Raw genomic sequence first — 56,587 nt, 5'->3', positions numbered from 1 at the left:
ATCGAGTACTACAATCACAAGCGTATCAAGGCAAAACTAAAGGGAATGAGCCCGATCCAGTACCGAACTAATTCCCAGAGTTTCGCTTAATAAATTAATAACTGTCTAACTTTTCGGGGTCACTTCAGGTTAGCGCCAACGGTGGGTTCTATTTATTCTAGATTTAAGGAACGGTCCAGTATCTTAATTTCGCCGATAATTTCCCAAGAAGAGTTATATGACTGTACAAAAACAAGGTTAACATCAATCCAGTTTAAATATTGCCAAATTCTACGCCGCCCACTCATCGATTGATCCAACCGTTCAACCTGAATTAACTGGATTTATAGCAGTAAGTTTCAGCGGTAAAGAGGGGAAAGGAGATTTAAATGTATTTCATGTTGTTATAAGAAGAGAAATGGACAATATGAGCGGGGATAGTTGATATTAGTTGCGTAAAATCCATCTAGTCCCCGAAATCATTCGTTTAGGCAGTAATTAGGTACATGAACTCCATTTAGGGTACGACAGCCTAGCCTAGATGCAGCTTAAATAAATGAGCTAAAGAATGGGATGCAGGTAAGCATTTAAATACTTACACTACACCCATTGTAACCATTCAATGTATCCCATCACCTCGACTCTACCCGCTGTATAAATTCGCGGGGGGAGATGCCCTCGACCTTCTTGAACACTTTGCTGAAATAGAAGGCGCTGTCGTAGCCGAGCTTGTGGGAAATTTCATTGATCCGCCCTTCGCCGCGCAGCATCATTTCTTTGGCCGCTGCGATTTTGGTGTCGGTGACGTATTTGACGAAATTGACTTTAGCCGTCCTGGAGAACAGATGGCTTAAATAATTGGGGCTGAAGTTGAAAATATCCGCGACCTGGTTCAAGGACAGCTTGCTGTCAAGGTTGCGTTTGATGTAATCCTGGACATGCCGGATAACCTGCTCCTTGTAGCTCTGCTTCCTGGAGGAGAGAAGCTCGCAGCATCCGTCCCGGAATTGCACGAGCCAGCCAATTACGCCGTCGATGGAGCTCTGCTGATAGATGGTCCGGTATCCTTCCGGCTCGTGTTCGAAGATCTGCTCCACTAGATTTTCCCCATCGGCGAGCAGGGAGGTGGCCATATAGAGTACGCTGCAGGCAGCATCGGTCGCCGCAACGAGGAGATCAGGCCGCCCGTCGAAGGCTTCGATCATACTGGTAATCATGCTGTGGAGCGCATCGGTATCCATCTCCTCGAACGCCCGGCGGATTTCCGAGCGGGAAGCCGAATAATCGAAGAGAGGCTGCTTCAGGTCAGAGCTTTGTTTATGATCTGCATCTGCATAAAAAACAAAGGCCTGCTGCGCCAACGCCGCTGGTAAAGCACGGCGGGCAGCCAGATAGCTCTCATGGATCAAGTACGGATCATCCACCGCGTGGCCGATGCCGCCCATAATCCTCACGTTGAAATAATTATGCAGCGCCTGGGCCATATCCGAGAGCAGCCGCTCTATGTCAGGCATCCAATCCAGCGAATGAGCGTCATCAACCGGCAGAATGATGGCAAAATTACGCAAATCGAGGCTGGTTACATAACAGGGCCTGATCGGAGTCAGCCGGTCTCTCGCCATCTTCACCGTACTGGTGCATAGAGTGACCAGCTTGTCGCCGCTCGGCGGAACGGTATCCGGCGCCATAATGCGGCAGGTGCAAACAACGTAGGCGGGGGCGGACAGCTCCAGTTCCAGATCTTCTTTTTGCAGCAGGTACTGGTTCTTGTTCTCGAACAGGTTGTTGAACAGCCGGACGAAGAACTTCTCGCGCAGCTCGTGCAAGTTGCTGCGGTGGATCAGCTCTGGGTAGCTTTCCACCGTATTATGCTCCTCTAACCGCTTCATTGCCTTCCTGATTGCGGTCTCCAGCGCCTCGGGCGTCAGCTCCAGCTTCACCAGATAATCCACCGCCTGCATCTCGATGGCTGTGCGCGCATACTCAAACTCTTCATAGCTGGTCAGAATAATGAAAAGCGGAACACGCCCGTATTTGCGGCGAACCGACTCGGCGACCTGCAGTCCGGTTTTGACCGGCATTTTAATATCGGTAATTACGATATCCGGCCGGCAGGATTCAATCATTTCCTCGGCCTGTCCCCCATTATAGGCGACCCCAACCACTTCGATCCCGTACTGCTCCCATTTCAGCATGGACTGCAGGCCAATGCATACCAGGGCTTCATCATCGGCAATCAGCAATTTGATCAATGCAATCACTTCCTTACAAGTTTGCTTTCAAAGATGCTTTCAAAGATGTTTCCAGAAGGGGGAGGGACTTTAACACCTTATCGCTCCATTGATAGACCCATTGTTCTGCTCTAACACTCGTGCTATCATTCCGTGGTTCGGTAAGGCAGCAGAATAAACATCTTCGTATATTGATCCTGCACGCTCTCGATCGACAATCCGTATTGCTCCCCGAAGGTGAGCTTCAGCCGGTCATTGACATTGCGCAGCCCCATCCCCTCCAGCAGCCCCTTCGCGGCGGGCTCTTGATGCGGCCCCTGCTTCCCCGGAGCCAGAATCTCCGCAATTTGCTCTTCGCTGATCCCGATTCCGTTATCCTCCAGGGTAATCCGAATATCGTTCCATCCGCTGCGTTCAATGCCCAGCCTAAGGTGCCCATGGCCCCTCGGCTCAATACCGTGAAATATTGCGTTCTCCGCCAGAGGCTGCAGGGTGAACCTTGGAATAAGCCCCTTCAGCAGCTGTTCGTCATGGACAGCCGTTTCCATCGTAATGTTGCTGCCATAGCGGTATTTTTGGATGAGAAAATAATCATCCAGCAGACTTAACTCCTCCTGCAGCGGCACCAGCTTGCGTCCATCCTTGGCAATACTTCGCAGCAGACGCGACAGCGAGGTAGTCATCTCCGCAATGCCTGTTGCATTCTGGATCGTCGCCATCCATTTGATCGAATTCAGCGTGTTGTACAGGAAATGCGGGTTAATCTGGCTCTGCAGCATCCGGTACTCCAGCTCCTGCCGCTGCTTCTCGTCTGCAACCCGTGTCTCCATCAGAGTAAGAATGTCCTGGGACAAGCGGTTGATCCCGCGTCCTACATCGCCGAGCTCGCTATTCCATTCCATGTTCCGGTCGATGAGGAAGTTGCCTTGGGCGATTTTGTCGATACGCTTCTTGAGCTTCTCGACAGGCAGGCTGATCGTCTTGGTCAAATAGATCGTAATGACACCGCTCGAGGCAATCACGAGCACACAGACGCCGAGCATAAGCAGCAGCCAAAGATTGAACTGTGGAGCAAACTGCTTCTCCGACAGCGTCTGGGAGAGCGTCACCCCCTTGCGCACCGGATATGACACGGAAATCAGCTTCTCTCCTTCGCTCATCTCCAGCCAGGACAGGGACGTAACGCTGCCGCTGGACGTCTCCTCCTCATAGGGGGTCGCCTTATATTCCGCCGAAAGGGGCAGAATCTGATCCCCCTGAATTTCATATTGCTGCGCACCCAGCGTTAACAGCAGCTTGGATTCCGCAGGCAGGCCATAGCCCTTCAGCTTGTCGGTAATGACGGAGGTGTTGGCCAGCAGGTATACGGTTCCGATCCGGTTGGCATTGTCCCCGTAAATCGGCATCACGAAGGGGATGGTCTTGGTCAGGGACAGCGGATCCTGAATGACCCGCGCCCACTCCTCAGTCGCATCCGCAGTCAGGCCTGGCAGCTGATTAATGTTATGAATGGTTAAAGGAACCGAAGTGCTGACCGAGTTGTCCACCTGAAAAAATTTATCCTGATTATCCGTCACGATCAGCCGGCGCACATACCCGTTGGAGCGGTTCATCCGGAAATCATCCTGCAGCGAGGTAAAGACATGAATCGCCTCCATGGAGCTCGGCTGGTCCGCATTGAAATAATCATTTAACATGCGATTTGTCGAAGAATTGGTGCTGCAGGTCATTGCCAGAACCGACAGGTTCATCAGATCCTGCTCAATGATATGGGATACGAGCTGCAAATTGAATTCGGTGGCCTGGATTGTCGTTTTCCTCTGAAAATAGGAAATAAGCTCATAGCTGAAAAAAGACAGCAGAGTCGCGATCAGCAGGGCGAATACCGTCATGATCAGGATGATCCGGCTTTTGATGGTTGCCTTTCGTTTCGTAGAAGCCACCTCTTTTCTGCACAAATATAAAGCGCTTTCAAATCGAGTTGGTAACATTACCATAACATGAACACAAGTTTGCAGACAGAGCAGGCCGGACAGGAACAACGATTTTTACAGGTTTTTATGAGAATTTTACAGCTTTCTGCGCTTCATGAAAAGAAGTGAACAGAAAAGTGAATGAACTGTGATAAAAAATGTATGCCCTTTCATTTTAAAATCCACTAGGATAAATATAGAGCTTCGAAATGCCGAATCCGGCATCTTAAACCAGAGGAAAAGGGGACTAAAACATGAGAATGCGAAAATGGTTAGGGATCACTCTGGCTGCTGTACTATTGCTCAGCATGCTTGCCGGCTGCTCCGGGAATAACGGAGGCAAAAACGCCAACGTGACCGAGCCGCCAGCTACAAACAATAATGGAAACGCTGCCAATGAGTCGTCCGCAAATCCCGTCACACTGAAATGGGCCTTGTGGGATTGGGAAGCGACCGCTTATTACCAGCCGTTGATTGATGCTTACAAGGCAAAAAATCCGAACGTGACCATCGAGTACGTCGATCTGGGTTCGACCGACTACATGACCATGCTCAGCACGCAGCTCTCCGGCGGAGCGGATCTCGATATTCTTACGGTGAAGGATATCCCGGGATATGCCAACCTCGTGAAGCAGAACCATTTGGAGCCGCTGAAAAAGTACATGAGCGAGCAAGGCATCGACGTATCCCTGTATGGCGGAACAGTGGAGCAAATTCAAATGAATGATGAAGTATATGCGCTTCCTTTCCGCAGCGACTTCTGGCTGATTTATTACAACAAGGATCTTTTTGATCAGGCGGGTGTTCCATATCCGACTAATGATATGACCCTGGAGCAGTACGACGAGCTGGCGCGAAAAATGACGTCAGGCAGCGGCTCTAATAAAGTATACGGCGCCCATTATCATACATGGCGCAGCGCAGTGCAGCTGTTCGGCATTCTGGATGGCCAGCACACTGTCGTTGACGGCGAATATGACTTCCTGAAGCCAACCTATGAGCGCATTCTCAAGCAGCAGGAGGACGGAATCGTTATGGATTACGCGACTCTGAAGACCTCCAGCACACACTACTCCGGTGTATTCTACAACAACTCTGTTGCCATGATGAATATGGGCAGCTGGTTTATTGCGACGCAAATCGAGAAGGTCAAGAGCGGTGAGTCGCAGGCGACGAACTGGGGCATCGTGAAATATCCGCATCCGGAAGGAGTGGAACCAGGCACTACGCTGGGTACGATTACTTCGCTGGCGGTGAACAAGAAGTCAGCTAATAAGGAAGCTGCGCTGGACTTCATGAAATTCGTCACAGGCGAAGAAGGCGCAGCGGTGATTGCCGCTACAGGCACCATTCCAGCGATCAAAAACGATGAAGTCGTCAATTCCATCGCTTCTGTTGAGGGATTTCCTGCGGATGAGGGCAGCAAAGAAGCGCTGACGACGGCGAAGACATATTTGGAAATGCCGCTGCATGAGAAGAGTGCGGACATTGAGGTTATTCTGAACGAGGCGCATGACAGCATCATGACCAAAAATGCGACGATCGACAAAGGCCTGGCGGATATGAACACGCGCGTACAGCTTATTTTGAACAATTAAGAATATGCAGAATAGACACATGAATACCAGAGGGCGGGCTAATGGCCTGCCCTTTGCCAAATCATTAGACAGCTAGCAGGTTAGGAGGAGGAGCGATGTTATGCAGAACGAAACCGTGATACGAAACCATACGGCGAAAAAAAGCGGTCTGAAAAAAAGAGCGAAGGATCATCTGGTGGCATACAGTTTTATCGCCCCCAATTTTATCGGCTTTGCCATTTTTACGCTGGTGCCGATGGTCTTTGCTCTCATCCTTGCCTTCGTGAAATGGGATGGCGCTAACCCGATGGAATACGTTGGCATGAACAACTTTATTCGTCTCTGGAAGGATCCGACCTTTCATAAATCGTTATGGAATACGGTGATTTATACGGTGGGCGTCGTGCCGCTGACGATGGTGTGCGCGCTGGGTCTCGCCATTTTGCTCAATCAGAAAATATTTGGGCGCAACTTCATGCGGACGGTGTTCTTTTTCCCGTATGTGGCTTCGCTTGTGGCGGTGGCTGCCGTATGGAACTTTATTTTCAGCCCGACGATGGGGCCTGTTAATAACATTCTCCATGCGCTGACCGGCGTTCCGATCGAGGATCTCCCGCGGTGGGCCGCGGATAAAGATTGGGCCATGTTCACGGTCGTGCTGTTCACCGTGTGGAAGAACATGGGGTATTACATGGTGATATATTTGGCCGGGCTTCAGGGTGTGAATCCCGAATTGTACGAAGCCGCCGAGCTCGACGGCGCGAACGCCTGGCAAAGATTCCGCAACGTTACGATTCCGCAGCTTGCGCCTACGACATTCTTTGTGCTGATGATTCTGATCATTAACTCGTTTAAGGTCTACGATATTTTCATCAACCTGTTTGCCGGCGCGGATAATCAGCTGAACGACTCGACCAGGGTGCTCGTCTATCAAATTTACAACACGGCCTTCCGCTCCTTGGATTATGGCTATGCCAGCGCGATGGCGATCGTATTATTCCTGCTCGTCCTCGGCATTACGCTGGTTCAGTTCCAGGGCGAGAAGAAGTATGGACAATAGGGGGACTTACGGATATGGTAGGAGCAAATAAAGGAATTCAAATCGCTGCCAAAGCGTTGGCCTATGCCGTGCTGATCGTCGTCGTGCTGTGCATGCTTGTACCGTACTTGTGGATGCTCTCATCCTCGCTCAAGCTGAACAAGGACGTGTTCACCTTCCCGATGCAGTGGATTCCGGAGCTGCCGCGCTGGAGCAACTATAAGGAAATCTGGACGCGGATTCCGCTAGGCACGTTTATTTACAATACCGCCAAGCTGTCGATTATCGTCACGGCGCTGCAGATCCTGACTTCAAGCTTTGCAGCCTATGCCTTCTCGAAGCTGAATTTTACCGGCAAAAAAACGCTGTTCCTCGGGTACATCGCCACGATCGCGATCCCTTGGCAGGCTTACATGGTGCCGCAGTTCATCATGATGCGCTCGATGGGGCTGAACAATACCCATCTTGCGATCATCCTGCTTCAGGCGTTCTCCGCCTTCGGCGTCTTCCTGATGCGGCAGTTCTACCAGAGCATCCCGGATGAGCTGTGCGAAGCGGCCCGGATCGATGGCCTTAGCGAATATGGCATTTGGGCGCGGATCATGCTGCCGCTATCGAAGCCGGCTTTGTCGACCTTGACGATTTTCACCTTTGTATCGACGTGGAATGACTTCCTGGGGCCGATGATTTATTTGACCAAAACCGAGCTGAAGACAATTCAGATCGGTCTGCGGATGTTCATCTCCCAGTATTCGGCGGAGTACGGCCTGATTATGGCCGCGAGCGTCGTGTCCATCATTCCGGTGCTGGTGGTGTTCCTGGGGCTGCAGAAATATTTCGTGCAGGGGGTCGCCTCTTCGGGCATAAAAGGATGATGTGATTCTAAGCAGATTCAAGCGTCGCCAAGTGAGTACAAGCGGATGCATGCGAAATATAAACAACTACCAGCGGACGAAGGGGAAGATTGTGATGGGAAACATCTTTCATGGATATAAAAAGCTGGCGGATAATCCGCTGAAGACGCACGGTGATCTGGCCGCCGCCCTGCAGCAGCTGCTTGCGCCGCTTCAGCCTTACTATAGCAAGGGAATGTCCAGGCTGGAGATCGGTGCAACCGGGGCGAGCTATCCGGCTGCGGTGGCCGGGATGGAGGGCTTCTCCCGGGTGTTATGGGGGCTGGTCCCGCTGCTCGCCGGCGGGGGTTCGTACGAATTATGGGATACCGTCCTTGAAGGCATTAGGAACGGGACGAACCCGGAACATGAAGAGTACTGGGGCAAGGTTGACGATTATGATCAGCGGCTGGTCGAGATGGCTGCGTTTGGCTACGCGCTGGCCCTAATCCCGGACAGAATTTGGGAGCCACTTGATGTGGAGGCAAGAAATAATCTCTATGCCTGGCTGAATCAAATGAACTCGCATCCTTGTCACGACTGCAACTGGCTGTTCTTTAACGTGCTCGTAAACATCGGCTTCCGCAAAGCGGGACTGCCGTATGACGCCGGGCAGTTGGAGAAGAACTTGGATCGGCTGGACGCCTTCTATTTGGAGGATGGCTGGTATAGCGACGGGGAGGAGGGGCATTGCGATTATTATGTGCCGTTTGCCTTTCATTACTATGGTCTGCTTTACGCCAAGCTGATGGAGCAGGAAGACCCCGAGCGCTCTCATAGGTTCAAGCAGCGTGCGAATGAGTTTGCTGCGAACTTCCTGGCCTGGTTCTCCACGGACGGTTCGGCGATTCCATATGGGCGGAGCCTGACCTATCGTTTCTCGCAATCGGCCTTCTGGGGAGCGATGGCATTTGCCGGGGCGGATGGCCTGCCGATGGGTGTGCTGAAGGGGCTCCTGCTGCGGAATTTGCGCTGGTGGTTTAGCCAGAGGATAGTGGATGCGGGCGGTATCCTGACGATAGGCTACGCTTATCCAAACCTCGTGATGGCGGAGAACTACAATTCACCGGGTTCGCCGTATTGGGCGTTTAAGGCTTTTCTGCCGCTGGCTCTGCCTGCCGACCATCCTTTCTGGGCGGCTGAGGAGCTGCCGCTGCCGGAGGCGGATGGGCTGTCTGTTCAGAAGCCGGCGCACCTCGTGCTGGTTCGGGACGAGGGTGCTGGGCATGTGGCGGCCTTTAACAGCGGCCACCGGGGCACGAACGAACATACCCATACCTCGGCCAAATACGAGAAGTTCGTGTATTCCACCTGGTTTGGGTTCAGCGTTCCGCGTTCGGAGTGGGGACTGTCCCAAGGAGCATTTGATTCCATGCTGGCCTTGAGCGAAGCCGGGGACAACCTGTACCGGGTCAGACGCCGCAACACGGAGACAATGATCCAGGACAACGTGCTCCATGCCGTGTGGAGGCCTTGGGCCGATGTAGAGGTCAGCACCTGGCTCGTAGCTGGACTTCCTTGGCATATCCGGATTCACCGGATCGAGACATCGCGCAGCCTGGATGCGGCCGAGGGCGGGTATGCCCTCGGCATCGAAGCGACGCCGATGCAGCGCGTGGGGGCAAATGAGGCCGTTGCCGCCAGCCCTTGGGGCGTTAGCGGTGTGCGCGGCCTGCTTGGTTATGAGTCGGCGGGGCTGGTGTGGCCAAACGCCAACACGAATGTGCTGCGTCCGCGCACGGTGATCCCGACGCTGACCGCTTCGCTGGCGCCGGGGGTGCATTGGCTCGTGTCAGCGGTGTATGGCGAGCCGGGGCAGACGGGGGCTGCGCGGGAGCCGGGTCCGGCGGGCGACTCTAGCGGTTCGGCGGATGTAAGCTTGGATGACCTTCCGGATATCGGGCTGAACGTTACGATTGAGGAAGAGGCTATAACCATTCAGAGCTGCCGAGGGGAAGAGATCATAATACCTCGTACTTGAGGATACCGCAGCGTCTAGACTGCAATGTTTGGGTGAAAAGGATTCTATGGCGCTATAAAGGATGAAAAAATTTAGATGGATTTTTAACAGTTAGTTTCTGCGTAAAGGAATTGAAAGAAGCTTTAAATGTATTTCATGTCATTAGAAGCAGGGAGATGGGTCATTACGGGCTGGATACTTGGTTTTAGATGCATAAAATCCATCTAATCCCCTGAAACATTCGTTTAGAGCATAATTAGATACATGAAATCCATTTAGTGTTCGTTCTGCACAGCTTAGTATGAATCGATGGCGCCGTCGTTTTTATATAAGGTACTTTGGTAGACGGAACATCCTAGTATAAGCATTTTGGCGGACGGCACAGCTTAGTATAAGCATCGTAGTGTTTGACATAGCCACCTTAGTACGACAGTTTAGTGCACGCAACTTTAAAGTAGCTCTTAAATCCGTATGACGGAAAGGAAAAGCGATGAAGGAAGCGGATGAGAAAGTAACCAAATCATTACCGGGAGAGGGAGAAGGCCCAGGGAACGCAGAGATTACGAGGAGCGCGAAGAACCCGAAGAACTCGAAGAACAAGGAGACCGCGAAGAACTCGATGAGCCAGAAGAATCAGAAGATTCAGAAGAATCAGAAGACTGTGAGGAACCCTAACACTGCCCAAAACACTCAAGCCGCCAAAGCCCCTAAAAACCCTAACCTCATACAGAAGGCAAAGGATCCAAGGGCTGTAGATACCTCAGAGGCTTCTGGAATTACAAAGGTTCCAGAGATGTCAGAAATTATTAGCAGGATGTCCCCAACTGGCCCGCATTTGTACTACCCGGACGGCGATGCCTCGCTATTTTGGCGAAATGTACGAAGCGGCGGGGAGTATGCTGCCGATCTAGCCGAGATCAAGGCGGAAGGGGAAAGGCTGCAGGGGCAGACACCGCCAGGTCTAACCTTTTCACTCTTCTCCCAGTTTGCTCAGACAGGCTCCAGGCTGGAATATGAACGGGTTTATTTTGAACGTAGAAGACGGCTGAATACAATCGCCCTTCTATCTCTGCTTGAACCGGAGTGCGAGGAGTACTATACGGAGCTGCTGGAGGCGATCTGGGCCATATGCAGTGAAGTGACCTGGTGCCTGCCGGCGCATGTCAGCCCGGAGCGGCCGCTTGGGGAGACGATTGATCTGTTCGCCGCCGAAACGGGCTTTACGCTGACAGAACTGCGGCTGCTGCTAGGCGACAGGCTGCCAGAACTGCTGAAGACGCATATCGCCGAGATCGTACACGTGCGACTCTTTGAGCCCTTCCTCAAGAAGGGCCCCTATGAGTGGGAAGAGGCAGAGCATAATTGGTCGGCGGTATGCGCCGGGTCGATCGGCTCAGCCGCTCTTCTGCTTCTGGATAAAGATCAGGATCGTGAACTGCTGGGAGAGATTTTGGAGAAGACGCAGCATAGCATGACCTGTTATCTGAAAGGGTTTGGAGAAGACGGCGCCTGCCTGGAAGGGCTTGGTTATTGGAATTATGGTTTTGGCTACTTTGTATACTACGCTGATCTGCTATACAAGCGGAGCGGTGGCGAGCTGGATTGGTTTGCGCAGGAGAAGGTTAAGGCGATTGCCGGCTTCCAGCAGAAATGCTTCCTGGGCGGCAGTACAGTAGTCAACTTTTCCGACACATTACCTTACGCAAGCGTGCATATTGGGCTCTCGCGCTATATTTCCAGTATATATGATAGTCTTCCATCGCCTGCCTCACGCCTGCGGGCGGATTACCGCGAGGACCATTGCAGCAGATGGGCCCCTGCGCTGCGGAATCTGCTCTGGCGTGCAATGGCGGGGAATGCACCGGACTGGGAGCCCGGCGAATTCCTGTTAGAGGATGCAGGCTGGCTGATCTCGCGTATTGTGTCGCCGGAGGGTGTCTTCGGCTTTGCAGCTAAGGGAGGGCATAATGATGAGCCGCATAACCATAACGATCTTGGCCAGTTCATGCTGGCGGGAGACGGAGAGTTTTTCTTATCCGACCTTGGCTGCGGGGAATACACGAAAGACTATTTTGGCTCGGCCCGCTATACGTATGATTGCAACGGCTCACAGGGTCATTCCGTTCCCATTATCAACGGCTGCCTGCAGGCGGAGGGAAGCGATAGACGGGCATCCGTACTGGAGCAGGCGAGCGGCGCGTCGGAAAGCCGGATGACCGTAGAGCTGTCGAGAGCCTACGACAGTCAGGAGCTGCAGTCTTTTACGCGCTCCTGGCTGTGGCGCAAAGAAGAGCTGCCGAGACTGGAGCTGCGGGATAAATTCTCTTTTTCGAAAATGCCGGATACGTTAGTAGAACGCTTTGTTACGCTGATTCAGCCTGAAGTGCCTTTGGAGCAGGGCCGTCTGCTGCTTGTTCGAGGCAATCTTACTCTGGAGCTGGTGTATGACGACAGGCAGCTTCGGGCAGAGGTAACGGAACGAACTTATCGGGATCATTTCGGGAAGGATCAGGTCTGGTATGCGCTGGATTTTCACGTATTACAGCCGCAGGAGCAGCTTGAGCTTTGCTTCCTATTTCGGTTCATACAATGAACATTTAATCATATTAGGAGAGGGGAGATTCTGATGAGCACTGAGCTAAGCTGGGTGAATGAGGCTTGGAATAAATCGCTCGAAAAAACACTGCATAACACGGCCAGAATCGGGTCGGGGTTCCCGCATGCAAGCCAAAATGGGGTCTACCAATTGGAGGCGCCGAACTGGTGGACAGCCGGCTTCTGGCCGGGAATGCTTTGGCTTCTTTATCAGGAGAGCGGACAGGAACAGCTGAAGGCGCTGGCTGAGGAATGCGAGGTGAAGTTGGATGAAGTGCTGGATGGGTTCGAGAGGCTGGATCATGATTTGGGATTTATGTGGACTCTGACCAGCGTGGCCAACTACAAGCTGCATGGGAATGAGGCTTCGCGGGTCAGGGCTCTGAAGGCTGCGAACTATCTTGCCGCCCGCTTTAATTTGAAGGGGCAATATATTCGGGCATGGAATCCCTGGACAGAAGGAGAGCGCAACGAGGGGGTCGCGATCATCGACTGCTGCATGAATATGCCGCTCCTGTTCTGGGCTTCCCATGTCAGCGGCGATCCTCGCTATGCCCATATTGCCGAGGCGCATACGGACACTGTGCTGAAGCATTTCATTCGGGCGGACGGCTCAGTGTATCATATCGTCAATTTTGATCCGCATACGGGTGAAATGCTGGAAGGGCTGGGCGGCCAGGGATATGCCCCGGAATCCGCCTGGTCGCGGGGGGCCGCTTGGGCTATTTATGGCCTGACTCTGGCGTATCATCATACCGGCAAGGAAGATTATTATCAGGCTGCCAAGCGTGTGGCGAACTTCTTCCTCAGCAGACTGCCGGAAGACAGCGTGCCAGCTTGGGATTTCCGGGCTCCTGACGAGCTGCGCGATTTGCGTGATAGTTCCGCCGGTTCCTGTGCGGCGAGCGGCCTTCTGCTGCTCGCGGATAAGAGCGAGGGCGGGGATGCAGATGTTTACCGTGCAGGCGGCATACGGATTTTGAAGTCCTTGTACGAAAAATATGGAACCTGGGATCTCCCTGACGAGGAAGGGCTGCTGCTGCATGGTACGAGCAACTACCCACAGGGAACCAATATTGATGTTCCATTAATCTACGGTGACTTCTTCTTTGTGGAGGGCTTGGCTCGGCTAAAGGGCCAGGGTCCGTCTTACTGGGAGTGATAATGTTAGTTGACCAAGAATAAGTAAACTATTAAGATAATGTATAATTATGGAACATGCTCCGACAACGATCGCCCCAGCCTTAGATTAGAGCAATCTTAAGGCTGGGGCTTTTTGCTGGGTAGGAGCCAATAAAGCATGCAAGGAGAAGATATCTATGGATACTGCTGCGGGTATTGGTCTATTTAGCATTTTCCCAGTTCTGATTTTTCTTGTTTATTTAGTATTAATCGGGTTAAGTGTTTACTGCATAATTTTATTTATTAAGCTCGCTCGCCGTGGAATTAAGGCGCTGGACATTTACATTCATGAAAAGGGACGTCCTGGCGGGGGGGGGGGGGGAGTGAATCCAGGCTAATATAAATACCGTCTTCCGTGGGAAGACGGTATTTTGTCTTGAACGGTTTTTTACGCGGAGAATGAAGGGCAATTAATTAATCCGCGTTCCAGTTAGCCATCATACCTCGGGCCATTTCCATATCGGCCTCTTTCCCTGTGATCAGCGCGAACTTGGCAACGATAGCCGGGTAAGCCGCCCATTGCTCGGCGATGTGCTCATGCATGCGGGGCCAGGTTTTGCCCCCTGCTGTTTCATAGCGGGCCAGCAGATCCCGCAATCCCTCCCGGCCAAACAGGGCATACAGAATGACAAAATCTTTGCCGGGGTCGGCAATCTCAGCTTCCGTCCAATCAATTAAGCCCGTAACCCGCTGATGATCGTCCACAATGATATGAGGCGGATGCAAATCGCCGTGGTGAAGCACGGAATGATCAGGCCAGTAGGAATCGGTAGAGAGCCATTCCGTCCAACGGTCGTACAGCTTGGCAGGGATGGTGAAGGTTTGTTTTACTTCTTCGATGTTTGCGGCAAAAGATTCCCGCGTTTCCTGCGGAGTTTTGTAACGAACGCCACCCTGGACAGCTTCGCTGTGTTCGATATTATGCAAGGCCGCTATTGCCCTTGCCAGAGAATCAAAGAATTCATCGGTTAATGAATCCTGAGGGAATCTCCAGGCATAACCGCCGCCAGCAGGGTCAACCGTAGCAATGGGATGCCCGTTCAGCAATGGATATGCGATAAGCCCGGGCGTGAAAATGCGCCAGTCCGGCACCTCAACGGGCAGATGCTGACCGACGACCTGCAGCACCTTTCGCTCATTTTCCGCTCGCTCCCATACGTCTTTGCGTCTAGGCTTTCGAAGCACCCACTTCTCTCCTTGCTGATCCTTGGCAAATGCAACGAGGAAGTCCAACCCGGACTCATTGATTTCGACATGATCGGAGTTTAAGCGCAAACCGTTTCGCTCCGCCTGGCTAATGAGCTCATGAATGATATGTTGCTGATCGTTTGAATATTGTTTTGTCATAAAGGCATTCTCCTTTTTTGGCAGAAAATAAAAAACACAGACATCCTGATGTCCGTGCAGCCGTAATCGAATATAGATATGCCTTAACGCTTCAACGCCCGCGCAGAAGCAATGACGTGATTGGGTGCGACAAAAGAAGCACTCCATAGAGAGCAACTATTACGGAAGGCGGACTCACGTAAAAAAGGCAGACTTATCCCGATTACTCTGCATGAGACAGAGCAGAATCAGCAGTTGCAATTATTTGCATTGCTTTCTCAATCGGGAATAAATTAGCACACGTGACCCTCCAATCTGTAATATATTGTCATAGTATCATATTGGGCATAAACTATCCACAAATTCCTTAGGACTATCGCTCATTGGATGTTAAATGTATAATTGTAGAATAAATACAGCGAACCCGCACCCCGACCTGCAAGAGCGTTCTTAGGCCGGGGTGTTCGTGTTTTATAAGGAGGGGAGAGCCGCGTGAAGATAGTCGAACTGAATGCGAAGAAGCTGGTAGGAATACGCGTAGTATGCCCAAGTGATCAGTATGTCAGCGAGATTCCCAGAGCTGCGGTACAGCTCAGAGAAAGACTAGGCGAGATCGAAGAAGTAGTTAATCCCGCTAGACTGATCGGGGCTTTCGTAGCTGGGGATTTTTCCGAGGAGGAGGATGGCTACTGGGTCTGTGTTGAGGTGGATGAAATGAAGGAAGTTCCTGCCGGCATGGTCTCCATCGTAGTCCCCGGACAGAAATATGCGGTGCTGAGGCATACGGGGCCTAATACGGAAATAAGCAACTCATATAAGAAGCTGCATCAATAACAGTAATATGAATTTGTTGGCACGGACAATTCGAGCTGGAAAATTAGTTAGGAGAGATCACGATGAGCGGACAAATTGTTCAGGGGTACGATTACAACATTTGGGCGAACGAGAGAGTGATTCAGCATCTTCGCACGCTGCCGGAGGAATTATTCCTAACAGAAGTGAATCTGGGCTTCAAATCGATGGCAGAAGTCTTGGGGCATCTTGCTTCGGCCGACGAAGTCTGGCTTGCCCGGATCAAGGAAGAAGAACCTCCATCCCTAGCGGCAAAAGCATTCAGCAATATCGAGCAAGCGAGCAAACACATAACCGGTCTGCAGTCGCGGATTCGCCAACATTTGACCACGATCAGCGATTTCGAGAAGAGGGTGACTTATAGAAATACCATGGGCCAAGAGTTCCAAAATTCGATATCAGAGATCATTCAACATGTCGTAAACCACGGAACCTATCACAGGGGGAATATTACTACAATTCTAAGATACTTAGGGCATCGTGGAATAATGACGGATTATATCGCTTTTTTAAGGGGAAAATGACTAGCTGAGCGGCTGCATTAATGGATGCAGACAATCAGCTTTGAAAGACTCCTTGGAGTAGGACACAGTTAAATGAATTCCGGAGGTCGGTTGAAACCATCACAATTACCTATCATAACCATAAGAAATCTGTAATTGATCATAGATTACGTTCGCTCCTATACTGTAACTAAGTAGCAAGGCTACATAATTTCAGAGGAGATGATCGTAATGTCACAAGCGGTTTTTTATCATGCGGGTTGTCCGATTTGCGTGGATGCGGAGCAGGTTGTGCTCAGGTATCTTGACGAATCTAAAATCACTACGGAGATCGTACATCTGGGTACGGTTCGGAATCGCATTGAAGAAGCGGAGAGTGCCGGGGTTCAATCCGTTCCTGCTTTGGTGATTGACGGAAATGTGTATCACATCAACTATGGCGCGAGCCTGGAGGATGTCAAAAAAGGTTAATGTGCAAAAAAAGGAGGTGCCTGCTTAGGCGCCTTTTCCTTTTACATATCAGCTTTTATCTAACCATGTTTGCATGTAAAATGGATACGAGAATGAACATGGAAGGTACGAATAGCTATGATATTTGATCCCCAGCACCGCAAAGACAATCGTTCAGCCCGCGTTAGCATGGCTCTTTTCCGGATGTCGCAGGCCATCAAAAAGGTGACGCAGGCAGAAAGTGATGCGCTGGGATTGTCGCCCGTACAGATTCAAGCGCTGCTGTTTGCGGCATATACCCGAAGCGATGTAGCTACCGTGGGCAACTTTGCAGATGCCATCGGTACGACCCATGTAACTGCGGTGAAGATCATCAATGGATTGCTCAGAAAAGGGCTGGTGACCAAAGCACAAAAGCCCGAGGATCGCCGAGTGACCTTGCTCAATTTGACTGCAGAAGGCAAGGTCATCGTTTCGCAGCTGAACCATTGGGGGCACTCCCTGGAAGAAGCGCTCTGTTCTATATCGGATGAAGCTTTGGCGGATTTCGAGCTAGGACTCGGCGCTATCATTTCAGCCATGCAACAACGCGGCCAGCTTGTGGTTGCTGAACCCTGCTTGGGCTGTGTACATTTTCATCCGAATGCCGGTTATGCCGAAGCACCTCATTATTGCGGGCTTATCCAAAAATATCTTACCCACGAAGGCTCTCTCCAAGAATGCCCCGAACATACTCCTTCCATCGAAGTCTAAAAGAAACAGGCCGAGCTTCGCTTTCCTCCTGCCTTTTACAGGACTTCACTCCTTCTTAATCATAGGAATACCCTATCGAAATGATATAAATTATTGAATTGAACAATCAATTCCTGCGCCCTATACTAGAGCGAAATACGGATACCGTCTCCTGAAAGGAATTGAACAAGAATTATGGTTCATCACCGTACCCCCTTATTTACTGCTTTAACCGAGCATGCCAAGCGCAATCCAATTCCGTTCCATATACCCGGCCACAAAAAAGGCGAGGGCATGGAAAACGGGTTCAAAACCTTCTTGGGCGACAATGCCTTGTCCATTGATCTGATCAATATTGCGCCTCTGGATGATTTGCACCAGCCCACCGGTGTAATTGATGAAGCACAGCGCTTGGCTGCGTATGCTTTTGGTGCGGATTACTCTTTGTTTTCCGTGCAGGGTACAAGTACCGCGATTATGACGATGATCATGTCGGTTTGCGGCCCGGGCGATAAAATTATCGTGCCGCGCAACCTGCATAAGTCGATTTTATCGGCGATTATTTTTGCGGGAGCCAAGCCGATCTTCGTTACCCCGGAGCGGGATGCAGATTGGGGCATCGATCACGGCATTTCCGTTCGCTCAGTCAAGAAAGCGATCGAAAGGCATCCGGATGCCAAGGCCGTACTGGTGATCAATCCGACGTATTTTGGGGTATGCACGAATTTAAAGGCGATCGTTGATCTGGCCCACCATTATGGAATACCCGTACTAGTCGACGAGGCGCATGGATCGCTGCTGCATTTTCACGACAAGCTCCCGCTGTCGGCGATGCAGGCCGGCGCAGATTTGGCGGCGACAAGCATGCACAAGCTTGGCGGATCATTGACCCAGAGTTCGCTTCTCCATATCAAGAAGGGCATTGTTCAACTGGAAAAAGTGCAGGCGATGTTCAGTATGCTGACAACGACCTCCACTTCGTATATTCTGTTGGCTTCCTTGGATGCGGCGCGCAAGCAGCTCGCCCTGCAAGGCCGCGAAATGTCGGACAAAGCGATTCGTTTGGCGGAGTACGCCAGAAGCCAAATCAATGAAATTCCCGGCCTGTCTTCCTTCGGGAGAGAGATTTTGTGGACGGATGCGGCGTTTGATTTCGATCCTACCAAGCTTACGGTGCATGTTCGGGAGCTTGGAATGACCGGATATGATGCGGAGCATTGGCTGCGAGATCATTACAACATTGAAGTGGAGCTGAGCGATTTATACAATATCCTGTGCTTAATCACGCCGGGCGACTCGAAAGAAACCATAGACTGCCTACTGAACGCTTTAGCCGAGCTCGCTAACGAGCACTACAAGCAACAAGCGGATCTTCAAGCTCTGTATGTAAAATTACCCGAGATTCCGCAGCTGGCCTTAACGCCGAGAGACGCTTTTTACGGGGATGTCGAGCTTATACCGCTCGGCCAGTCCGCTGGTCGCATCATTGCAGAGTCCATCTATATTTATCCTCCGGGCATTCCTATTTTGCTGCCGGGGGAAGTGATTGCACAGCAGCATATCCGTTACATTCTGGAGCATTTGAAGGTCGGTCTTCCTGTAAAGGGCCCCGAGGATTTGACGGTGCAAAACGTTAAAGTTGTGGTCGAAGTGAAGGCCATTTTTTAAAGGGAGGAATAGGGAATGGAACACTTGAGCAAACAAGATCCGGCTATAGCCAAAGCGATTCAGCAGGAACTGGAACGACAGCGTGACAAAATTGAACTGATTGCTTCGGAGAATTTTGTCAGTGAAGCGGTGATGGGGGCGATGGGCACTGTTTTAACCAATAAATATGCGGAAGGCTACCCTGGAAAAAGATTTTACGGCGGATGTCAGTACGTGGACAGGGTAGAGGATTTGGCCAGGCAAAGAGTGAAGGAGCTGTTCGGGGCAGAGCATGCCAACGTGCAGCCCCATTCGGGAGCACAGGCCAATATGGCCGTTTATTTTGCCGCTGTAAACGCCGGGGATACGATTCTTGGCATGAATCTGTCGCATGGCGGCCACTTGACGCATGGAAGTCCCGTAAATGCTTCTGGTAAATTATACAATTTCATTCCATATGGAGTTAATGCTCAGACCTCTCGCATTGATTTTGATGAGGTGCGAAAGCTGGCGCATAAACACAAGCCGCGCATGATTGTCGTAGGGGCAAGCGCCTATCCGCGTACAATTGATTTCGAGCCTTTTGCCCAGATTGCTGAAGAAGTAGGCGCGCTGTTCCTTGTAGACATGGCTCACATTGCGGGGATCGTTGCAGCAGGCTTGCATCCGAATCCCGTGCCCCACGCCCATTTTGTGACAACGACCACCCATAAGACGCTGCGCGGGCCGAGAGGCGGGGTGATTTTATGCAAGGAATCGTGGGCGCAGGCCATTGATAAAGCAGTCTTTCCAACGACGCAGGGCGGCCCGCTGATGCATATGATTGCCGCTAAGGCTGTCGCTTTCGAGGAAAATGCCGGAGCTGAGTTCAGAACATACATGGAACGAGTCTTGCAGAACGCTAAAATATTGGCGGAGGCTTTAATGGCAGAAGGCCTGCACGCCGTTTCCGGAGGAACGGACAATCATCTCATTCTTCTGGATCTTCGGAATATTGAGCTGACCGGCAAAGAGGCCCAGCAACTTTTGGATGAAATTGGAATTACCGTCAATAAGAACACTATTCCTTTTGATCCTACAAGCCCGCTTGTCACGAGCGGGATTCGGCTCGGAACTCCTGCGGCTACAACAAGAGGCATGGGTCCGGAGGAAATGAAGGAGATTGCCGGTATCATTGCGACCGCTTTGAAGCATCCGCATCATTCGGCGGTTCGCGAGCAATTGAAGGGCAAGGTACAGGAAATTACCGCGCGGTTCTCTTTATATGAGACAACAATGAGCTGAAGGAGGAGCAGCGATGACATCCAGCATCAGAAGGAAGGATTCATACTCCAGAGCAGCCTTCGCTGAGGCCAGGAGCGTGATCCCTGGAGGGGTAAACAGCCCGGTTCGCGCCTTTTCATCAGTCGGCTTGCCCCCTGTGTTCATCGCAGGCGGACAAGGCTCGCACGTGTTCGATATCGATGGAAATGAGTTCATAGATTATATCGGCTCATGGGGGCCGTTAATCCTGGGGCATGCTCATCCGGAGGTTGTCGAGGCGATAGGAAAAGCGGCGGCTCAAGGAACAAGCTTTGGCTTGCCCACAGAAATTGAAACGAAAATGGCCAAGCTCATCACGGGAAGCGTTTCGTCTATGGAGATGGTGCGCATGGTGAACTCCGGCACGGAAGCTACAATGAGTGCCCTGCGCTTAGCCAGAGGATATACGAAGCGGAACAAAATTGTGAAGTTTCAAGGAGGCTACCACGGGCATGCCGATGCTTTGCTCATTAAATCCGGCTCAGGGGTGGCGACCTTCGGCTTGCCGGATAGCCCGGGAATTCCTGAAGGTGTCGCCGCAAGTACAATTACAATGCCTTATAACAGTATCGCTAGCATTCGTCATGCATTCGAGCAATTTGGCGAACAAATCGCTGCGGTCATCGTTGAGCCAGTGGCCGGGAATATGGGGGTTGTGCCGCCTTTGCCCGGTTTCCTTCAAGGGTTAAGGGAGATTACCGCACAGTACGGCAGCCTGCTGATCTTCGATGAGGTCATGTCGGGATTCCGCGTAAGCTATCAGGGGGCGCAAGGGCTGTACGGAATCGAGCCGGATCTTACCTGCCTTGGAAAAGTGATTGGCGGAGGTCTCCCGGTAGGCGCTTATGGCGGCAAGCATGAAATTATGCAGCAGATGGCTCCTGCCGGGCCCATCTATCAAGCCGGAACGTTATCGGGTAATCCACTCGCCATGGCGGCTGGATATACAACTTTGCAATTGCTTGGGCAGCCTGGATTCTATGAGGAGTTGGAAAGAAAAGCGGCTCGGCTGGCGGAAGGTTTTATACGAAATGCCAAAATGGCAGGGATTCCCCTCAAGATCAACAGGGTAGGCTCGATGCTGTCTGCTTTTTTTACGGAACATGATGTCGTGGATTATGAGACAGCTCAACGTTCGAATATGCGGCTGTTTAAACAGTACTATGCAGCGATGCTGGATCGTGGCATTTTGACAGCGCCTACCCCCTATGAAGTCATGTTCGTATCGGCTGCGCATTCGGATGAGGATATCGAGGCTACGATCAAAGCCCATTTCGAGGCATTACAAGCGATCAAGGAGTGATGCGGTTTGAATATGCCAGAGCCTATTGACAACGGCGTTCTGTTTCCGGCCTACACGAAATACCCCGTTTCGCTGATCAAAGGGAATGGAAGCCGGCTTTGGGATGACCAAGGCAAAGAATATTTGGACTTTATGTCAGGAATTGCGGTATGTAATTTGGGACATGTGCCCTTAAAAATAAAACGAAGAATACAGGAACAGCTTGAACAAGTGTGGCATGTATCCAACCTGTTCCATATTCCGAACCAGCAGAAGCTGGCACAAATGCTTACCGCTCACAGCTGTGCGGATCTCGTCTTCTTTTGCAATAGCGGGGCAGAAGCCAATGAGGCTGCAATCAAATGTGCCAGAAGATATCACCAGCGGGTGCTTGGCAATGGCAGATACGAAATCATCACGTTCGAAAAATCCTTTCACGGGCGCACGATGGCCACATTGACCGCGACGGGGCAGGATAAGGTCAAGGATGGATTTTTTCCGCTGCCGGAGGGATTTGCCTATGCAAGATATAACGATATTCAATCGGTAGAAGATAGGATCACGGAGCGAACCGCGGCGATCATGCTTGAACTGGTACAGGGAGAAGGTGGCGTCTATGCCGCGGATCCCGAGTTTGTGACTCGGCTCTCCGTTCTATGCAAGGAGCGAGGGCTGCTGCTTATGATCGATGAGGTGCAGACGGGGATGGGGCGAACGGGGAAGCTGTTTGCTTACGAGCATTATGACATCGAACCGGATATCATCACGCTTGCCAAAGGGCTGGCCAGCGGATTTCCTATCGGAGCAATGATGGGGAAGAAGAAGCTTCGCGACGCTTTCTCCCCAGGAAGCCATGCGTCGACATTCGGAGGCGCCCCGCTTGCGGCGGCGGCTGGCCTGGCTACGCTGGAGACGATACTCGAGGAACGATTATGTGAACGAGCGGAACAGATGGGCGCATATGCTTTGCAAAGGCTGCAGGAGCAGCTTCAGTCTTATTCTATCGTTCAATCCGTAAGGGGCCTCGGTCTGTTGATCGGCATTGAATGCCGCGAACCGATTGCCCCCGTCATTCAGGAGCTGCTGCTGCAGGGACTATTGGTATTGTCAGCAGGTACTCACGTGATTCGTTTTATGCCTAGCTTATATATTTCAAAGGAAGAAATTGACCAGGCCGTGGACATTGTCACCACCGTTCTGGAGAGGCATTAATCCATATGTTTGCTTTTAATCGTAGTAATCAATTGCTCCATAAACACCCGGCTGGCCGCGCATAAATATTTATTTTTCCGATAGACGACCCCGATTTGTGTCGTAGGAACCGGGTTCTGAATCGGAATTGTTTGAATATGCGGATTTCCTATGTAGTCGAGGTAACCTTTCGGTAGAATTGTGACGCCGAGGCCTTGAACGACCATATTAATGATCGACTCCATCGTTGTCATTTCCATAACGGGCTGCGGCGCGAAGGCAAGGGCGCGGCATTGCTCATTAATGAGCTGGCGCAGAAAATATGAGTTTGGCAATAATACACTTGGCGTCTCTTTAAGAATATCAAGCGTCACGAAAGACCTCTGAGCAATGGGATGATCTACAGGCACGGCAAGGGCAAGATTTTCTTTAAAGAGGGGGATGGTCTCCAGATCATCATGCTCCATCGGTAAATATACAATGCCCAAATCGAGTTCATTTTCCAGTAGTCCGTTGTAAATATCTCCAGTTCGCAGACCGAGCACAGACAGCTCGACGTTAGGATAGCTGCGGTGGAAGCCGATCACGGTTGGGGGGAGCAAGTAATTGACTACTGTCAGCAGCGCGCCGATTTTCAATGTACCTCTTTTCAATCCTTGGATTTCGCTGATCGCGGCACGTGCCTGGGATAGTTCATGAAACACATTGTAGCTATGGTGCAGCAAGGTTTTGCCCGCTTCGGTAATGACGGTTTTCTTACCGATGCGATCGAACAGGGGCGTGCCGATTTCGTGCTCCAGTAAACGAATTTGCTGGCTTAGCGAGGGTTGGGCGATACCCAGCTTCTCCGCGGCGCGGGTAAAATGCAGCTCGTGGCATACGGCCATGAAATACTCCAATTGCCTGAGTTCCATGAATCTTCCTCCTTGAAAAGCCTATTTACAAATAATAATAGGTTATTACTATTATTTTAAGATAAACGATATGAAATATCTATACATTAAAAGGAGAATGGAGATGAAACAAGTCTATAACTTTAACGCTGGGCCCGCAGGATTGCCTGGGGAAGTGATGCATCAAGCACAGGAGGAACTCCTTGACCTGCAGGGCACCGGTCTATCTGTTCTGGAAATTTCGCATAGGAGCAAGGAATATGAACAAATTAACGACGAAACCCAACAACTGCTACAAGAGCTTCTTCACATTCCCTCGGGTTATGAAGTGATGTTTGTGCAGGGAGGGGCAAGCATGCAGTTTGCCATGGTGCCGATAAATTTCTTGCCAGCCGGGCGTGTGGCAAGCTACATCCACAGCGGGACGTGGTCGGGCAAGGCCATAGCGGAGGCGAGAAAAATAGGTGATACGGCAATTGCGGCAAGCTCGGAGGCGGATCATTTTACGAAGCTTCCAGATTTGCATAGAATAAATCTTCATCCTGAAACAGCCTATGTTCACCTTACTTCCAATGAAACGATAGCGGGAACCCAATACCATAGCTTCGCCGATACAGGGGAAGTTCCGCTGATTGCAGATATGTCCAGTGATATTTTGTCTCGTCCGGTTGATGTATCTAACTTTGCATTTATCTATGCCGGTGCTCAGAAGAACCTAGGCCCCTCTGGGGTTACTGTTGTGATCGCTGAGCGTGAGCTGCTGAGCAGAATTCCTGCACATATCCCAGATATTATGAATTATCGGATTCATGCGAACAGCGGCTCGCTGTATAACACACCGCCTGTATTTGCCGTGTACATAGTTAATCTTGTGCTGAAATGGATTCGGAATAACGGCGGAGCAAAAGGCATGGAACAGCGCAACCGGCTTAAAGCCGACTTGTTGTATAGCACGATCGACCAAAGTGGTGGTTTTTATAGCGGGCTGGCACATAAGGACAGTCGTTCGCTGATGAATGCGACGTTTCGCGTGATGAATGATGAATTGGAACTGCAATTTTTACAAGAAGCGCAACAGAACGGCTTTGTGGGATTAAAGGGCCATCGGGATGCCGGGCATTTGCGGGCTTCTCTCTATAATGCTGTTACGTATGAGCAGTGCAAAGCGTTGGCAGATTTCATGGCGGACTTTCAACAGCGCTTTGGATAGAAAATAAATTTGCTAATCTGAAATTTCGGCCTTCATTGTCGGGGTTTCAATTTGGGTGCGTGGCATGGCTGTGCACTGGTGAACTAAATAAGTTTAGAAACTTGAAAACATGGAGGAATGAGAGATGGAAACAGGGACGAACCGAGTCAAACGGGGAATGGCGGAAATGCAAAAAGGCGGCGTCATCATGGACGTGATGAATGCTGAGCAGGCCAAAATTGCGGAAGCAGCTGGAGCTACTGCCGTGATGGCGCTGGAAAGAGTGCCGGCAGACATCCGTGCGGCAGGCGGAGTTGCACGCATGGCCGATCCGGTTGTTGTCGAGCAGGTGATGAGGGCTGTGTCTATCCCCGTGATGGCGAAGGCGCGCATCGGTCACTATGTAGAAGCGAGAGTACTTGAAGCCCTGGGCGTGGACTATATTGACGAAAGTGAAGTGTTAACGCCCGCCGATGATATTTTTCATATCGACAAAAATGAGTTTACGATCCCATTCGTATGCGGGGCCAGGGATTTGGGAGAGGCCTTGCGCCGCATCGGAGAGGGGGCATCGATGATTCGCACCAAAGGGGAGCCGGGAACGGGGAATATTGTCGAGGCAGTACGCCATATGCGCATGATGCTTGGGCAAATACGTAAAGTGCAGGGAATGAGCAAGGATGAGCTCATGGTAGAGGCCAAGCAGCTCAGCGCACCTTATGAATTATTGCTGCAGATCAGGGATACGGGAAGATTACCGGTCGTTAACTTTGCTGCCGGAGGGGTGGCTACTCCCGCTGATGCGGCTTTAATGATGACATTAGGGGCCGACGGCGTGTTTGTTGGATCGGGAATTTTCAAATCGGAGCAGCCGGAGAAATTTGCCCGGGCCATTGTGGAGGCAACGACGAATTATACCGATTTTAAGCGGATTGCAGAAATATCCAAAAACCTGGGAGCCCCGATGAAAGGTTTAGAAATCTCGAAGCTAGAGGCAGGAGACCGCATGCAGGAACGTGGTATATAATAGATAAGAGACAGTTAATTCTTGAATTCAAAGTCGGAAACGGAAGTGATCCCTCGTGGGGCAGGGTGAAATTATATCCATCAATGTAGGCAAGCCGATACAGGTGCAATTTAACAATAAGGAAATTTCGACAGGCATCTTCAAGAGGCCAAGTGATGAGCCGCTGTTCCTGTCCTGGCTCAACTTCGAGGGGGATGGTCAGGCAGATCTTGTTCACCACGGAGGTAGGGAGAAGGCCGTTTGTGTGTACCCTTACGAGCATTATCCCTTTTGGGAGAAGGAATTGGGCCGGGCATTAGAATACAGTGCATTCGGCGAAAATTTAACAACGCGGGGTTTGCTGGAGACCGAGATTTGCATTGGCGATATTTTTCAGCTGGGAGAAGCGGTGGTGCAGGTAAGCCAGCCAAGGCAGCCTTGTTTTAAACTATCCGTAAAATACGGGGCCCCTGACATGCCGTTAAAAGTACAGGAAACCGGGTATACCGGCTTTTATTTCCGCGTGCTCCAGGAAGGACTCGTATCGAGGCTGGATGGGCTGCATTTGATCGACAGACATCCGAAAGCAATTACGGTATCTTACGCCAACAAGATCATGCATCGCGAAAAGAATAATCTTGAAGGAATAGCCAAGATTCTTGAAGTCGAGGAACTCTCGGACAACTGGAGAAAGACATTGACCAAGCGACTTGAAGGAAACGAGACGGATACTAGGGAAAGACTAACGGGCGAAAGGCAATAAGTTTTTCGTGATATATAAACTCTACTCAAATCGCAATTATTTGAATTTCGGAAACGGGGAACCACTTTTTGGTATTTATATCTTTAAAGTGCTATAGTAATCTTTAAATCAGAAATTTCTATGCTTATGTCTTTACGCATATCAGGGCTATCGCCATGGAAGGATCGGATGTATAATCGTGGAAAGAAGCTCGCGTAACAACGCCTCAGCCTAAGATAAGAGCGATCTTAAGGCTGGGGCGTTTTTGTGATGATGGAAGGTTAATTTGGTATATGGAGGTGATCGTTGTTGGAGCAGGTGGGCCAGGGAAGAACAGCAGATATATTCGTTGCCGGTGATAACAAGGTTCTCAAGCTTTATAAGAAGGGCTTTCCGATTGAAGCGATTCATGAGGAGTATGAGGTTAGCCAGTATGTGCATGACCTGGGCATCAATGTCCCGAGGGCCTTTGAAATGATCGAGAGGGACGGAAGGCTGGGGATTATTTTTGAACGGGTTCCAGGTACCTCTCTGCTTCATTTGATGACACGGAGACCTCTGCGGATCAGGCGGTTTTCAAGGACGTTAGCCGCCCTCCATCATCATGTGCATGTCCATTCCGTTGCGGATTTGAGCAGGAATCATAAAGAGATACTCGCTCATAATATTCAATCTGCTCCGCTCCTAACCGATGCCGAAAAGTCGAAGATTATTCATCAACTGCAAGGCTTGCCCGAGGATCATAAGCTCTGCCACGGAGATTATCATCCCGACAATGTGTTAGTAACGGATCCAAATAATAGCTGCGTAATTGATTGGATGACTGGAATGGCTGGCCACCCGCTGGGCGACCTCGCCAGGTCCGTACTTCTGTTGACTTATGGCACATTGCCAGAAGGGACTCCCAAAACGAAAGGCCTCCTTATCAATTTCTTTAGAAAACGCATCAAAAATGAATATGTCAGGCATTACTTGAAGCTGGCGAACAAAGATTATGCCGAGGTAGATCCATGGATACTGCCGGTAGCTGCCGCGAGACTTTCGGATGGGATACCTGATGAAGAGAAAAATGCATTATTACTAGAGATCAAAGCAAGATTGAAGACAATTACATAGAAAATGGAGGTAAAGCTATGGCTAATCCAATACATAACCGCGTAGATACGATCTTTATTCATGTAAGCGATTTAAAGAGGGCCGCTCAGTGGTACAGCAAGCTTCTGAGTCTAGAAGTCGAGGTTGGGGAATTTCCAGGCCCGATTTATACTTTGCCTATGGGGGAAGGGCGTCCAGGTTTGACGCTGGACAATCATTGTTTGGACGAGATATATCAATTTACGCCATCCAATCAGCCTTTATTTAATTTAAGCTGTGAAAATATTCATGAGGCCTATCAGCATGTACAGAGTTTAGGCGCGGAAATCGTTACTGAAATTCAGACCTTTCCCGACCTGGCGGAATTTTCATTCAAAGATCCTGACGGGAACATCATCATGGTGTGTACTTGTTTTAGCTAGCAAGAAAGAAAGGATAGAATCATGCCCTATAATATTGAGGACAAGTTTGTAATTGCAGTCGCTTCGAGCGCGTTGTTTGATTTAAGCGAATCGGATCGCGTATTTCAGGAACACGGAGAAGATGCCTATAGAAAATATCAGCGGGAAAATGAGCAAGTCGTTCTTGAAACAGGAGTCGCATATCCTCTAATCAAAAGACTGCTTAGCATCAATACAGATGAACCAGAGGATCAGCCGGTCGAGGTCGTATTGCTGTCCCGTAATGATCCGGATACCGGGCTTCGCGTATTTAAATCGATAGAACATTACCAGCTCCCTATTAGCCGAGCAGTATTCATCGCAGGCAGTAATCCTTTTGAATACATGGAGGCCTTCAATGCGTCGATTTTCTTGTCAGGGAATCCTGATGATGTAAAGGAAGCGGTCGAACGTGGGTTTCCGGCAGGCTGCATTTATCCAACGGACTATATTGACAATGACGAGGATCGGGAGCTTAGGATCGCATTTGATTTTGATGGAGTTATCGCTGATGATTCAGCGGAATCTGTCTTCCAACAGGGCGGACAATTGGCATTGTTCCATGATCACGAACGATTAAATGCCGGGGAGTCGCTTCCTCCGGGGCCGTTGTTGAAGTTTTTTCAAGAGATATCCAAATTGCAAAAAAGAATTTTAGAGAAGTATCCAACTAACGTGAAAGACAAGCCTCGAATAAGAATCGCGATTGCCACGGCTAGGAATGCCCCTGCTCATGAGAGAGTGATTACGACGCTGAGAAATTTGGATATTAGAGTGGACGAAGCTTTTTTTCTAGGCGGAATCGATAAAGGCAGAGTATTGCGAATATTTAAACCCCATATATTCTTTGATGATCAGGTTGGTCACATCGAGGGTGTTGCCAGAATTGTGCCATCTGTTCATGTCCCGTTTGGAATAACGAATATGGGCAGGGAGAGCGTTTCGGAGAAGTACCTGCATTGTAAAACAACCGCTAAACAAGGAGCAGAACATGAACCTCTTTAAAAATCCTTGTAATGATCGGGAATTTTCTATTTTCGGATTTCATGCTGGATTTTCTCCTTCAGGCCAACATCTGTTGATCATGGGATCGGGGGGGAGCGTTGGTATATTCTCGCTCCATCTAACATAATTCACCGCGCTTCAGGCCGGTTAGGTCAGCAGCTTTGTCATTACACCTCAGATCAGCATTCTCATCGATTTGTATTAGGCGTCTTGTTTCTGCTCGAGCGTCCTGCCGAATTGCCATGAGGATGGAGCCAGATTCATCAGATGCTATAGCTATTACGTGCTCACGCTGTTCATGTTCATCTCGTTGTCCGCTTTGTTTTTGGCTAGTGGTGGAATTCGTTTTAAATTAAATAGTACGCTTCAATACTTTGTGCAGGCAGCTGTATAATTATGGAACAATCGTTGGAGTAGGGATAAAGGGGAAGCTAACTGTATTTCATGCATTTAATTTAGTTCAACGGGAATAGTTTTTCGAACTAGATGTATTTCATCCATCTAAAACCTCCTATTTCACCTTCAAAACCTATAATCGTTCATTTTAAATGTAAGAAATCCAGTTAGTCATAGCTCCTGAAGTGGAAAGTCTAATTTTAACTGCAACAAATACAGGTTAGTTAACGAATCTCACGATCGCTATTTGAATAAAAATAACCTCAGGCAAAATGTAACGAAGCTGGGTAACGTTATTTCGTCCTTTACTGCTCCAAACGGAAGATAAACGGCAAATAGAGTGTCTGAGATTCGTTATACCTGGGTGAGAAGCGTTAATCTGGGAGCAAGTCGATTTTGTTATAGGGGGAATTCAGTGACGGTAACCATTCGTCTTCAAAGCAAGTCCTTCCCGTTACGAACCTCTCATGATTTCTCTTGGCTGGACAGCATGGGAGAGGTGTTCGCAGTATTTCACGAGCAGGATTCCGGCAACATTTCATTTGGGGTTAGGCAGGAAGATGGCCGCAAACTTTTTGTGAAGTATGCCGGGGCAGAAACGGTGCATTATCAGGGGGATATTATGGAGGCCGTTCAGCGGCTGCAGCAGGCGATGACTGTCTATGCAGATTTGACGCACCGAAGTTTGATTAACCTAGTGAACCATTTCGCCACGAAAGATGGATATGCGGCTGTGTTTGATTGGATTGAGGGAGAGAACCTTCATCCGCATTGGTCCTTCCCGCCTCCGGCGAAGTACACGGATCCTGCATCGCCGTTTTACCGATATAGACAGCTACCAGTGGATCGGCGGTTGGCTTCCTTGGATGAGATTTATGCCTTTCATGCTGCCGTTGAGCAGAAGGGATACGTGGCCGTTGATTTTTATGACGGCAGCATCATGTATGATTTCGAGTCAGACTCTACTAGGATCTGTGACATTGACTTTTATCGGAAAGGGCCCTTTACCAATCACATGGGCAGGATGTGGGGGTCTGCCAGATTTATGTCCCCGGAGGAATTTGAAAAGGGGGCTGCGATCGATGGAATAACCAACGTGTTCAACATGGGGGCCACGGCTTTTGTGCTGCTTGGCGGAGGGCTGAATCGAGACTTTTCGAAATGGGAGGCTAGCCCAGAGCTGTACGAGGTATCCTTGAAGGCTGTTGAGCCGGATCGGCAGCAGCGGTACTCATCCGTAGCAGAGTTTTACGAAGCTTGGAAGCACTTTTTTTGAAATATATGATAACTAGGAAGCAAGGAACTCTAACGGTTGCCACAGTCGTTAATCCGTCGAAAAAGAGCGCTAAGGAATTTTAACGGTTGTAATCCACGTTATTCAAGCCGAAATCGTCGCAACATTTAAAAAGTGTTAGAATAGCCGCATATACAACCGTTAGATATCAACCAAGTGAATACTCCGCGAAATAACATCGATAGCAATCGTTAGATAACGTCAAACTGCCAGGTGGTAATCGTAAATCGTTAGGTATCATCGGTATCATCAATCGACAGGCGACAGCCGAAAACGGCAGAGCTTAACGACTGGGAGACGGGGGAGTGGCTAGTTGAAAATGGGGGGAGAGTGAAACTTTAATAGGATTGGAGTGAATCCGCATAGCATCTGGCGCCGGTACTTACCGGCGTCATTTTTGTGTTGCTGTGATATGACCGTTGAAGTAGTTTACTGTTTTCTCCGGGGTAAATTACCGCTTTATTATCGGAACGACAAATAAAGATTAAAACACGACATCAATTAAACAGACAATTAATTTGAACCTAATATTCTACGCATACTCGCCCCCTATACTAATTCTAGAAGGAGGGAAGCCAATGGAATTGGTATCGAGCATAAAGCAAATGAGGCAGCAGATTGCGACCAAGCAAAAAACATCTAAATTTACGCGAAGGCAAGCATGGATCGGAATCGCTTACGCGCTGCCGGCCTTGCTGCTGTTATTCATCTTTCGTTTTTGGCCGCTTGTATTCGGGGCTTGGATCAGCTTATGGAAATGGGGATTCGTACCGGAGAAGTTCATTGGCCTGAGCAATTTTTCCAAGATCTTCACCGAAGGTCTGATATATAAGGATATGCTGCTGGGATGGCAGCTTGGTCCGGTAGGCAACAGCTTGATGGTCACAGTCTATTACGCAATAGGAACGATCCCGATATCTATATTCCTGTCCTTTCTATTAGCTTTTTATTTGTTTCAAAAAATCAAAGGCAGGGGCATATTGCGGACGATTTTCTTCATTCCCTATATAACTTCTCAGGTCGCCGCTGGATTTGTGTTCAAATGGATTTTCCATTCGAATGTCGGCATTGCGAATGCCGGTTTGGAGCGCGTTGGATTACAGCCGCAGAACTGGCTGTCGGATCCAGACCCAATACTGGTTCACATCGCCCGGATGTTCGGGGGACAATGGCCGGCCTATATTCCGACGGGTTTTGCCGGGCCGTCTTATGCACTGATCGTCATTATGCTGTTTACGATATGGGCGAGCGTGGGGTTCAATATCGTCATCTTTCTGGCCGGCATGAGCAACGTCTCGCCGGAATTGTACGAGGCCGCCAACATCGACGGCGCCGGAACGCTAAAAATCATGCGCCATGTCACATGGCCGCTATTGTCTCCGATGGTGTTCCTCCTTTCGATCATATCGGTAATCGGATCTTTCGAAGCGTTTAACGCCTTTTACGTCATTAGCGGCGGGGATGGCGGTCCGCTTGGTACAACGATGTCTTTGCCGCTATATATTTTTAGAGCCTTCTATGTGCATGGCCAGGTCGGCTATGCCTCGGCGGTATCGATGTTCCTGTTCGTCATCATATTATCGCTGACTTGGATTCAATACAAATACGGGGAGAAAAGAGTGCATTACCTGCGCTAATAAGGAGGGCAGCATGATGAAAGTTGAACGGTTCAATTACGCCCGGCTCTATTACCGGATCTCCTGGACAGTCGTTACGATCATTGTCCTGGCCATAGCTGCGCTTGCGCTGTTTCCGTTCGTATGGATGATTCTAACCTCGCTAAAGAGCGCAGAGGAGATTAATATGATGCCGCCGGTCTTTTTTCCGAAGGAGCTGATGTTCAGCAATTATGAAGCGGCTTGGATGAAGCCGGAGTCCACCTTCGGCCGGTACTTCTGGAATACGATCATCGTTGCTGTTTTGGGGACGGCGCTTCAACTGATCATATGCATTCCGATTGCCTATTCTATTTCGCATTTCTCATTCAAAGGCAGAGGACTCATCTTCATGCTCGTTGTAGCGACGATGATGATTCCCTACGATATCACTTTAGTTCCGAATTTCGTTACGCTGCGGCATATTCCGTTTGCGGGCGGCAATGATTGGATGGGCACGGGTGGAAAGGGCTTCTATGACAGTTATATGGGAATCATGGTGCCTTTCTTGGCGGATGCGTTCTCTATATTCTTGCTAAGGCAAGCCTTTCTGTCTGTCCCGAAAGACTACTGGGAAGCTTCGCAGGTCGATGGAATGTCCAGCTTTCGCTATTTGTATTCCGTCCTTCTGCCGCTCTCGAGCTCCAGCTTAATTACCGCAGGCTTGCTGAGCTTCATCGGCAAATGGAATGCTGTATCCTGGCCGCTGATCATTACTTCTACGGAAGCGATTCGCCCGCTGCAGGTGGGATTGCTCTACTTCGTCAGTGAGAACGGATCGAATTATCATCAATTGATGGCTGCCGCGACGTTTACCGTATTGCCGATCGTATTGCTATACTTTGCAGCTCAGAAGTGGTTTCATTCGGGGATTGCGGCTTCAGGAATCAAAGGCTGAACAGAAGAGGAGACGACAGCGGTGGAATGGATAAACAATATTCAAGTACTTGTGCTGGATATGGACGGCACCTTATATCAGGATGAGAGCTTCATCGAACCTTATCTATCTTATTTGTTTCAAGGCCATGGCGGCAATTCCGGTGTGTCGATGTGGCAGCGTGAGGCTGAGTCGATTCTGGCCGGCAAGCATACGCTAAAGATCGGCCATTTCTTCAGTAGATCCCTTAAGTCAGGCGTAGAGTACCGTAATGGAGAAATAGCTGGCTTATATGACTGGGAAGGAAAAAAGATAGAACCATCGGGCGCCTCCTTGGATATCATTCGCGATATCCAATATATCGGAGATGCTTGGGGAGTTGTGGGCGCCATAGCCGACTATGCCGATGTGCCGGCTTCCGTACGAACGCAAGCCTTTATGAGCATTCGCCGCGATATGATTTCGACATTAAATTGCGTCAAGCCTCACGATGGAGTAGCTGCAGCGCTGCGAGGGTTAAAGTCGGTTCGCCATAAACTGCTGATGACCAACTCCCCCAAAGAGGCTGCTCAGGATTTTGTCGAAAGGCTTGGTCTGGACAATGTTTTCGATGCGGTCATCTATGGCGGGAACAAGCCCCAAGGATTAGCTGACTATCTGCAGGAATACATCAACGGGAACGGGATTTTCCCAGACCAAATCGTTTCCATTGGCGATAATGCCTGGAACGATCTGTATCCAGTTAAGAAAATGGGGGGCCGCACGATATGGATATCGCCGTACGAAACCTTTGATAAGGAGAAATGGGATCTTCGGCTTCGTACGTTGGATGACCTGGAGGATTTTCTAGTGAAATTGGAGGAACGCTTGGCAGTTCATCCATAAAAATAAAGGAGGCATTACCCTTGAACGATCAGGATCAAATCACGTTTTACAGCGGCATGAACACGATAGGCGGCGTTCAAATCGTATATGGCTATAAGGAGTTGGGATTCGTGTTCGACCTGGGACTTCCCATGGGCGGATTGTTCAATGAATATGTGAAGACGAAGCCTCCTCTAGGAGCGCGCCACTATATGCTGACCCGTTCGACTCCGCCCCTGCTTAATTTATATTCTCCGGAGGCGATGGAGGGTCTGACGATGGAGCAGCTCCAGGAAATATGGAAACGTCAAGAGCTGCCGCAATATCCCAATCTGAAGGTATTCATCAGCCATATCCATCAAGACCATATGGCGCTTCTGCCTTATATTGCGGAGGACACACCCATCTATATGAGCAAAGATGCTTATGCCGTGTATCGGGCTGTCGTCGCTTCAGGCGAGTACGGAGATACGAAGGGCCGCATCATTCCGCTGGAAGATCTTCAAGAGATTGCGCTGGACGAGGAAGGAAAAGTGCGGCTTACCATCATCGAGGTGGATCATGATACGCCGGGTTGTTCGGGGTTCATCTTGAAGACCGCTTCCGGAACGAAGATCGGCTTCACAGCGGATTGGCGCCGCCATGGCAGACATTCGCACCGTATGGATCGCTTTATCGAGCTGTGCCGGAATGAAGGGGTTGAAGTATTGATTACTGAAGGCACGCGGCTGCGTCCGAACACCTTGTTCCGCCAGCCTGAGGATCGGCTTGAGACGGATGTTGCCGTTCGCTACCGGGACGTAATCGAACAGGCAGCGGGCCTCGTCTACGTTAATATTCTAGGGAGGAATGTGGAGCGGGTCGCCGATTTCATTCTTGCAACCAAGGAGGCTGGGCGTACGCTTGTTATGGATGCAAGCACGGCTGTGCTGTGGTATGAGGCCACTCGCATCGGCATTGCGGCATTGGCAGGGAATGCGGCGTTGACGCTGGCTGAAGAGGTAATTCGCGTATTGCCGACGCTGAACTCGCTATCCGTAGACAGCAGTATTGTTCTGCCGTATAAGACGATTTCGCTATCCGAAGTTACTGCCAACAAGGCGCAATACTGTGTGTACCTTCCGTATAATCAGCTGCCGCTGATGGCTGAACTGGAATGTCTGGGCGATCGTTCGCAGATCTCGCATTACGTCCATGCCGACGGCAATCCGCTAACAGCGAATGATGAGACGCTGCACCGCTGGCTAACAGAATTCGGCGTTCAATATCATTATTTCGCGACAGGCGGCCATGCCGCTCCGCAAGAAATCAGCGATTTGACGGCAAGGATCCAGCCGAAGGTTGTGATTCCGCTTCACAGCGTTCATCCGACATTATTCGATAGCAGAAGCATCCCCCGTTTTTATCCGGTTTACGGAGAAACGGTTCAAATAGACAAGCTGTTAGCCCACAAATAGGAGGAGTAGAGAACATGCCGTTCAATCATACGATTCAAAGATTTTTATCTGTAGTGGCGGTTATTCTTGTGATGTCCATAGTTACGGTAGCTTGCGGAGGGAGTCAAGCAAGCAATACAAGCTCAGAAGGTTCCAGCGCTGCTGGTGCCAATGCGAGTTCGGCGGAAAAGCCGGCAGGCAATGACATTGAGCTGGGCAAGAACGGGCCGGTAAAAATTGATTTCTGGCATATTCAAGCTAGCATTTACGGGGATGCGGTCAAAGAAATCGTTGCGCAATTTAATAAAGAGTATGAAGGAAAAATCATCGTTAATGAAGTCTTTCAGGGTTCTTATACGGAGTTGAACCAGAAGCTGCGAGCCGCGCTCCAAGGAGGCGGGCTGCCAGCGGTAGCCATGGCCAACGAGGGCGATGTGCTGCAATATATGAAAGCGGACCAGATCGTCCCGCTGGACACCTACATCAACGATCCTCAGTACGGATTAACGCAAACGGAAATCGATGACATTCTCCCAGCGGTCTTGGATCGTCAACGCATTCCGGCCTATGAAGGCAAGACGATGAGCTGGCCTCACGGCAACAGCTCAACCGGGATCTACTATAACACCGACATTCTTAAACAAGCGGGTTATGATGCTCCGGCCAAATCATGGAAAGAGTTCGAGCAGCAGGCCCTCGACATCTATAAGAAAACCGGCGTTCCAGCGCTTGTCATCGGCAATGGCACAGGATATGGTTCCCATGGTTTTAACTTCATGACCTCATTGAGCACATATGGAATCGATCCGATTAGTCCTGATCTGTCCGGCGTCAATTTCGATAATCCCCAAGCCGTGGAGCTGCTGACCGTATATAAGAACCTGCTCGATCAGAAGGCCATCCTGGTCGCCGAGGATACGGAGCAAGAATTCACGAATGGCCGCGCCGCCATGGAAATTGGCACAACGGCCAGAACGACCTCCAAGCTGGAATTGATTGGCGATAAGTTCGGGTGGGGAATCACAATTATCCCGCAAGGGGACCCAAGCAACCCAACAACGAATATTGGCGGCGGAAATCAGGTACTGTTCAAGACCAAGCCTGAGCAGGAGCTTGCTGGCTGGTTATTCTTGAAATATTTTGCAGGTCCGGAAGGGCAAGCGATCTATGGAGCCAAAACCGGTTACTTCCCGGCTACTCTGTCTTCCCAGGATGTCGACGTATTGAAGCAGGATTACGAGGCCAATCCTCAAAAGGAACAAGCCTTCAAAGAGGTGTTTCCTCACGGGAAAGCTCCTGTCGCTACGGCTGCCGGAAGCATGATCCAGGACGCGGTGAATACGGCGATTATGAATGTTTACTCGAACAAAGTCTCGCCAGCAGACTCACTGAAGAGTCTTCAGGCAGAAGCGACAAAGCTGCTGGAAGAGCACAAATAAGATCGCTCTAAAAGGAGTGATTCCCATGAATTCTAGAAGGAGACGGAACGAAATTTTGGAGGAAGTCCGCCGCAACGGCAGCGTTCTTGTCGAGAATTTAGTGGATCAGTATCAATTGTCCGTCGAAACGATCCGCAGGGATTTGCGCATTTTGCATGAAAAAGGACTGGTTCGCAGAAATTATGGCGGCGCTGAGCGAAGGGAAAAAACAACATGGGAAATGCCATATACGCAGCGTATTAATTATAATCTCGAGCAGAAAGAGGCGATCGCCAGAGAGGCGATTCATCTCTTAGAGGACGGCGACAGCGTTTTTTTGGACGGGAATACGACGGGACTGGCCGTCTCTCGGCTAATCCCTGCGGACAAAGAATTAGTCATCGGGACGAATTCGATTATGGTTGCCTTTAACCTGGTACAGAAGAATAGCCGATCCCAAGTGTTTATGGTAGGCGGCGAGGTGGATCAGAGCGGATTGACGTCAGGGCATAGGCTTCATCAAGAGCTGAAGCAGTATCGTTTCGATAAAGCTATGTTTTCATGCGCTGGGGTTATGCAGCAAGGCTTGTATTTCTCTAAGGTGGAGCCGCAGAGTGTAGCTCAGAGGCTTTCAGACCAAGCTCGTCAGCTCATATTATTGGCTGATTCTTCAAAAATGAACCAGAGCGCCTTCTTATTCGGAATGGAAGTCAAAAGAATCAGCGTGCTTATTACCGACGATGGTATTTCGCTCCCCTTTCTGGAGAAGCTGCGCGAAATGATACAGAAAGTGATCGTCGTGAAAATGGAGGAGCAGAAGCGGGTGTGAATGATACACAGAAAGGAATTGCCATGACGAAGAAAAAACTGTTTGTCTTTTGCCTGGATGCGCTGTGTTCCATGGATATTGAATTGATGAGAACGATGCCGAACTTTAAATTCATGTTTGAGCAAGGTTCTTGGGTAACTCATATGCATTCTATTTATCCTTCCGTTACTTACCCATGCCACTGCTCCATTGTTACAGGAAACTATGTCGAGAAGCACGGCATTCCCCACAATGAAATCGTCAAAGCCGGCGACCAGAATGCCCCGTGGTACAACATGAGGCAAGATGTTCAGTCGAAGACTTTGTTGGATTACGCCAAAGAAAATGGATTTTCGACCTGCTCTTTAAGCTGGCCTGTATCGGGCGGGGCTGATTATGATTTGAACATGCCGATGATTGTGCCGATTGGCTATAATGGCCCTAACCCGGAGCAGTTTTTTGAGAGCACGGCCACAGCGGAGCTGGTGGAACGCTATTTTCCTAGGTACGGACATCATTTGATTGGTGAAGACCGCAGCCTGGATCGGTACACGATGGGTTTGGCTACGGAAATTATTAAAGATTATCGTCAGCCGGATGTCATGCTGGTCAAAATGTGCGATCTCGATACCGTGCGTCATCGATACGGCGTCATGAACGGTCATGTCATCGAGCAGCTGCACAAGCATGATGCGGAATTCGGAGTTTTGGTTGAACAGATTAGAAAGCACGGCGACTTTGAGAATACCGATTTCGTCATTCTGGGCGACCACGGTCAAACGGATATCGATCACGTATTGAACTTCAATATTCTATTGAAGCAAGCCGGATTCATTTCCGTGGATGAGAACGATCAATTGATCGACTATGACGCCTATTGCCATTCTGTCGGCATGTCGGCATGGATCAGCCTTAAAGATCCGTCCGATGAAAAAATGAAGCAGAAGGTCCATGAATTCCTCCTTTCCGTTAAAGCGGATCCCAAATACGGACTAGGCCATGTATTTACGAAGGAAGAGGTTCGCGAACAATATAAATTAACGGGACCCTTTGAATTCGTGATTGAAGGTGAAGCAGCCATCTCGTTCGGGAATACTCTATCGGGCGACGATGCATTCTCGGAAACGAGAGTCGGTGACTATAAGACGGCCAAAGCTTCGCACGGAGGATTGCCTTATAAGGAGCAGCAAACGACATTCATTGCTTGCGGCCCAAGCGTGAAGCAGGGTGTCGTCATCGACCAAGCCAATTTGGTAGATATGGCTCCTACCATGGCAGCGATGCTTCAGTTTAAGATGCAAGATGTGGATGGCATTATACTTGATCCATTATTGAAATAATCGAAGCGTAAAAAAGAGGCTGTTCCGGATGGGGAGGCCTCTTTTCATTTTCCAAAACATGGGCTTACTGATAAGATAGGGATAAATAAATGGATCATGGAGGTGCTGTATGGCTAGAGGTCATTTTATTATTACGGGAACATCTAAAGGGATCGGCGAGCAGCTGGCAGGAATGCTGCTTGATCTCGGACACCAGGTAATCGGCATCGCGCGTGGAAACTCGGAACGCCTGCGGGGTTATAGCAATTATACCCATCGAAGCTTTGATTTAAGCGACATCATGGGAGTCGATGTCCTGCTTAAAGAGATTGTTCATGAAGTGAATATAGTTGACTCGGAAATATTTTGCCTGATTAATAATGCGGCCATGCTAGAGCCGTTAAAGCCAATCGAACGCTGTACCGCCCAGGAAATCCAACAGCATCTGCAAGTCAGCCTGGCTGCCCCGATGGTCGCAACCTCCAGCTTTATCCGCTATACCGAATACATAGACATCAGAAGAAAAATCATCAACATCACTTCCGGTTCAGGAACGTACCCCGCACCGGGTATGAGCGCGTATTGTACGGCTAAAGCCGGGATCAATATGTTCACTCAGTGCGTTGGAGCGGAGCAAGCGAATCAGCCTCGCCCCGTGGAGATCATTGCCGTAGACCCGGGAATGGTGGAAACACAGCTGCAAGCGGCTGCCCGGGGGAAAGATGAGGAGGACTTCGGGATGGTTAAGTATTTCAAACAGGCTTACGAGTCAGGCCAGGTTCAGCCGGCGGAAGAGCTCGGCAGGTATTTGTTGAAAATCATCGAGAACGAATATCCTGCTGGAGAGCTTGTCCACTACACGCACGCTGAACTTTAAGAAACCTGTCTTCGGCAAAAAAAGGAGAGATCTCGATTGGAAATCTATTATAATGAATTTTTAATATCGGATCATAAAGAACGGCTGGACATAAACGTGATCAAAGGCTATTTAGCAAGAAGTTATTGGGCGAATCAGAGGTCGGCAGACAGGATTGAGAAGTCCATCGACAATTCGGTATGCTTCGGCATTTATAAGGGATCGGTACAGGTGGGGTTTGCCCGGGTAGTCACAGACGATGCCACCATGTACTGGTTGTGCGACGTGTTTATAGACGAGGATTACAGAGGGCAGGGGCTCGGCAAGAAACTAGTCGAAGCCATCACGGAGTCGGAACGGTTTCGGAATCTGATGGGACTGCTCGGCACTCGGGATGCCCATGAGCTGTACGAGCAGTTTCATTTTATACGGGATCACGACAGGTTCATGAGAAGGGCTCCGCGATAATCCCTGTAACAAAGAAAACAAAGCTTGCGGGCAAAAAAACCAGCTTTAGAAAAACAGCAATCATCCTGTTTCCTCCATATGAAAAATATAATGTATCTTCTCCGCAAGCAATTCCATTCAAGTTCCGAGCCCTGCTCGGTATACTTTTTTTGTAAGCGATTACATCACTGCATTTGGGATTGAGGAGGCTAAAGGATGACCAGAAAGGGAGTTTTTCCGTTGTTTCTATCATTGCTCATGATTTGGATGAGCATTCCGGGCGTATCCCCTCGGGCAGCTGCTGCGGCAGGCAGCTTGAGCCAAGGAACCCAGGATAAGCTGATTTTGCATTATGACATGAAAAATGTCTCCGGAAGCACGGTCATCAGCAGCGTGACGACCAGTGTCTACCATGGTGAGTGGATCAATCCACAGCAGGCCCGGCTCGTGCAAGAGGCTGGTTACGGGTATATCGATTTTGCAGGGGGAACCACGGCACAGTCTTATATCTCCATCCCGGGGGGAGTGCTGAACGGGCTGACGGATCTGACCGTCTCAACGCTTGTGAACTGGAATGGCAATCATCCCGCTGAATGGTTGTTTGCGCTTGGCCAGGACAGCAGCAAATATATATACGTTACGCCGAAGTACAATTCCGACAGCAGTGCCCGGCTCGGCATCGCCACTGACGGCTGGAGGAATGAAAGCTCCGCGAGAACCGGAACGCTTGCAGCGGACGGCTGGAAGCTCGTTACTGCCGTAGTGTCGGGAACGAACGGTACGCTGACATTGTACATTGACGAAGTCCAGGCCGCCGTAGGCTCGACGAATGGCATTACCCTGGCGGATATCAATTCTGCTGGGGGCATCAGCGGCTTTATCGGCAAATCGTTTTATGCAGATACGGCGAATGATCCTTACTTTGGCGGAAAAATAGCCGATTTCCGCATTTACAACGAGGCGCTCGGCGCTTCCGAAATTGCACAATTAAATGCGGAGGCCGCGGCAAAAATTCAGCTTATCGAAGGAACTCAGCCGCCCGCGTCTGCAAGTGCGCAGCCAATTCTGCATTATGATATGAAGACGACGCGTTCGTCCGGCAGTGACACGATTCTCCAAGACGTGTCGGGAAGCGCCGTCACCTTTGACGGGCTATTTAGGAATCCGCAGAACGGCCAGCTCGTCTCCAACCATGAAGCTGGATTTGCCGCTTTCAACGGCGGAAGCTCGGCATCGAACAGCGGATTTATTGAGATTCCAAAGGGGAGCGACGGCTCGGACTTGTTAAGCGGACTGGATGCCGTGACCGTATCCGCATTGGTCAACTGGGATGATGACGGGACGAACCGCTGGATTTTCGGATTAGGGACCGTGACGGATGACGCGGAATACGGCAATAAATATTTTTTTGCCACGCCGCGCCATGGCAGTGATAACACCGCTGCAGCGGGGATTTCCAAAGCCGGCTGGCGGAACGAAGCGCTGATCAAGGGAGCGCCTCGCTTGCAGCCCGGCGCATGGAAGCTGGTTACGACCGTGTTCTCGGAAGCCGCGAATACGATTGTTCTATATGTGGACGGCGTGAAGGTCGCATCGGGATCGGCCAAGGGAATCAAGCTCTCGGAGATTATCGACCCGAATGCCGCATTTTCCGGCTTTATCGGCAAATCGATTTTTAAAGCGGACAGCTTATTTAAAGGGCGGATCGGCGATTTCCGGGTATACGGCGGAGCACTGACCGATCAAGAAGTAGCCGGTTTGTACACGGAAGCGGCGGGCCGCATGGCTGCGATTCGAGAGTTGGTCGTGGGCGATGCCTATGCTTCGCTGAATATCGCCGATTATTTGGGCGCCGGTGATGCCGGGATCGATGCGGTGACTAGAAGCTTGGCCTTGCCATCTAAAGGCAAGCATGGCGTGAATATCGCCTGGAGCTCCGATCATCCAGGTGTCATTGCTCCTGATGGTACGGTAACCCGTCCGGCGATACATGCGGGAGATCAGGAGGTGCAGCTGACGGCTGCAATTGCCTATGAAGGCTTAACCGCACACAAGACGTTTACGGTCAAGGTGCTGCAGGAATACACGCCTGTGCAGAAGGTCGCGCTCGATGCGGCCAGCCTGGAAGTCGTCAATATGCACAATATTAAAGGAAATATCAGGCTGCCTGTAACGGGCGAACAAGGCTCCGATATTACGTGGATATCCAGCCATCCGCATATTATTAAAGGCACTGCGGAAGCGTCCGCGTCCGGCGATGCGACCCAGCTAGGCAGAGTTGACCGTCCCGCGGCAGATACCGCTGTATCATTAACGGCAACGGTAAGCCAGGGAGGGGAGAGCGCATCAAGAACCTTCGATTTAACGGTGAAGAAGGCCGTCGGGCCGGTAGACTATGACGCCTATTTCTTCTCTTATTTCACAGGAGAATATGAAGGCGGCGAGGAGATCTCCTTTGCTGTCGCTGAGGATCCTTTAAAATGGCGTTCGCTGAACAACGGGCAGTCCATCCTTCAATCGACGATGGGGGAGAAGGGGCTCCGGGATCCGTTTGTCATCCGCTCGCCGGAAGGGGATAAATTCTACATGCTGGCGACAGATTTGAAAATGGGCGAGAGCACCAATTTCGATCAGGCGCAAATCACCGGCAGCCACTACATGATGGTGTGGGAATCGGACGATCTCGTCAACTGGAGCGAGCAGCGAATGGTCGAGGTTGCTCCGAAAAAGGGCGGCAACACCTGGGCGCCGGAAGCTTTTTACGATAAAAATACAGGGGATTATGTCGTGTTCTGGGCCTCTTCCATGAAAGTGGAGGATACCTACGGCAAATATCCTAACGGGCGGCCGGCGGGGCAGTATAACGTCATGTACTATGCAACGACCCGGGATTTCCATTCCTTCTCCGAGCCGAAGGTGTATATCGACGAAGGCTTTCCAACGATCGATACGACCTTCATCGAGCATAACGGTACGCTGTACCGGTTCACGAAATCCGAGGTCGGCTACAAAGTGTATTACGAGAAGGCGCCGCATATTTTCTACGACCGCGATGGCGTAGCGCCTGAGCTGAACGGCTACCAATTCGAGCCGATCGCCGGGACGAGAAGCGGCAATCAGGGGCTCATCGGGCATGCTGGCAACAATGAGGGCCAGACGGTGTTCAAAGATATTCGCGAGGACAAATGGTACTTATTCCTCGATTCTTGGCCGTACCATGTCCGCGTGTCTACCGATCTGGAGGACGGGAACCAGTTCAAGAATAATCTCCTCCCCAGCTCGGATTATGCGCTGCCGCCGGGCCCTCGCCACGGGACGGTAATCCCGATAACGCGGGCTGAATATGACGCGCTGCAAGCGGCGTACAGGATTCCCGGTCCAGCGCCTGCCGACCAGCCGGTGGTTCATTATACCTTCGACCCGGCCGACATTTCCGGTAAGACGGTCAAGGACGTATCCGGGGGCGGTCATGATGCCGAGCTGGTAGGCGGGGCGGCAGTTGTGACGCAGGATGTCGTCGGCGGAGCAGGCGGGGCTGTTCAGCTTGACGGCCGCACGGGTTACGTCCGGCTTCCAGACAATCTGATTCAAGATCTGAACCTGGAGCAGGCGACGCTTTCGGCCTGGGTAAAGGCAGGTAAAAATCAGGCCAATCAGCGGATTTTTGATTTTGCTTCGGAAACAGGCCGGGCGGTGAATCGAAATACGATGTATTTAAGCACCCAGGGGGATAGCGGCAATTTGGAATTTGCGGTCATTACTCCGTTTACGGAGAAATTTGCGGGCGAGTCCGCTGCGCTGGGAGCGAATTATAAATATGCCTTACAAGCTCCTCGCATAACCGCAGGCGCATGGCACCATGTGGCCGTAACCATCGAGGGTTTTGATGCGGTACTGTACGTGGACGGAGTCGAGGCGGCAAGAAGCTCCACCTATAACGTCGAGCCGAGAATGCTGCTGGAGACGACGATGAACTATATCGGCAAATCGAGAAGCGGAGCTCATCCGTTGTTTGACGGCAAATTCGATGACTTCAGAATTTACAACCGGGCTCTGACCGCAGCGGAAATAACGGCCTTGGCCAGCGAAGCGGTGGATGAACCGGCAGAGCAGCCTTCGAACGCAGAGAAAATATTACACTACGATATGAGCCGGATCGAAGGGACAACGGTGAAGGATCAGGCAGGGCGTTTTGACGGCACCTGGGTGAACCCGCAGCAGTCGGAATGGCTTCACAATGCGGGCGCGGGGGCCCTGAACTTTACGGGCGGAAGCACCAGCTCCTATGTAGAAATACCGCCGGGCGTCCTCAAGGGGTTGACCGATATTACGGTATCTTCCCTGGTGCAATGGAAAGGCGGGCAATCGGCGGAATGGATTTTTGCGCTGGGGCAGGACAGCAACAAATACTTGTTCGTGACTCCGAAGCGCAATTCCGGCGACGGTTCGGCGAGGCTTGGATTAGGGATTACAAGCTGGAGTAATGAAGCGGGGGCCAACGCGGCCACGGGCTCGCTGAAGGCGGACGAGTGGAAGCTGGTGACGGCGGTGATGTCGGGAGCCGACGGGACGTTAACGCTGTATATTGACGGGGTGGAGGTCGCAACGGACTCTACGAAGGGATACACATTGGCCCAGATCGACAATGGATCCGGACGCAGCGGTTACGTTGGCAGATCGTTCTACGCGGCCGACCCGTATTTCGGCGGCATGATTGCCGACTTCAGAATCTATGACGGTGCGTTGACAGCTGCGGAGGTCAGGGCTCTGCAGGAAGAGGTGAAGGCGAAAGCGGCGGGAATCCGCGAATTAACTTTGCAGCAGGCAGCCGAACGGTTGGACTACAATCATTTTTTGAATAAGAACATCAGTAAGGATCAAATTATGACGAACCTGTCTTTTCCGGAAAAAGGAGAGTTCGGCGCTAAAGTCACCTGGAAATCGCAAAACGAAGCCTTGATCACAAATCAAGGCGAAGTCATCAGACCGGCGCATGAACAGGGCAGCCAGACCGTCGACTTGATCGCTACGCTGTCCGACGGGCCGTATTCGCTCACCAAGAGATTTACGGTTACGGTTGTGAGCAAATCCTCGGACGCAGAGGCGGTGCGGGCAGACGCGGAGGCGTTAAAAGTTCATAACATTAACGATGTCAGAGGTCATTTGACCTTGCCGACCGCAGGCGCGAACGGTTCAACGATTACATGGGTTTCCGAGCATCCGGGAATGGTAACGCCGACCGGCGAAGTGACCCGTCCGGCGCATGGCAGCGGTGATGCCGCCGTGAAGCTGACTGCAAGGATCACGCTCAATCAGGAGGAGCTGACGAAGGCGTTCCTCACGGTAGTCAGGGAAATGCCGGCCCAAGAAGATTACGCCGCTTATGTATTTACTTATTTTACAGGCGAGGGCAAAGCAAACGGGGAGCAGATTTACTTTGCGCTCAGCGAAGGCAACGATCCGCTGCATTGGAGAGAGCTGAATAATGGGAATCCGGCGCTGATCTCCAATTTGGGCGAAAAAGGGCTCCGCGATCCGTTCATCATCCGTTCTCCTGAAGGAGATAAATTTTATCTGATTGCGACCGACCTGAGGATTTATGGCAACGGCGACTGGCACCGCTCGCAAACGGCAGGCAGCCGATCGATTATGGTATGGGAATCGCGGGATTTGGTCCATTGGTCGGAGCAGCGTATGGTAGAAGTCTCACCTCCGGAGGCGGGCAATACATGGGCGCCGGAAGTGATTTATGACCGTACGACCGGTGAATACGTGGTGTTCTGGGCTTCGAAGCTGTACGACGATGAGGAGCAGCGCAAGAATGGCGCGACCCATCAACGTATGGTTTATGCGAAAACGAGAGACTTCTATACCTTTACAAAGCCTGAAATTTACATGGATTACGGTTATTCGATCATAGATACGACGATGATTGAGCAGGGTGGGAACATCTACCGCTTCACTAAGGATGAGCGGGGCAATTCCGCGTCAGCTCCGAACGGCAAATATATTTTCCAGGAGGTCGGGAATTCAGTATTCGATCCGGACTTCCGCTTGATCCGCGAAGGTGTGGGTAAAGGGACGATAGGCCATACCGAGGGGCCAACGATATTTAAATCCAATACCGAGAACAAGTGGTATCTCTTCCTGGACGAATTCGCACAGCGCGGTTACGTTCCGCTGGAGACCACGGATTTGGAATCCGGTATTTGGACGATGCCGGCGTCGTATTCGCTGCCCTCCAGTCCGCGGCATGGCACCGTTATTCCGATTACACAGTCGGAATACGAGCGGATCCGGCAGCAGGTGCCGGGCGTTGAACAACCTGGCACGGATATTAAAGTGACGGGTGTGACGCTGAGCCCGGCAAAAGCGGAGGCAGTTATAGGCGAGCGGGTGCGCTTAACGGCCGCGATTGCGCCGGTCGATGCCGCTGATCATACGGTGGTTTGGTCGAGCAGTGATGAGACGATCGTCACAGTCAGTACGGATGGCACCATTACGGCAGTGAAGGAAGGCGCCGCCTATGTGACGGTAACGACCGTCGATGGCGGGCATATGGCGGTTAGTGAAATCATCGTGAGACGTCCTTCCAGCGGTGGAGGCGGAAACGGCGGCGGCAGCTCTGGCGGCGGAAGCGGAGGTGCTTCGCCCGGCGGGACGGCAAATCCAGGCAAGGATGATGGTAAAGCGCCTAATCCTGAACTGGATTCGGAATCCGGGCAATCCCCAGGTAAAGTACCAGGCACCGGACCGAAGCCGGATCATGAACCGCAGCAGCCAGCGGGCAACAGCCCATTCAAGGATGTGCAGAGCCATTGGGCGTCGAGTGCCATTCAGCGGCTGACGGAAAAGCGGTTTATGCACGGCTACCCAGATGGTACATTTAAACCAAATCAACCGATAAGCCGGGCTGAATTTATGACGGTCATTTCGCGAATGCTTGGTTTGGAAGAAGCGCAAGGGGAATCTGTATTCAAGGATGTTCCAGCCGACGCTTGGTATAGTAAATATGTGAGCGCTGTGCATAAGCAAGGCATTGTCCAAGGCTATGCAGACGGTACGCTGAAGCCGCAGCAGGCCATTACGAGGGAGGAAGCATTTGCGATTCTCTATCGGGTCGGGCAAGTCCAGAAGGATAGCCTGGTTGCAAATAGCCTCAGCTTGGATGCACCAGGACGCAGTAGCATCAATGAAGCGGCTTTTGCAGACCAGGATGAAATTTCCGCATGGGCAAAAGAAGCGCTCGCCGCGCTGCATGAAGCGCAAATGCTGCACGGCTATCCCGACGGCACGATCAAGCCGAAGGACAGCATCACTCGTGCCGAAATCGCGGTGGTATTATCCAAGCTGCTGGGGCTTTGATTCATGATAGTGAAGCATTAGCTGTCAAAGGCGGGGAATGGATCATTTCGTATGGTCCCTCCCGGCCTTTTTTGTTTACGCTTCGCGCGGGACTGTCGTCTATAGACTTTCATGTTTCACTAATGGCCAGCGCGCTACCCCATAGCGGTAAGCAGTACGGCGGCTGTATTGGTTACCCCGTGGACAATCATGGCGGGAACGATAGAGCCTGTCCTTTCATATGTCCAAGCTAGAATGACGCCTGCAACGAAATTGGCTGGCATCGCGTTCAAGGTCGGATAATGCGCGGCTGTAAAGATTAGCGAACTAACGATAATTGCCCATCCCGTCCCCACCCTTGTTCGCAGCCAGCGATACATGAAGCCCCGGTAGAACAGCTCTTCATACCAAGGGGAGATCACCCCTGCAGAAATCACTGCGAGGAGTACAGTGAACCAGGTGACATTCTGGTGAAGGCTTTCCATTTTACTATTATTCATCGTATTTCCAAACAAGCTGGTTAAGAGCATCGCTGCTGCGCTGAGTACGACAAGGGCCAGAATCCAAATGAGAATCCGCCCCCAATCCTTCGCCGGGAACCTGCGGAGTCCAATCTCCGCCCATGTTAATCGTTGCGGACGCAGGGCAATATAGTATAAGCCTGCCAGCAGCACGATCGCGATTGTCAGTCCGGTAAGCATACCTGAATATAGCGGGTTGCCCAGCCAGGACAAATACAAGCTCTGTGCACCGTATTTCACCACAGCCATCACGAAGACGAATTCAAGCAGCAGGAGAAACACGAATTCTCTCCAGGACCATGCATCGTTTGTTTTCCATCCAGTCATTCTGTTCATAGAATAATCCCTTCCAGTCTCTTCCTGTGATATAATTTGCATTATAAAAGGTGACGTAACGTAACTTTCAAGCTTTTTTTGCAGGAGGCAGGCAATGACTAGATGGACGACCGGACAAGTATCCAAATTGCGGAATATCTCGGTACGCACGCTGCGCTACTATGATCAGATCGGGCTGCTGACGCCAAGCCTGAGACAGGATAACGGCCGCCGTTACTATTCCGAAGAAGATTTGTTTATTCTCGAAAAAATCATGCTGCTCAAATCGCTGTCCCTTTCGCTGGAGGACATTCAGAAGGTGCTCGGCCAGCTTTCCCTGCGGGACATCCTGATCGCCCATCACCATCATTTGCAGGAGGAGCTTGCTGCTATGCAGGCCAGCATTGCGAATACAGCTTCGCTCATTAATATGCTGGACCTGGAAGGGGCTCTCCCTTGGGAGCGAGTCACCGCTCTCGTTCAGAACGCACAGGCTGGCACGAAGAAATGGGTCGATTACTTTGCTGAGGAGGAGCGGGAGTTTCTGCGAAAGGCTTTGCCCGCTTTGGAGAGCGGAGATCGCGCCACCCAGCAGTACGTATCGCTGCTTCGGCGGATCGAGCATTGCGTGAAGCATGCCATTTCTCCGGATTCGGAGGAAGCTTACGCGCTGGCGTGCGAGCTGATCGAGCTTTCGGATGAAACCTTTGGGGGAGACGCCGAGCTGATGGACCGGTTCTGGGAAGTGCGCAAGCGGCCTGCTGAGGAAACCGGGCTGTATCCTGTGTCGCCTGAGGTTCTGGATTTTGTGGAGCAGTCGATATCATTTGCGCTGAAGAAGAGTGAAGATTATTGAAGATTCAACACCTATAATCGTTCATTTGTAAATGTTAGAAATCCAGTTAGTCGCAGCATCAATCTGCCCTCGTTGATTCAGAAAAGTGATATTTGTCGATCCGGCGCATGCCTTTTTCTGGTAAAATGGACAGTGCGGCAACTAGACTGGCATCTTGCGGAAATTTTATCGTATAACATGCAGGGGCAGACACCGGATGCATCGTCTATTTATTGAGATATAAGAATTTATAAGCTTCACCCTTATACAAGGCTTATATTTCTATGCGAAACGTAGTTGTGCCGTCCATGGGCGGCGTCAGCCGTTTACGCTTGAGAGATTCATATAAAAGGAGTGGAGAACTTGCTTCGTGTAGAGGGCTTGTCCCATGCTTTCAAGAATGGCGGCGAGACCACGCTTGTTCTGCAGAACATCAATTTTCATGTCCGCAAGGGCGAGATGATTGCGCTGCTGGGCAGCTCGGGCTCAGGAAAGTCGACCCTGCTCAATCTGATGGCGGGGCTGATGAAGCCGACCGAAGGCGAAATATATATCGCCGATCATAACATTGTGAAGATGAACGAGAACAAGCTGGCCGAGTTCCGTCGCGAGCATATCGGTTTTATATTTCAAGCTTATGAGCTGCTGCCGAATTTGACGGTGCGTGAAAATATTGAGATGCCGCTTGTCTTTCAATCTACCCGCCCCTCCGTCCGCAAGCAAAAAGCGCTGCAGCTGCTCGAGCAGGTCGGCATCCCGGACAAGGCCGAACTGTTCCCGTCCCAGCTGTCGGGCGGACAGCAGCAGCGGGTCAGCATTGCTCGGTCGCTGATTACCGAGCCTTCGGTCATCTTCGCCGACGAGCCGACCGGGAATCTGGATACGAAGACGGAGGAAGAAATTTTGGCGATCCTCAAGCGGCTTAACCAGACGATGAACACCACCTTTATTATTGTCACGCATGAGCGCGAGGTGGCGCAGCAAACACAGAAAATTATTACGCTGCGGGACGGGCAGCTCCAGACATCACAGCCGGCTGTAGATCCGCAAGCGGAAGCAGAGGGGGTACAAGCTTGAGAATCAGCGATCTGACAAGGCTGTCTTGGGATCAGGTGCGACGGCGCAAAGTCGTGACCATGCTGTGCGCAGCCGGCTTGTCCATAGGCTGTGCCGCAATTATATTGGCGATGAGCATCGGCGAATCGACACAACAGATCGTCGAATCCGAGCTGAACAGCTTTCTGAAGATGGATGAGATTACGGTCATGCCCAATTCCGGCGCCATGCCGGGCCAGGACAACCCCGACCAGGCTAGCGAAGAGGCGAATAACCGCGGGCTGCTGACGGATCAGAAGCTCGAGGTTATGCGCAACATGAAGCATGTAACGGCTGTCGCGCCATATCAGACATTCGATCATTTGGCAATGACGACAGCGGACAGCAAGGAGGGCTACGTCGAAGTGGTCGCTACGGATCTGACCCGGCTCAAGGACTTTGGCGAGACCTTCGCGCAGGGTAAGGCCGACAGCGTTGATATCAATTCAGTTGTGCTCAGTTACGGGGCCACGATGGGCTTGATGGATGAGGAGACTAGAAACAAACTGTATGAAGCAATGGAACGTTCAGGATATGATCGAAGCTCACAGGAGCAATACCGCAATATGATGGTCATACCGACAGCCATGTACCAGACGCAAATTCAGCTCGTGAAGTATGATGAAAATGGCAAACAGCTAACGAGCGCTCCCTTGCAGGTCATTGGCGTGCTGAAGAAACCCAAGGGCCGCAGCGATATTTCCATCGCCCAGGACAGCAAGATTTACATCTCAATCGAAACGGCCGAGCAGCTGCGAAAAGAGCTGATGCCTTCCTCGGTGCAAAGCAGCACACCTACATATAACTCGGTTAAAGTGAAGGTAGACGCGGAGCAGAACGTAAAGCAGGTCGAGGAGCAGCTGCAGCGGCTTACCGTATCGACACAGTCGAATCTGCTGCAGAAAGAGCAGCTGGAGGAGCAATTCGCCGTGTTCAAGGCGATTGCGATCGGTGCGGGCGTCTTTATTTTGATCATCGCCTCGATCTCCATTATTGTCGCCATGACGATGTCTACCTATCAGCGCCGCCGGCAGATCGGCATTATGAAGGTACTGGGGGCCAACCTGTCCCAGATCCGCAATATGTTCATTGTTGAAGCAGCCTTGCTCGGCTTCCTGGGAGGGCTGCTGGGCATTATGTTTTCCTACTGGATCGTATGGGGAATCAACGCACTCATTTTGTCATTGAATAGCGGGGAGTCGGATATATCGATTTTTATCCCGTATACAGCCATTCCGGTCGGGTTGGCCTTTGCGATCATGACAGGCATTATATCGGGCATTTATCCGGCGGTCAGCGCATCGCGGACGGATGCTTTAACCGCGATCAAGCGGGATTAAAGAGTCAATATCCGTTCCGCATGGCACAAGATGCTCCGCCAAGACGGTGCAACCGAGGGACGCGGGGCTGCATACAGAGTCGTACACGGCCTCGCCGCTGCCAATTCCAAGTGGTATGAGAGAAGGAGAGCAGGGAAAGTGAAGAAAAAAATAAAATGGATTATTATCGCCATCATTCTTGCCGGAATCAGCTATTTGCTGTATTCCATGTCGAAGCCTGCCCAGGTCGCCGATCCGGGAATGGAGCCCCAAGCCATCACATTCCAGGCAACGAAAGAGACGCTGGTTCACACGATACGGGTCAAGGGAAAATCGCTGTATGAGCAGGAGACGCCGGTCTATGCTCCGTTCAGCTCCAAAGTAACGGAATGGAAGATCGAGGACGGCCAGCAGGTCAAAAAAGACGATGTGCTGTTCAGGCTGGATCAGACCGATCTGCAGAACCAGATTACACGTGAGGAAGCGGAGCTTCGCAAAGCCGAGCTGGAAACCCAACTGCAGTCTTTTGTCGCAGAGTTCGACACCGAGACGGCAGGAGCCGAACTGACCGATGAGAACCGCAAAAAATTGCTCGCCAACCGGGAGAGTGCGCGGCTGTCGAAGGAGCTGGAGGACGTGCGCATTTCAATTCAGCGTCAGGAGCTGCAGCAGAAAAAGCTGAAGCTGCAGGATTCCGAATTCCGCGCTCCGGCTGCAGGCATCTTCTTGTTCGATTCGGAAGCGAAGAAGCCGCAAGCGCTTAGCGACAATCAATATATTGGCAAGATTGTCGATCTGAACAAGCTGCAATTTACCGCCCTCGTCGGGGAGCAGGATGTATTCCGGATCAAGCCGGATATGAATGTGAAAGTGACAATGAGCGCGATGAAGGATGTGCCGTTGACCGGAACTGTGAAGCATGTCTCCAAATTTGCCAAGACGGGAACCGACCAGGACAGCTTGAATAAAGCGGCGCAATTCGAGGTCACCATCTCTCTTGAACCAAGCGAGTACCTGATTGCCGGGCTGTCGCTCACCGGCGACATCGAGACTAGCCGCAAGGAAAATGTGTTGGCTCTTCCGTCGATCGCCGTCATGCGCGATCAGACCTCCGCCTATGTCATGCTGGATAAAGGATCGGGTCAATACGAACGCAGAGATATCAAGACAGGCCTGGAGACAACGGATAAAACCGAGGTGTTGGAAGGCTTGAAGGAAGGCGATACGGTCGCCCTGCAATAAGTGCCGGGCAGCGCTCCATTTACTTCAGATGAACCTGGCAGACAGCTGTCTGGTTTATACTATATATAAGTTGAACTAAAGAAGCAGCAGTGACTGGCCAGAGTGTGACATGTTCTGGAGAAGCGAAGCGTCCGCCTTTGTTCACGGACAATCATCAGATCGACAGGAGGATTAATTATGGCTAAGCATCACAGACGAGGAGCAACATTGATTCAAGAGGTCAACCGCACCGAGGTCCCCTTCGGGACGCTGGCGGTATGGTTTCTTGGGCAAGAGAGCGTAATTATCAAGGGTGACGGAGTAACGGTCTATGTCGATCCTTATGTATCGGATCACCTGGATTTACCTCGTACTTACCCTGCGCCGATCATCCCTGAGGATATTATCGGGGCTGACCTTTGCTTGATTACGCATGAGCACGTAGATCATATGGATGCAGGCACGCTGCCTGTTTTTCACCGGCAAAATAAAGAGGCGATCATCATGGCTCCGGCCTGCTGCAAATCGGATTTGCTCGACATGGGCGTAGGGGCATCACAGATTTTAGAGGCGGATGATAGCCGACCAGCCGAGCTATTCTCTAAAATCAAAATAACGACTATTCCCGCAGCCCACGAAGAGCTGGACAAGGATGCAGAAGGGAAGCCCCGTTATGTGGGGTATGTTATCGAGTTGAATGGAGTCACGCTGTATCATGCCGGGGACACGGTGCTGTTCCCTGAATTGGTCGAGCGAATGAGCGCTATACAGCCGGATCTTGCCCTACTTCCGATTAATGGAGCTGATTATTTCCGCAGAGAGCGGGAAATTGTCGGCAACATGAACTATAGGGAAGCGGCCGAGTTCGCGGTTCGTATCGGTGCGGAGACGGTTATTCCGCTGCATTATGATGTGTTTGCGGGGAATGCGGAGAAGCCCGGCTACTTCGTGGACTATCTCTATGAGCACTTCCCTGAGCAAAAATGCCATGTCATGGCTCGCGGCGAGCGGTTTGTGTATGTGAAGGGCAGCGCCTTCCTTCGGTAGCGTTGTGTACTTGTAGGGAGCGGCGTTCCTTCTGTAGCGTTGTGTGCTTGTAGGAGCGCCGTTCCTTCGGTAGCTTTGTACGTGTAGGGCAGCGTCTTTCTCAGCTTTGTGTACGTGAAAGGAGCCTCTTCCTACGGCAGTAAGGTTGGTGTGGGGATTGAGCAGGCCATAGATCAAGTGGATCGCCGATCCATTTGGTATGTTGACTTATGGACGCTCAATCCAAGCTCATTTGTCGAGCAAATGCACTGAAGGTTCAAGCATGGTGTTAGGCCAAGTATATTGTTGGGCCGGCACGCTGCTGGCTAAGTACGCCGTAGGTTAAGCGTGATGTCTGACCATGCACACTGCAGGTGAAGTGTACAATGTCCTGCAAGTCCACTGTGTCCAGGCCCATTCATCCTGCCCATTCATCCAAGCACTGTTGATCCGAGCGCACTGTTGATTTAATTACCTGTTACCCAAGGACATTGTTGATCCAAGCGCCTGTTGATTTAAGTACCTGTTGATTTCAAGCACACGACGGATTACTTCCTGTGACTTTAGATTCCCGGCAATCTAGCGGACCCTAGATCCGCTATTTCTCCAAATAGGCGCAAATTTCTAAGCCAACGGACCGTAGTTCCGCTATTGGGTGAAAAGTGGGGCAAACCATGCTTATATAGAACGAGTAGCGGAACCAGGGTCCGTTCGCATATTAAATTTAGTCAAAAAGACGGAATAGCGCCCTGTGTGTCCGTTAGAATCCTATTTTGGCTGGGCAGGCTCATCAATTGGGACACGAATACCTGTACCTGTGGCCGCTTCTTGCGTTATGTGGTTGACCACGTCATGTGACGCCGGCCACCGCGCGCTGTGAGCTTCGTGCGGCGCGATATATGACACTTCATGTCATATATCCATGCTACAATGAATCCTAGTGCAACTAGGGAAACGTACAAAGGAGGAAATCAGCTTGCGGGCGGATCGGCTCATTTCAATATTGCTGCTATTGCAAAATCACGGACGGCTCACGACGCGGGAACTGGCGGCTAGGCTGGAGGTATCCGAGCGGACAATACACCGCGATATGGAGGCCCTAAGCGCCTCGGGAATTCCGGTGTATGCGGAACGGGGAACAAGCGGGGGCTGGGTATTGTCGGAGGGCTACCGCACTGATCTGACGGGAATGAAGCCCGAAGAGATGCAGGCGCTGCTCCTGGCTCATTCATCTTCACTCTTAGGAGACCTGGGACTTGGAGGCGTGTTTGAGCATGCTTTTCAGAAAATGCTGGCTGCATTTCCCGAACGGCTTCGAGGCGAAGCCGAAAGAGTGCGTCAGCGCATTCATATCGACGGTGCCGGCTGGCATCAGTCCGCCGATCGGCTGCCCGATTTGCCGACGATTCAGGAAGCGGTCTGGCAGGACCGCATGCTCCGCTTCGATTACCGGCGGGAAGATTCGGCCGTGGAGCGCATCGCCGAGCCGCTGGGGCTGGTCGCCAAGAGCAGTATCTGGTATCTTGTAGCCAGGGTGGAAGGGGAAATGCGCACTTACCGAATCTCCCGGATCAGGAATGCCCAAGTGCTGGAGAAATCTTTTCAGCGTCCCGATTCTTTTGACCTGGCACTATATTGGGAGCGCTCAACAGAAGAGTTCAAAGCGAATCTTCCGCGTTATCCCGCCCGGCTCAGATTTCAGGAAGCAGCTTTACCGCGCCTAGCCCAGCAGCGATATCTCAAGCTAATCCATATGATGCCCGCAGAACAAGGATGGATCGAAGCGGCTGCTGAGTTCAATACGCTGGAGTCGGCATGTGAAATTCTGCTTGGCTATGGATCGCTTGCCAGGGTAATGGAGCCACTGGAGCTGCGTGATCGAGTATTATTAGAAGCAGAGGCAATGGTTGAGCTGTACAGAGGGTAGGTGAAGTGTTGAGAAGATGGTATTTTATAGAATGGGATAAAAATGAAACAGTTCCGGAAGATATCTTTATCGAGGCTGTATTAAAGCCCAATTCTAACCCGAACATGGACTACAAAGATTATTTGCTTGAGGTTTATATCGACAAAAGAAAGTACAGTCAGCATATGATATACCCATATATTTCAGGATTGCATTCTATGTCTTTCGATGCTAAAGAGGATGAGGGCTTTTTTAGACCGAGCAGTATAGGAAGTGCAGGGGACGACGAGGTAAAGGTTGCAGATGCGCTGCATAAGCACAATATTTCTCAGATGAATTATGATAATGGTTACTTGGATTTTATCGGGTTTTGGAGTCCTCCAGAACAAGGGAAACACAAATTAAAAATGTATTTTGAAGCAAATGATAATTTTAATTCTCTTGAAGATATGTGCCTGGTATATGTTCATAAAGAGAAAGGAATATTTGGACAGGATTTGGGCTGGACTAAAGTAGTAAAAATCGAGGCGGAATAAGTTGTATTATCTTAT

Annotated in this window: 46 protein-coding genes (1 of these 46 running past the window's edge); 41 read left to right on the top strand and 5 right to left on the bottom strand. The window is 50.8% G+C overall.

What is annotated here, in order from left to right:
- The coding region (locus GNP95_RS22315) for an IS3 family transposase (protein WP_155613041.1) at positions 1-90 on the top strand (90 nt) is incomplete at its 5' end.
- A 521-nt stretch (positions 91-611) separates the two neighbouring features.
- Here GNP95_RS22315 and GNP95_RS22310 read toward each other — a convergent pair.
- Both GNP95_RS22310 and GNP95_RS22305 read right to left on the bottom strand, forming a co-directional pair.
- Positions 612-2,240, bottom strand: a complete 1,629-nt coding sequence (locus GNP95_RS22310; RefSeq protein ID WP_330163572.1) for a response regulator — start codon at positions 2,238-2,240, stop codon at positions 612-614.
- Positions 2,241-2,356: 116 nt separating this feature from the next.
- On the bottom strand, positions 2,357-4,102 hold the full coding sequence (locus GNP95_RS22305) for a sensor histidine kinase (protein WP_230873951.1): 1,746 nt from the start codon (positions 4,100-4,102) through the stop codon (positions 2,357-2,359).
- A 335-nt stretch (positions 4,103-4,437) separates the two neighbouring features.
- Here GNP95_RS22305 and GNP95_RS22300 point away from each other — a divergent pair, with 335 nt between their 5' ends.
- The 7 genes from GNP95_RS22300 (at position 4,438) to GNP95_RS22270 (ending at position 13,767) form a co-directional block, all read left to right on the top strand.
- Positions 4,438-5,781: an ABC transporter substrate-binding protein gene (locus GNP95_RS22300; RefSeq protein ID WP_155613038.1), complete on the top strand. Its 1,344-nt coding sequence runs from the start codon at positions 4,438-4,440 to the stop codon at positions 5,779-5,781.
- A gap of 100 nt (positions 5,782-5,881) precedes the next feature.
- The gene (locus GNP95_RS22295; RefSeq protein ID WP_196427286.1) at positions 5,882-6,820 is read left to right on the top strand and encodes a carbohydrate ABC transporter permease; all 939 of its coding nucleotides are present in this window, start codon (positions 5,882-5,884) and stop codon (positions 6,818-6,820) included.
- Between the two features lie 14 nt (positions 6,821-6,834).
- Positions 6,835-7,674, top strand: coding sequence for a carbohydrate ABC transporter permease (locus GNP95_RS22290; RefSeq protein WP_155613037.1), 840 nt, complete (start codon positions 6,835-6,837; stop codon positions 7,672-7,674).
- Positions 7,675-7,768: 94 nt separating this feature from the next.
- Positions 7,769-9,673 (top strand): DUF2264 domain-containing protein, encoded by a 1,905-nt coding sequence (locus GNP95_RS22285; protein ID WP_155613036.1) that lies wholly within the window; start codon positions 7,769-7,771, stop codon positions 9,671-9,673.
- Positions 9,674-10,142: 469 nt separating this feature from the next.
- Complete coding sequence (locus GNP95_RS22280; protein ID WP_330163571.1) at positions 10,143-12,245, top strand: heparinase II/III family protein; 2,103 nt, start codon at positions 10,143-10,145, stop codon at positions 12,243-12,245.
- A 33-nt stretch (positions 12,246-12,278) separates the two neighbouring features.
- Positions 12,279-13,409 carry a glycoside hydrolase family 88 protein gene (locus GNP95_RS22275; protein ID WP_155613035.1) on the top strand — a complete coding sequence of 377 codons (1,131 nt, stop codon included), beginning with the start codon at positions 12,279-12,281 and terminating at the stop codon, positions 13,407-13,409.
- A 157-nt stretch (positions 13,410-13,566) separates the two neighbouring features.
- Positions 13,567-13,767 carry a hypothetical protein gene (locus GNP95_RS22270; RefSeq protein ID WP_155613034.1) on the top strand — a complete coding sequence of 67 codons (201 nt, stop codon included), beginning with the start codon at positions 13,567-13,569 and terminating at the stop codon, positions 13,765-13,767.
- A 76-nt stretch (positions 13,768-13,843) separates the two neighbouring features.
- On the opposite strand, the gene GNP95_RS22265 is transcribed toward GNP95_RS22270, so the two are convergent.
- Positions 13,844-14,776, bottom strand: coding sequence for a macrolide 2'-phosphotransferase (locus GNP95_RS22265; protein ID WP_155613033.1), 933 nt, complete (start codon positions 14,774-14,776; stop codon positions 13,844-13,846).
- Positions 14,777-15,247: 471 nt separating this feature from the next.
- Here GNP95_RS22265 and GNP95_RS22260 point away from each other — a divergent pair, with 471 nt between their 5' ends.
- The 8 genes from GNP95_RS22260 (at position 15,248) to GNP95_RS22225 (ending at position 22,735) form a co-directional block, all read left to right on the top strand.
- Positions 15,248-15,589, top strand: a complete 342-nt coding sequence (locus tag GNP95_RS22260; RefSeq protein ID WP_330163570.1) for a GyrI-like domain-containing protein — start codon at positions 15,248-15,250, stop codon at positions 15,587-15,589.
- A gap of 62 nt (positions 15,590-15,651) precedes the next feature.
- Positions 15,652-16,131, top strand: a complete 480-nt coding sequence (locus GNP95_RS22255; protein WP_155613032.1) for a DinB family protein — start codon at positions 15,652-15,654, stop codon at positions 16,129-16,131.
- 210 nt (positions 16,132-16,341) lie between these two features.
- Positions 16,342-16,581, top strand: a complete 240-nt coding sequence (locus GNP95_RS22250) for a thioredoxin family protein (protein ID WP_155613031.1) — start codon at positions 16,342-16,344, stop codon at positions 16,579-16,581.
- A 117-nt stretch (positions 16,582-16,698) separates the two neighbouring features.
- Positions 16,699-17,313: a MarR family winged helix-turn-helix transcriptional regulator gene (locus GNP95_RS22245; RefSeq protein WP_155613030.1), complete on the top strand. Its 615-nt coding sequence runs from the start codon at positions 16,699-16,701 to the stop codon at positions 17,311-17,313.
- Between the two features lie 174 nt (positions 17,314-17,487).
- A complete protein-coding gene (locus GNP95_RS22240; RefSeq protein ID WP_155613029.1) occupies positions 17,488-18,960 on the top strand; it encodes an aminotransferase class I/II-fold pyridoxal phosphate-dependent enzyme in 1,473 nt (490 codons plus the stop codon).
- A gap of 15 nt (positions 18,961-18,975) precedes the next feature.
- On the top strand, positions 18,976-20,223 hold the full coding sequence (locus GNP95_RS22235; RefSeq protein ID WP_155613028.1) for a serine hydroxymethyltransferase: 1,248 nt from the start codon (positions 18,976-18,978) through the stop codon (positions 20,221-20,223).
- Positions 20,224-20,236: 13 nt separating this feature from the next.
- Positions 20,237-21,544 carry a glutamate-1-semialdehyde 2,1-aminomutase gene (gene hemL, locus GNP95_RS22230; RefSeq protein ID WP_155613027.1) on the top strand — a complete coding sequence of 436 codons (1,308 nt, stop codon included), beginning with the start codon at positions 20,237-20,239 and terminating at the stop codon, positions 21,542-21,544.
- A 12-nt stretch (positions 21,545-21,556) separates the two neighbouring features.
- Positions 21,557-22,735: an acetylornithine transaminase gene (locus GNP95_RS22225; RefSeq protein ID WP_155613026.1), complete on the top strand. Its 1,179-nt coding sequence runs from the start codon at positions 21,557-21,559 to the stop codon at positions 22,733-22,735.
- On the opposite strand, the gene GNP95_RS22220 is transcribed toward GNP95_RS22225, so the two are convergent.
- Positions 22,732-23,628, bottom strand: coding sequence for a LysR family transcriptional regulator (locus GNP95_RS22220; protein WP_155613025.1), 897 nt, complete (start codon positions 23,626-23,628; stop codon positions 22,732-22,734). The genes GNP95_RS22225 and GNP95_RS22220 overlap by 4 nt on opposite strands.
- Before the next feature lie 103 nt (positions 23,629-23,731).
- Here GNP95_RS22220 and serC point away from each other — a divergent pair, with 103 nt between their 5' ends.
- The 17 genes from serC (at position 23,732) to GNP95_RS22135 (ending at position 47,819) form a co-directional block, all read left to right on the top strand.
- Positions 23,732-24,817: a 3-phosphoserine/phosphohydroxythreonine transaminase gene (serC, locus tag GNP95_RS22215; protein ID WP_196427285.1), complete on the top strand. Its 1,086-nt coding sequence runs from the start codon at positions 23,732-23,734 to the stop codon at positions 24,815-24,817.
- A gap of 124 nt (positions 24,818-24,941) precedes the next feature.
- A complete protein-coding gene (pdxS, locus tag GNP95_RS22210; protein WP_155613023.1) occupies positions 24,942-25,823 on the top strand; it encodes a pyridoxal 5'-phosphate synthase lyase subunit PdxS in 882 nt (293 codons plus the stop codon).
- Positions 25,824-25,878: 55 nt separating this feature from the next.
- On the top strand, positions 25,879-26,565 hold the full coding sequence (locus GNP95_RS22205; protein ID WP_330163569.1) for an MOSC domain-containing protein: 687 nt from the start codon (positions 25,879-25,881) through the stop codon (positions 26,563-26,565).
- A 285-nt stretch (positions 26,566-26,850) separates the two neighbouring features.
- Entirely contained in the window at positions 26,851-27,660 is an 810-nt protein-coding gene (locus GNP95_RS22200; RefSeq protein WP_230873950.1) for an aminoglycoside phosphotransferase family protein, read from the top strand.
- A 17-nt stretch (positions 27,661-27,677) separates the two neighbouring features.
- Positions 27,678-28,061, top strand: a complete 384-nt coding sequence (locus GNP95_RS22195; RefSeq protein ID WP_155613022.1) for a VOC family protein — start codon at positions 27,678-27,680, stop codon at positions 28,059-28,061.
- A 21-nt stretch (positions 28,062-28,082) separates the two neighbouring features.
- Positions 28,083-29,084: a 5'-nucleotidase gene (locus tag GNP95_RS22190; protein WP_155613021.1), complete on the top strand. Its 1,002-nt coding sequence runs from the start codon at positions 28,083-28,085 to the stop codon at positions 29,082-29,084.
- Between the two features lie 811 nt (positions 29,085-29,895).
- Positions 29,896-30,756, top strand: a complete 861-nt coding sequence (locus GNP95_RS22185) for a protein kinase family protein (RefSeq protein ID WP_330163568.1) — start codon at positions 29,896-29,898, stop codon at positions 30,754-30,756.
- A gap of 596 nt (positions 30,757-31,352) precedes the next feature.
- Positions 31,353-32,411 (top strand): carbohydrate ABC transporter permease, encoded by a 1,059-nt coding sequence (locus GNP95_RS22180; protein ID WP_155613020.1) that lies wholly within the window; start codon positions 31,353-31,355, stop codon positions 32,409-32,411.
- Between the two features lie 13 nt (positions 32,412-32,424).
- On the top strand, positions 32,425-33,327 hold the full coding sequence (locus GNP95_RS22175; RefSeq protein ID WP_155613019.1) for a carbohydrate ABC transporter permease: 903 nt from the start codon (positions 32,425-32,427) through the stop codon (positions 33,325-33,327).
- Positions 33,328-33,348: 21 nt separating this feature from the next.
- Positions 33,349-34,191 (top strand): HAD family hydrolase, encoded by an 843-nt coding sequence (locus GNP95_RS22170; RefSeq protein ID WP_155613018.1) that lies wholly within the window; start codon positions 33,349-33,351, stop codon positions 34,189-34,191.
- 20 nt (positions 34,192-34,211) lie between these two features.
- The gene (locus tag GNP95_RS22165) at positions 34,212-35,627 is read left to right on the top strand and encodes an MBL fold metallo-hydrolase (RefSeq protein ID WP_155613017.1); all 1,416 of its coding nucleotides are present in this window, start codon (positions 34,212-34,214) and stop codon (positions 35,625-35,627) included.
- Positions 35,628-35,641: 14 nt separating this feature from the next.
- Complete coding sequence (locus GNP95_RS22160; RefSeq protein ID WP_155613016.1) at positions 35,642-37,045, top strand: ABC transporter substrate-binding protein; 1,404 nt, start codon at positions 35,642-35,644, stop codon at positions 37,043-37,045.
- A gap of 25 nt (positions 37,046-37,070) precedes the next feature.
- Positions 37,071-37,853, top strand: a complete 783-nt coding sequence (locus GNP95_RS22155) for a DeoR/GlpR family DNA-binding transcription regulator (RefSeq protein WP_155613015.1) — start codon at positions 37,071-37,073, stop codon at positions 37,851-37,853.
- Between the two features lie 23 nt (positions 37,854-37,876).
- A complete protein-coding gene (locus GNP95_RS22150; RefSeq protein WP_155613014.1) occupies positions 37,877-39,172 on the top strand; it encodes an alkaline phosphatase family protein in 1,296 nt (431 codons plus the stop codon).
- Between the two features lie 109 nt (positions 39,173-39,281).
- Positions 39,282-40,028: an SDR family NAD(P)-dependent oxidoreductase gene (locus GNP95_RS22145; RefSeq protein ID WP_155613013.1), complete on the top strand. Its 747-nt coding sequence runs from the start codon at positions 39,282-39,284 to the stop codon at positions 40,026-40,028.
- A gap of 36 nt (positions 40,029-40,064) precedes the next feature.
- Positions 40,065-40,475: a GNAT family N-acetyltransferase gene (locus GNP95_RS22140; RefSeq protein WP_155613012.1), complete on the top strand. Its 411-nt coding sequence runs from the start codon at positions 40,065-40,067 to the stop codon at positions 40,473-40,475.
- Positions 40,476-40,670: 195 nt separating this feature from the next.
- The gene (locus GNP95_RS22135) at positions 40,671-47,819 is read left to right on the top strand and encodes an immunoglobulin-like domain-containing protein (RefSeq protein WP_155613011.1); all 7,149 of its coding nucleotides are present in this window, start codon (positions 40,671-40,673) and stop codon (positions 47,817-47,819) included.
- Positions 47,820-47,953: 134 nt separating this feature from the next.
- Here the strand turns inward: GNP95_RS22135 and GNP95_RS22130 are convergent, their stop codons facing one another.
- Complete coding sequence (locus tag GNP95_RS22130) at positions 47,954-48,655, bottom strand: CPBP family intramembrane glutamic endopeptidase (protein WP_155613010.1); 702 nt, start codon at positions 48,653-48,655, stop codon at positions 47,954-47,956.
- 94 nt (positions 48,656-48,749) lie between these two features.
- Here GNP95_RS22130 and GNP95_RS22125 point away from each other — a divergent pair, with 94 nt between their 5' ends.
- The 8 genes from GNP95_RS22125 to GNP95_RS22090 all read left to right on the top strand — a co-directional run.
- Positions 48,750-49,490 (top strand): MerR family transcriptional regulator, encoded by a 741-nt coding sequence (locus GNP95_RS22125; protein WP_155613009.1) that lies wholly within the window; start codon positions 48,750-48,752, stop codon positions 49,488-49,490.
- 342 nt (positions 49,491-49,832) lie between these two features.
- The gene (locus GNP95_RS22120) at positions 49,833-50,546 is read left to right on the top strand and encodes an ABC transporter ATP-binding protein (protein ID WP_155613008.1); all 714 of its coding nucleotides are present in this window, start codon (positions 49,833-49,835) and stop codon (positions 50,544-50,546) included.
- A complete protein-coding gene (locus tag GNP95_RS22115; protein ID WP_155613007.1) occupies positions 50,543-51,904 on the top strand; it encodes an ABC transporter permease in 1,362 nt (453 codons plus the stop codon). Before GNP95_RS22120 ends, GNP95_RS22115 begins: the two co-directional genes overlap by 4 nt.
- 138 nt (positions 51,905-52,042) lie before the next feature.
- Positions 52,043-53,125 carry an efflux RND transporter periplasmic adaptor subunit gene (locus GNP95_RS22110; RefSeq protein ID WP_330163567.1) on the top strand — a complete coding sequence of 361 codons (1,083 nt, stop codon included), beginning with the start codon at positions 52,043-52,045 and terminating at the stop codon, positions 53,123-53,125.
- 177 nt (positions 53,126-53,302) lie between these two features.
- A complete protein-coding gene (locus GNP95_RS22105; protein WP_155613006.1) occupies positions 53,303-54,151 on the top strand; it encodes an MBL fold metallo-hydrolase in 849 nt (282 codons plus the stop codon).
- Between the two features lie 955 nt (positions 54,152-55,106).
- Positions 55,107-56,057 (top strand): helix-turn-helix transcriptional regulator, encoded by a 951-nt coding sequence (locus GNP95_RS22100; RefSeq protein ID WP_155613005.1) that lies wholly within the window; start codon positions 55,107-55,109, stop codon positions 56,055-56,057.
- Between the two features lie 8 nt (positions 56,058-56,065).
- Positions 56,066-56,572 carry a hypothetical protein gene (locus GNP95_RS22095; protein WP_155613004.1) on the top strand — a complete coding sequence of 169 codons (507 nt, stop codon included), beginning with the start codon at positions 56,066-56,068 and terminating at the stop codon, positions 56,570-56,572.
- A 13-nt stretch (positions 56,573-56,585) separates the two neighbouring features.
- Positions 56,586-56,587, top strand: partial view of a hypothetical protein gene (locus tag GNP95_RS22090; protein WP_155613003.1) — a 2-nt sliver only. Its footprint extends 349 nt past the window's final position; just 2 of its 351 coding nucleotides fall inside the window; only part of the start codon is in view: it crosses the right edge, with 2 bases visible at positions 56,586-56,587; its stop codon lies beyond the right edge, outside the window.

Source organism: Paenibacillus woosongensis, from assembly GCF_009725165.1.
Classification (GTDB): Bacteria; Bacillota; Bacilli; order Paenibacillales; family Paenibacillaceae; genus Fontibacillus; species Fontibacillus woosongensis.
Note: the sequence above shows the minus strand (reverse complement) of the source record. Positions and strands in the feature narration are given on the sequence as shown.

Bases quoted from the DNA above. Each gene is read 5' to 3' on its own strand.
- GNP95_RS22305 (WP_230873951.1), bottom strand. From the start codon at position 4,102: ATGACGGTATTCGCCCTGCTGATCGCGACTCTGCTGTCTTTTTTCAGC.
- GNP95_RS22300 (WP_155613038.1), top strand. From the start codon at position 4,438: ATGAGAATGCGAAAATGGTTAGGGATCACTCTGGCTGCTGTACTATTG.
- GNP95_RS22295 (WP_196427286.1), top strand. From the start codon at position 5,882: ATGCAGAACGAAACCGTGATACGAAACCATACGGCGAAAAAAAGCGGT.
- GNP95_RS22290 (WP_155613037.1), top strand. From the start codon at position 6,835: ATGGTAGGAGCAAATAAAGGAATTCAAATCGCTGCCAAAGCGTTGGCC.
- GNP95_RS22285 (WP_155613036.1), top strand. From the start codon at position 7,769: ATGGGAAACATCTTTCATGGATATAAAAAGCTGGCGGATAATCCGCTG.
- GNP95_RS22280 (WP_330163571.1), top strand. From the start codon at position 10,143: ATGAAGGAAGCGGATGAGAAAGTAACCAAATCATTACCGGGAGAGGGA.
- GNP95_RS22275 (WP_155613035.1), top strand. From the start codon at position 12,279: ATGAGCACTGAGCTAAGCTGGGTGAATGAGGCTTGGAATAAATCGCTC.
- GNP95_RS22270 (WP_155613034.1), top strand. From the start codon at position 13,567: ATGGATACTGCTGCGGGTATTGGTCTATTTAGCATTTTCCCAGTTCTG.
- GNP95_RS22265 (WP_155613033.1), bottom strand. From the start codon at position 14,776: ATGACAAAACAATATTCAAACGATCAGCAACATATCATTCATGAGCTC.
- GNP95_RS22255 (WP_155613032.1), top strand. From the start codon at position 15,652: ATGAGCGGACAAATTGTTCAGGGGTACGATTACAACATTTGGGCGAAC.
- GNP95_RS22250 (WP_155613031.1), top strand. From the start codon at position 16,342: ATGTCACAAGCGGTTTTTTATCATGCGGGTTGTCCGATTTGCGTGGAT.
- GNP95_RS22245 (WP_155613030.1), top strand. From the start codon at position 16,699: ATGATATTTGATCCCCAGCACCGCAAAGACAATCGTTCAGCCCGCGTT.
- GNP95_RS22240 (WP_155613029.1), top strand. From the start codon at position 17,488: ATGGTTCATCACCGTACCCCCTTATTTACTGCTTTAACCGAGCATGCC.
- GNP95_RS22235 (WP_155613028.1), top strand. From the start codon at position 18,976: ATGGAACACTTGAGCAAACAAGATCCGGCTATAGCCAAAGCGATTCAG.
- hemL (WP_155613027.1), top strand. From the start codon at position 20,237: ATGACATCCAGCATCAGAAGGAAGGATTCATACTCCAGAGCAGCCTTC.
- GNP95_RS22225 (WP_155613026.1), top strand. From the start codon at position 21,557: ATGCCAGAGCCTATTGACAACGGCGTTCTGTTTCCGGCCTACACGAAA.
- GNP95_RS22220 (WP_155613025.1), bottom strand. From the start codon at position 23,628: ATGGAACTCAGGCAATTGGAGTATTTCATGGCCGTATGCCACGAGCTG.
- serC (WP_196427285.1), top strand. From the start codon at position 23,732: ATGAAACAAGTCTATAACTTTAACGCTGGGCCCGCAGGATTGCCTGGG.
- pdxS (WP_155613023.1), top strand. From the start codon at position 24,942: ATGGAAACAGGGACGAACCGAGTCAAACGGGGAATGGCGGAAATGCAA.
- GNP95_RS22195 (WP_155613022.1), top strand. From the start codon at position 27,678: ATGGCTAATCCAATACATAACCGCGTAGATACGATCTTTATTCATGTA.
- GNP95_RS22190 (WP_155613021.1), top strand. From the start codon at position 28,083: ATGCCCTATAATATTGAGGACAAGTTTGTAATTGCAGTCGCTTCGAGC.
- GNP95_RS22180 (WP_155613020.1), top strand. From the start codon at position 31,353: ATGGAATTGGTATCGAGCATAAAGCAAATGAGGCAGCAGATTGCGACC.
- GNP95_RS22175 (WP_155613019.1), top strand. From the start codon at position 32,425: ATGATGAAAGTTGAACGGTTCAATTACGCCCGGCTCTATTACCGGATC.
- GNP95_RS22160 (WP_155613016.1), top strand. From the start codon at position 35,642: ATGCCGTTCAATCATACGATTCAAAGATTTTTATCTGTAGTGGCGGTT.
- GNP95_RS22155 (WP_155613015.1), top strand. From the start codon at position 37,071: ATGAATTCTAGAAGGAGACGGAACGAAATTTTGGAGGAAGTCCGCCGC.
- GNP95_RS22150 (WP_155613014.1), top strand. From the start codon at position 37,877: ATGACGAAGAAAAAACTGTTTGTCTTTTGCCTGGATGCGCTGTGTTCC.
- GNP95_RS22145 (WP_155613013.1), top strand. From the start codon at position 39,282: ATGGCTAGAGGTCATTTTATTATTACGGGAACATCTAAAGGGATCGGC.
- GNP95_RS22135 (WP_155613011.1), top strand. From the start codon at position 40,671: ATGACCAGAAAGGGAGTTTTTCCGTTGTTTCTATCATTGCTCATGATT.
- GNP95_RS22130 (WP_155613010.1), bottom strand. From the start codon at position 48,655: ATGAACAGAATGACTGGATGGAAAACAAACGATGCATGGTCCTGGAGA.
- GNP95_RS22125 (WP_155613009.1), top strand. From the start codon at position 48,750: ATGACTAGATGGACGACCGGACAAGTATCCAAATTGCGGAATATCTCG.
- GNP95_RS22105 (WP_155613006.1), top strand. From the start codon at position 53,303: ATGGCTAAGCATCACAGACGAGGAGCAACATTGATTCAAGAGGTCAAC.